54 protein-coding genes (2 of these 54 cut by a window edge) are annotated in these 57671 nt (G+C 51.8%); 42 read left to right on the top strand and 12 right to left on the bottom strand.

All coding sequences use genetic code 11. The features are described from left to right. The 6 genes from IPG80_RS03290 to IPG80_RS03265 all read left to right on the top strand — a co-directional run. Positions 1 to 513, top strand: the final stretch of a protein-coding gene (locus IPG80_RS03290; RefSeq protein WP_345102697.1) for an FtsX-like permease family protein. The gene continues 714 nt to the left of window position 1, outside the view; 513 of the gene's 1227 nt are visible here — the last part of the coding sequence; the start codon falls outside the window, past its left edge; its stop codon occupies positions 511 to 513. Between the two features lie 8 nt (positions 514 to 521). After that, positions 522 to 1742, top strand: a complete 1221-nt coding sequence (locus tag IPG80_RS03285) for an ABC transporter permease (RefSeq protein ID WP_345102695.1) — start codon at positions 522 to 524, stop codon at positions 1740 to 1742. A 30-nt stretch (positions 1743 to 1772) separates the two neighbouring features. Beyond that, positions 1773 to 2456 carry an ABC transporter ATP-binding protein gene (locus IPG80_RS03280; protein WP_345102693.1) on the top strand — a complete coding sequence of 228 codons (684 nt, stop codon included), beginning with the start codon at positions 1773 to 1775 and terminating at the stop codon, positions 2454 to 2456. 88 nt (positions 2457 to 2544) lie between these two features. After that, complete coding sequence (locus IPG80_RS03275) at positions 2545 to 3378, top strand: efflux RND transporter periplasmic adaptor subunit (protein WP_345102691.1); 834 nt, start codon at positions 2545 to 2547, stop codon at positions 3376 to 3378. A gap of 7 nt (positions 3379 to 3385) precedes the next feature. Beyond that, positions 3386 to 4210 (top strand): efflux RND transporter periplasmic adaptor subunit, encoded by an 825-nt coding sequence (locus IPG80_RS03270; protein ID WP_345102689.1) that lies wholly within the window; start codon positions 3386 to 3388, stop codon positions 4208 to 4210. Positions 4211 to 4577: 367 nt separating this feature from the next. Then, positions 4578 to 5597, top strand: coding sequence for a D-alanine--D-alanine ligase (locus IPG80_RS03265; RefSeq protein ID WP_345102687.1), 1020 nt, complete (start codon positions 4578 to 4580; stop codon positions 5595 to 5597). Between the two features lie 35 nt (positions 5598 to 5632). On the opposite strand, the gene galK is transcribed toward IPG80_RS03265, so the two are convergent. Continuing rightward, positions 5633 to 6775 (bottom strand): galactokinase, encoded by a 1143-nt coding sequence (galK, locus tag IPG80_RS03260; RefSeq protein WP_345102685.1) that lies wholly within the window; start codon positions 6773 to 6775, stop codon positions 5633 to 5635. Between the two features lie 26 nt (positions 6776 to 6801). On the opposite strand from galK, the gene IPG80_RS03255 reads away from it, so the two are divergent. Together IPG80_RS03255 and IPG80_RS03250 are read left to right on the top strand one after the other, a co-directional pair. After that, positions 6802 to 8361, top strand: a complete 1560-nt coding sequence (locus IPG80_RS03255) for a hypothetical protein (RefSeq protein ID WP_345102683.1) — start codon at positions 6802 to 6804, stop codon at positions 8359 to 8361. Positions 8362 to 8382: 21 nt separating this feature from the next. Next, a complete protein-coding gene (locus IPG80_RS03250) occupies positions 8383 to 9321 on the top strand; it encodes a hypothetical protein (protein ID WP_345102681.1) in 939 nt (312 codons plus the stop codon). A 49-nt stretch (positions 9322 to 9370) separates the two neighbouring features. Here IPG80_RS03250 and IPG80_RS03245 read toward each other — a convergent pair whose 3' ends face one another. After that, positions 9371 to 10267: a class I SAM-dependent methyltransferase gene (locus IPG80_RS03245; RefSeq protein WP_345102679.1), complete on the bottom strand. Its 897-nt coding sequence runs from the start codon at positions 10265 to 10267 to the stop codon at positions 9371 to 9373. A 146-nt stretch (positions 10268 to 10413) separates the two neighbouring features. On the opposite strand from IPG80_RS03245, the gene mraZ reads away from it, so the two are divergent. The 33 genes from mraZ to IPG80_RS03080 all read left to right on the top strand — a co-directional run bounded on the left by mraZ (position 10414) and on the right by IPG80_RS03080 (position 47148). Next, positions 10414 to 10869 carry a division/cell wall cluster transcriptional repressor MraZ gene (mraZ, locus tag IPG80_RS03240; protein WP_345102677.1) on the top strand — a complete coding sequence of 152 codons (456 nt, stop codon included), beginning with the start codon at positions 10414 to 10416 and terminating at the stop codon, positions 10867 to 10869. An 8-nt stretch (positions 10870 to 10877) separates the two neighbouring features. Further along, positions 10878 to 11795: a 16S rRNA (cytosine(1402)-N(4))-methyltransferase RsmH gene (gene rsmH, locus IPG80_RS03235; protein WP_345102674.1), complete on the top strand. Its 918-nt coding sequence runs from the start codon at positions 10878 to 10880 to the stop codon at positions 11793 to 11795. A 41-nt stretch (positions 11796 to 11836) separates the two neighbouring features. Then, positions 11837 to 12319 (top strand): hypothetical protein, encoded by a 483-nt coding sequence (locus IPG80_RS03230; RefSeq protein WP_345102672.1) that lies wholly within the window; start codon positions 11837 to 11839, stop codon positions 12317 to 12319. Further along, positions 12316 to 14064, top strand: coding sequence for a penicillin-binding protein 2 (locus IPG80_RS03225; protein WP_345102669.1), 1749 nt, complete (start codon positions 12316 to 12318; stop codon positions 14062 to 14064). Before IPG80_RS03230 ends, IPG80_RS03225 begins: the two co-directional genes overlap by 4 nt. Position 14065: 1 nt before the next feature. Beyond that, a complete protein-coding gene (gene murF, locus IPG80_RS03220) occupies positions 14066 to 15484 on the top strand; it encodes a UDP-N-acetylmuramoyl-tripeptide--D-alanyl-D-alanine ligase (RefSeq protein WP_345102667.1) in 1419 nt (472 codons plus the stop codon). Further along, a complete protein-coding gene (gene mraY, locus IPG80_RS03215; RefSeq protein ID WP_345102664.1) occupies positions 15481 to 16479 on the top strand; it encodes a phospho-N-acetylmuramoyl-pentapeptide-transferase in 999 nt (332 codons plus the stop codon). Before murF ends, mraY begins: the two co-directional genes overlap by 4 nt. 68 nt (positions 16480 to 16547) lie before the next feature. After that, entirely contained in the window at positions 16548 to 17447 is a 900-nt protein-coding gene (locus IPG80_RS03210) for a Mur ligase family protein (RefSeq protein WP_345102661.1), read from the top strand. Then, a complete protein-coding gene (locus IPG80_RS03205) occupies positions 17398 to 17973 on the top strand; it encodes a cyanophycin synthetase (protein WP_345102658.1) in 576 nt (191 codons plus the stop codon). The genes IPG80_RS03210 and IPG80_RS03205 overlap by 50 nt, the downstream gene beginning before the upstream one ends. Further along, on the top strand, positions 17952 to 19196 hold the full coding sequence (locus IPG80_RS03200) for an FtsW/RodA/SpoVE family cell cycle protein (protein ID WP_345102655.1): 1245 nt from the start codon (positions 17952 to 17954) through the stop codon (positions 19194 to 19196). Before IPG80_RS03205 ends, IPG80_RS03200 begins: the two co-directional genes overlap by 22 nt. Beyond that, the gene (locus tag IPG80_RS03195; RefSeq protein ID WP_345102652.1) at positions 19156 to 20214 is read left to right on the top strand and encodes a UDP-N-acetylglucosamine--N-acetylmuramyl-(pentapeptide) pyrophosphoryl-undecaprenol N-acetylglucosamine transferase; all 1059 of its coding nucleotides are present in this window, start codon (positions 19156 to 19158) and stop codon (positions 20212 to 20214) included. The genes IPG80_RS03200 and IPG80_RS03195 overlap by 41 nt, the downstream gene beginning before the upstream one ends. Further along, positions 20211 to 20738, top strand: coding sequence for a CvpA family protein (locus IPG80_RS03190; protein WP_345102649.1), 528 nt, complete (start codon positions 20211 to 20213; stop codon positions 20736 to 20738). Before IPG80_RS03195 ends, IPG80_RS03190 begins: the two co-directional genes overlap by 4 nt. 17 nt (positions 20739 to 20755) lie before the next feature. Beyond that, a complete protein-coding gene (gene murC / locus IPG80_RS03185) occupies positions 20756 to 22141 on the top strand; it encodes a UDP-N-acetylmuramate--L-alanine ligase (protein ID WP_345102646.1) in 1386 nt (461 codons plus the stop codon). Then, on the top strand, positions 22141 to 23127 hold the full coding sequence (murB, locus tag IPG80_RS03180; protein WP_345102643.1) for a UDP-N-acetylmuramate dehydrogenase: 987 nt from the start codon (positions 22141 to 22143) through the stop codon (positions 23125 to 23127). The genes murC and murB overlap by 1 nt, the downstream gene beginning before the upstream one ends. Position 23128: 1 nt before the next feature. Further along, positions 23129 to 24247, top strand: coding sequence for a D-alanine--D-alanine ligase family protein (locus IPG80_RS03175; RefSeq protein WP_345102640.1), 1119 nt, complete (start codon positions 23129 to 23131; stop codon positions 24245 to 24247). Continuing rightward, positions 24244 to 25278: an FtsQ-type POTRA domain-containing protein gene (locus IPG80_RS03170; protein WP_345102637.1), complete on the top strand. Its 1035-nt coding sequence runs from the start codon at positions 24244 to 24246 to the stop codon at positions 25276 to 25278. The genes IPG80_RS03175 and IPG80_RS03170 overlap by 4 nt, the downstream gene beginning before the upstream one ends. A gap of 2 nt (positions 25279 to 25280) precedes the next feature. Then, positions 25281 to 26525, top strand: coding sequence for a cell division protein FtsA (gene ftsA / locus IPG80_RS03165; protein WP_345102634.1), 1245 nt, complete (start codon positions 25281 to 25283; stop codon positions 26523 to 26525). Between the two features lie 107 nt (positions 26526 to 26632). Then, positions 26633 to 27805, top strand: a complete 1173-nt coding sequence (ftsZ, locus tag IPG80_RS03160; RefSeq protein ID WP_345102631.1) for a cell division protein FtsZ — start codon at positions 26633 to 26635, stop codon at positions 27803 to 27805. Positions 27806 to 27868: 63 nt separating this feature from the next. Further along, complete coding sequence (locus IPG80_RS03155; RefSeq protein ID WP_345102628.1) at positions 27869 to 28318, top strand: hypothetical protein; 450 nt, start codon at positions 27869 to 27871, stop codon at positions 28316 to 28318. Further along, positions 28315 to 28506, top strand: coding sequence for a hypothetical protein (locus IPG80_RS03150; protein WP_345102625.1), 192 nt, complete (start codon positions 28315 to 28317; stop codon positions 28504 to 28506). The genes IPG80_RS03155 and IPG80_RS03150 overlap by 4 nt, the downstream gene beginning before the upstream one ends. Before the next feature lie 174 nt (positions 28507 to 28680). Continuing rightward, entirely contained in the window at positions 28681 to 29949 is a 1269-nt protein-coding gene (locus tag IPG80_RS03145) for a crosslink repair DNA glycosylase YcaQ family protein (RefSeq protein WP_345102622.1), read from the top strand. Positions 29950 to 30174: 225 nt separating this feature from the next. Then, positions 30175 to 34890: a PAS domain S-box protein gene (locus tag IPG80_RS03140; RefSeq protein ID WP_345102619.1), complete on the top strand. Its 4716-nt coding sequence runs from the start codon at positions 30175 to 30177 to the stop codon at positions 34888 to 34890. Positions 34891 to 34953: 63 nt separating this feature from the next. Beyond that, positions 34954 to 35607 (top strand): hypothetical protein, encoded by a 654-nt coding sequence (locus IPG80_RS03135; RefSeq protein ID WP_345102616.1) that lies wholly within the window; start codon positions 34954 to 34956, stop codon positions 35605 to 35607. A gap of 34 nt (positions 35608 to 35641) precedes the next feature. Then, positions 35642 to 37972 carry a S8 family serine peptidase gene (locus IPG80_RS03130; RefSeq protein WP_345102613.1) on the top strand — a complete coding sequence of 777 codons (2331 nt, stop codon included), beginning with the start codon at positions 35642 to 35644 and terminating at the stop codon, positions 37970 to 37972. 92 nt (positions 37973 to 38064) lie between these two features. Then, complete coding sequence (locus tag IPG80_RS03125) at positions 38065 to 39006, top strand: alpha/beta hydrolase (RefSeq protein ID WP_345102610.1); 942 nt, start codon at positions 38065 to 38067, stop codon at positions 39004 to 39006. 1 nt (position 39007) lies between these two features. Then, positions 39008 to 39490, top strand: a complete 483-nt coding sequence (locus tag IPG80_RS03120) for a pyridoxamine 5'-phosphate oxidase family protein (protein WP_345102607.1) — start codon at positions 39008 to 39010, stop codon at positions 39488 to 39490. Positions 39491 to 39492: 2 nt separating this feature from the next. Then, the gene (locus IPG80_RS03115) at positions 39493 to 40104 is read left to right on the top strand and encodes a LysE family transporter (RefSeq protein ID WP_345102604.1); all 612 of its coding nucleotides are present in this window, start codon (positions 39493 to 39495) and stop codon (positions 40102 to 40104) included. A gap of 15 nt (positions 40105 to 40119) precedes the next feature. Further along, the gene (locus IPG80_RS03110) at positions 40120 to 41268 is read left to right on the top strand and encodes an NAD(P)-binding domain-containing protein (RefSeq protein ID WP_345102601.1); all 1149 of its coding nucleotides are present in this window, start codon (positions 40120 to 40122) and stop codon (positions 41266 to 41268) included. A gap of 9 nt (positions 41269 to 41277) precedes the next feature. Beyond that, positions 41278 to 41583 (top strand): antibiotic biosynthesis monooxygenase, encoded by a 306-nt coding sequence (locus IPG80_RS03105; RefSeq protein ID WP_345102599.1) that lies wholly within the window; start codon positions 41278 to 41280, stop codon positions 41581 to 41583. Between the two features lie 2 nt (positions 41584 to 41585). Continuing rightward, entirely contained in the window at positions 41586 to 42728 is a 1143-nt protein-coding gene (locus IPG80_RS03100; protein WP_345102596.1) for an iron-containing alcohol dehydrogenase, read from the top strand. A 173-nt stretch (positions 42729 to 42901) separates the two neighbouring features. After that, on the top strand, positions 42902 to 44563 hold the full coding sequence (locus IPG80_RS03095; protein ID WP_345102593.1) for an ABC transporter substrate-binding protein: 1662 nt from the start codon (positions 42902 to 42904) through the stop codon (positions 44561 to 44563). A gap of 67 nt (positions 44564 to 44630) precedes the next feature. Next, positions 44631 to 45557, top strand: coding sequence for a nickel ABC transporter permease (gene nikB / locus IPG80_RS03090; RefSeq protein WP_345102590.1), 927 nt, complete (start codon positions 44631 to 44633; stop codon positions 45555 to 45557). A 47-nt stretch (positions 45558 to 45604) separates the two neighbouring features. Then, a complete protein-coding gene (locus tag IPG80_RS03085; protein WP_345102587.1) occupies positions 45605 to 46450 on the top strand; it encodes an ABC transporter permease in 846 nt (281 codons plus the stop codon). Then, on the top strand, positions 46447 to 47148 hold the full coding sequence (locus IPG80_RS03080; RefSeq protein WP_345102725.1) for an SDR family oxidoreductase: 702 nt from the start codon (positions 46447 to 46449) through the stop codon (positions 47146 to 47148). Before IPG80_RS03085 ends, IPG80_RS03080 begins: the two co-directional genes overlap by 4 nt. Before the next feature lie 53 nt (positions 47149 to 47201). On the opposite strand, the gene IPG80_RS03075 is transcribed toward IPG80_RS03080, so the two are convergent. From IPG80_RS03075 to IPG80_RS03030, 10 genes are all read right to left on the bottom strand, one after another. Then, positions 47202 to 49898 carry a cation-translocating P-type ATPase gene (locus tag IPG80_RS03075; RefSeq protein WP_345102584.1) on the bottom strand — a complete coding sequence of 899 codons (2697 nt, stop codon included), beginning with the start codon at positions 49896 to 49898 and terminating at the stop codon, positions 47202 to 47204. After that, positions 49895 to 50152: a hypothetical protein gene (locus tag IPG80_RS03070; RefSeq protein ID WP_345102581.1), complete on the bottom strand. Its 258-nt coding sequence runs from the start codon at positions 50150 to 50152 to the stop codon at positions 49895 to 49897. Before IPG80_RS03070 ends, IPG80_RS03075 begins: the two co-directional genes overlap by 4 nt. 17 nt (positions 50153 to 50169) lie before the next feature. Next, complete coding sequence (locus IPG80_RS03065; protein ID WP_345102578.1) at positions 50170 to 50421, bottom strand: VTT domain-containing protein; 252 nt, start codon at positions 50419 to 50421, stop codon at positions 50170 to 50172. After that, complete coding sequence (locus IPG80_RS03060) at positions 50415 to 50567, bottom strand: hypothetical protein (RefSeq protein WP_345102575.1); 153 nt, start codon at positions 50565 to 50567, stop codon at positions 50415 to 50417. The genes IPG80_RS03065 and IPG80_RS03060 overlap by 7 nt, the downstream gene beginning before the upstream one ends. A 226-nt stretch (positions 50568 to 50793) precedes the next feature. Beyond that, entirely contained in the window at positions 50794 to 51894 is a 1101-nt protein-coding gene (locus IPG80_RS03055; RefSeq protein WP_345102572.1) for a site-2 protease family protein, read from the bottom strand. A 228-nt stretch (positions 51895 to 52122) separates the two neighbouring features. Continuing rightward, complete coding sequence (locus IPG80_RS03050; RefSeq protein WP_345102569.1) at positions 52123 to 53334, bottom strand: aminotransferase class I/II-fold pyridoxal phosphate-dependent enzyme; 1212 nt, start codon at positions 53332 to 53334, stop codon at positions 52123 to 52125. Positions 53335 to 53416: 82 nt separating this feature from the next. After that, positions 53417 to 53878: an IS200/IS605 family transposase gene (gene tnpA / locus IPG80_RS03045; RefSeq protein WP_345102566.1), complete on the bottom strand. Its 462-nt coding sequence runs from the start codon at positions 53876 to 53878 to the stop codon at positions 53417 to 53419. 199 nt (positions 53879 to 54077) lie between these two features. Continuing rightward, complete coding sequence (ligA, locus tag IPG80_RS03040; protein ID WP_345102563.1) at positions 54078 to 56096, bottom strand: NAD-dependent DNA ligase LigA; 2019 nt, start codon at positions 56094 to 56096, stop codon at positions 54078 to 54080. A 52-nt stretch (positions 56097 to 56148) separates the two neighbouring features. Further along, positions 56149 to 56484 (bottom strand): hypothetical protein, encoded by a 336-nt coding sequence (locus tag IPG80_RS03035; RefSeq protein WP_345102560.1) that lies wholly within the window; start codon positions 56482 to 56484, stop codon positions 56149 to 56151. Positions 56485 to 56520: 36 nt separating this feature from the next. Continuing rightward, positions 56521 to 57276, bottom strand: coding sequence for a MinD/ParA family protein (locus tag IPG80_RS03030; protein WP_345102557.1), 756 nt, complete (start codon positions 57274 to 57276; stop codon positions 56521 to 56523). A 176-nt stretch (positions 57277 to 57452) separates the two neighbouring features. Here IPG80_RS03030 and IPG80_RS03025 point away from each other — a divergent pair, with 176 nt between their 5' ends. Then, positions 57453 to 57671: the 5' end (the start) of a sigma-70 family RNA polymerase sigma factor gene (locus IPG80_RS03025; protein ID WP_345102554.1), read on the top strand. It continues 333 nt past the right edge of the window; the window shows 219 of its 552 coding nt (coding positions 1-219); its start codon is at positions 57453 to 57455; its stop codon lies beyond the right edge, outside the window.

Below are 57671 nucleotides of genomic sequence, written 5' to 3'. Positions count from 1 at the left end.
CAAGCCAGCCTGCCGGGATATGAAATCGAATCATTCCAGGCTAATTACCCCGACCTTGCGAATGCAATCGACTCCAAAGGCGGCGTGATGAATGTCTTTAGCGTCATCATCATCGCCATAGCAGGTGTGGGCATTCTCAACCTGTTGCTGATGGCTGTCTACGAACGGACTCGTGAGATCGGCGTGCTGGGAGCGATGGGGCTCAAAGCCAATCAGATCGCGCTCTTGTTCATCCTCGAAGGCACCATGATCGGTCTAGTAGGGGTTGCAGCGGGCATTGTCCTGGGTTTGGCGCTCAATGGATATTTGATGAAGGTGGGCATGGACTTTGGTTCCATGACACAAGCCGCCAGTTATATGGCGCTTATCAAAGACAAGGTCTACCCCACTTGGGGCGTTGAAAAGTTGCTCATGCGGGCATCCATGGTCGCGATCATTTCCGCGCTGGCATCGGTCATCCCTGCCATCGAGGCAGGACGGCGCGAACCGGCTGAAGCTCTGCATTTTGTATAAGGTGCATCATGATACAGATTATTAAAATGGCTTTTCGTGATCTGGGTCGCAATCGCCGCAGGAATTTCTTCTCTGCTTTGGCTGTCGCGATCGGGCTTGCGTTGTTGATGTTAATGTCATCCGTTATTCAGGGCGAAATGGGCAGTGCTATTGAGTCTGCCATTAACCTGCAAAGCGGACATATCCAAATTCGAGCCGCATCTTACGATGAGAATAAATCGAGTCTTAAGTGGGAGGACCTCGTGGCGAACCCGGATGAGATCGCTGGTCAGATCAGCGCATTGGAGCAGGTCAAAGCTGCCACCCCGCGTTTGTTTGCAAGCGGCTTCCTCTCCACGGGCGATGAATCAGCTGGGGTGCAGATCTATGGCGTCGACCCGCAATCCGCAGCAAATGACCCGTATCGCAACGGGATCATCAGCGGAGAATTTCTCAATGCTGATGACCGCGAAGGCTTATTGATCGGAAAACCAGCTGCAGAAAAATTGCACCTGCAAGTGGGCGACAAGGTTAGCCTCTCGGTCAACACTGCTGATGGAAATGTGCAGGAACAAACCTTTACCATCCGCGGAATTTACACTACTGATACCTATGGCTTTGATAATGGCACGGTGTTTCTGCCATTATCAAAGGCTCAGGCGATTACGCAAACAGAAGGTCATGCCAGCACGATCTTCGTGCTTCTAAACGATACTGCCGATACCGATCAGGTTGTGGCTGCGCTGAAATCCTCATCGAGTTTGGAAGTTCTAACCTGGCGCGACCTGAACAAACTCTTTGTGGAGTTTGAGACCATGTCACAAAGCTACATCTCGTTCTTCTATCTCATCATCCTTGCCATCACGGCTTCGGTCATTGTCAACACGCTTATTATGTCCGTCTACGAACGGACGCGCGAGATCGGCATCCTCTCTGCGATTGGCATGCGCGGCGGGCGCATCTTGGGGTTGTTCCTAGCGGAGTCGTTCATGCTGGCTATTGGCGGTATCGTGATGGGACTGGCATTGGGTGTGTTTGCGGTCTATCTCTTTAATATCAATGGCTTTTTCGTGGGCAATATGGGGTTGAGCGGCATGTTGATCTCAGATACCATCCGTGCTCAATTGACAGTGGAGAACACAGTCAATGTCACCGTCATGACCTTTATCGCCACCATCCTCTCTGGTTTATATCCGGCGGTGATGGCATCTCGATTAGAGCCAGTTCAGGCATTGCGTGCAGAAAAATAGATGCGGAGAAAGTCCGCGAGGAGAAATATCATGGAAGTTGTAAAGATCGAAAACGTAACTCGTACTTATCAAATTGGGAAATTGGAAACCCATGCATTGCGCGGGGTCAGCCTTTCAATTAATAGCGGAGAATTCACAGCTTTGGTGGGTCCTTCTGGTTCTGGCAAGACCACGCTCTTGCAAATGATCGGCTGCCTCGACCAGCCCACCAGCGGGCGCGTCACTGTGGATGGCAAGGAAGTTACATCCCTCAATCGCAATCAACGTGCCGACATGCGCAAAGGTCATATTGGGTTTATCTTCCAATTCTTTGCATTGATTCCCACGCTCACCGCTTATGAAAATGTGGAAATGCCCCTACTGTTGAATGGACATTCCCCTAATGAGCGCCGTGACCGTGTGATGGAATTGCTTAAAGCCGTGGACCTGACCGATCGTGCCAATAACCGCCCCGACCAACTCTCTGGCGGGCAACAGCAACGCATCGCCATCGCCCGCGCCTTGGCGCCCAAACCTGCACTTATCCTTGCCGATGAGCCGACCGCCAATCTCGATACTGAGAACGGCAAGCAGGTGATGGAGATCATGAAGAAACTTAATCAAGAAACAGGGGAGACCTTTGTCTTCGCAACGCACGATCCGCGTGTTATTAGCTATGCCTCTCGTGTGGTTACTCTGGAAGATGGTGTCATTGTCAAAGATTCCAAGGGATAAACGCGTTCTAGACAAAACCTTTGCAAAAACTGTGCAATATGCTATACTTTATCAACATCAAGGATTTCACAGTTTGGAGAAATAAAGAATGAAGAAAGTTTTTTTTATACTTGTTAGTGTTTTGGCGATCTCACTGTCAGCTTGTGGGCAAGCTGGTGAAACAGAAGCAGTTCCCACCGTTGTATTGGATGCGGGCGCTTCCTCCCAGCCTGTCAATAACCAACCTTCAAGCAACAGCTCTGTTTCTGCCTCGGCGATCGTGGTGCCAGTTCAGGCTGCGAATTTATCCTTTACCAGCATTGGGCGTGTGACAGAAGTCAACGTGCAGGTAGGGGATAAGGTTAAGGCGGGGGATGTACTCGTGCAGCTGGATACTGCTGTTTTGGAAGCGAAGGTTCGCGAGGCGGAAGCGAATCTAAAATATGCGGAGATCCAGCTCGATTATTTGGTCCGCAATGCGGGCTGCCGTTTTAATTGCGCACCTTCACAGCAGCATATTGAAGTTGCGGAGAACGACGTTGCCAAAGCCCAGGCTTTGGTCGATTCAGCCAAGGCGGTTCTCGCCGCCCAATCGAATCTGACCGCGCCGTTTGCTGGTACCGTCATATCAGTCGACATTTCGCCGTACGAAACGGTTGCTCCGGGGCAGATCGTCATGGTTCTTGGCGACTTGTCTAACTATCGTATCGAAACCACCGACTTAAGCGAACGGGATGTGCCCCGTGTACAAGTGGGTCAGCCTACTACCGTATTCATCGAAGCTCTCGGCTCGGAATTCACAGGCAAAGTTACAGATGTGGCTCGTATCTCTTCCGAGATCGGCGGGGATATCGTCTATAAGGTGACCATCGAACTGGATGAACAACCAGCAGGCTTACTCTGGGGTATGAGCGCGGATGTTGATATCAGCGTTGGCGAGTGAGGCTGTCATGAAGCGAACGTTAATTTTTTTGATCGGCTTGGTACTGGTCAGTGCATGTGCAAGCCCAACGCCCGAGCCTTCCACTCCCACCGCCGTTCCTTCGGAGGAAGTTAGTTTTTCTTCGCCGGATGTGGTTATTGCTTCAGCGGAGGTTGAGCCAGCAAAAGTATCGCAATTGGGCTTCACCATCTCTGCGCTTGTAAAGGATATCCCAGTTAAGCAGGGAGATGTGGTTAAGGCAGGTGACATTTTGATGACCTTGAGCACTCCCGACCTTGAATATGCCGTTGTGTCTGCAGAAGCGGATTTCAATGCGCGCAGCCAGGCCGCTGCGTTGCAAAAAGCTGAAAAAGTTCTTTACGTTGACCCCAATACAGGCAAACGTAGCTGGTATGACCTTCCGCATGAAGTGTTCGAAAAGGCGCAAGCTGTAGCAGACCAGGCGAAAGCCAGATGGGACTCTGCTTCAGCAACTCTGATGCAAGCCACTCTAACCGCCCCTTTTGATGGAACTGTGGTGGATGTCAATGTCATTCCAGGTGAGTTGGTGCAGGTCAATCAAGTCGTGCTGACCCTTGCAGATCTGGACTCTCTTCAGATTACTACCACCGACTTGAACGAACGTGATATCGCCCGTGTGAAGCTTGGGCAAAGTGCGGATGTATATGTCGAAGCTTTGGATGTAACGGTCACTGGTAAAGTGATCCGCATTTCTCCCATCTCTGAGATTGTAGGTGGAGATGTGGTCTACCCGGTCACCATTGAATTGGATGAATATCCTGATGGTTTCTTGTGGGGCATGAGCGCGGAAGTTGAAATTTCCACGAAGTGATCTTTGTAGGGATTGAATATAAAAACGTCTTCGATGTGATCATCGAAGACGTTTTTATATTTATTAAATGCCTTGCTGTGCATGCGTTTTGAATGGTCTTTTCTTAAAAACGTTAAATATCTTAAAAACCTTAATGACTTATCGCTGATGAATATGAAAAATACATGTGAGATACATAAAAAATTTTAAGATAAATACATCATCAAAAACCTTTACATAAATGAATTGTTGTATACAATAATCATACAATAATGATTTGAATCATTATTGTATGATTATTTTTTGATGATGACGATGATCGCGATTGCGATCAATAAAAACAATTTGAAAATAAAAATCGTAAAGGAAGAAAAACAAAGGAAATATCATGTATATCTGCGTACTAACAAGCACACCTGATGATGACGATATCCCGTATGATCCTTCTCCATACATGAAGGGATATCGCTGGAAACAGCATCACGTGGAACCAACTGAAGTTGAGAAACAGATCAAACAATTGATGAATGAAGGTGTGGATGCTTTCGTCAATTTGTGCGATGGCACGCCCGATGATGCTTTATCAGGGATTGCGCTGGTCAAGGCGCTCGAGAAATACAATGCAGCCTTTACAGGTGCTGATTCGAAATTTTTTGACCCTACTCGTGACGAAATGAAGAACGCTGCCCGGCGCGTCTCGGTTCCAACACCAAGTTGGGCATTTGCCAACCGTGCCGAAGATGCTGAGAAGATCGCCAAGCGGCTTAAGTTTCCCATGCTTGTCAAACCGCCTCATGGCTATGCCAGCGTAGGCATTCGCCGTAATTCACGGGTTTCTTCTGTGGACGAACTTCGTGAACAATTGAAGGTCGCTATTGCTGAATTCGGGCGAGCATTGATCGAAGAGTTCATTGAAGGGCGCGAATTTACCTGTTTGATCGCAGAAAACACAGCCAACCCCAATAAACCGTTCACCTTTACCCCTGTGGAATTCATCTTCCCGGATGGTGAATCTTTCAAGCACTACGATATGAAATGGGTTGATTACGAAAAGATGTCTGTAGCGGTGGTAACCGACCCGCGCATTGAAAAGATCCTGCGTGAACAGACCATGCGCGTTTTCAAGGAGTTGGGCGGCAACGGATATGCCCGCTGTGACTATCGCATGGATGCGGATGGCACCATCCACATGCTTGAGATCAACCCCAACTGTGGTATTTTCTACCCCCCGCATGAACCGGGTTCTGCAGATTTCTCACTGCTCAATGATCCGACGACAGATCACACCAAGTTCATGAAGTTGATCATCCGTAATGCGCAGCACCGCCAAACTCGCGTCGCCGCGGAACGCATTATCAAACGCCAGCAACGCAAGCGTGTGCCGGTTGAACAAATGGCTTACACCTAATAAAAAAATGGACACCGCAAAGGTGTCCATTTTTTTTATCCCTGAATAATGCTGGCGCCTTCACTGGCTTTGCAGACATAGATACTCGCCTCCAGCCCGGATCTCTTTCTGTAGGATGTGGACACAGACTGAACGAATTCTCCGGCTTTTTCTTCTGCCACTAATGCGACAGCACAGCCGCCAAAGCCTGCCCCCGTCATACGTGCGCCATAACAAGTGGATTCTGCCCGGGCGCATTCGACCACGATATTCAGTGCATCGTTTGTAACTTCGAAATCATCGCGCAGGCTATCGTGGCTCGCGTTGAATAACTCTCCCAGGCGTTTTAAATTGCCGGTCTTCATTACATGGATTGCTTCGAGCACACGTTCATTTTCAGTGACAATATGCCGGGCGCGCCTGAATGCGATCTCACTGAGCCCGCTGCCTGCCTTCCATTTTTTCAGGTCTGGTACGCTTACATCTCGTAATGCTTTTACGCCGAACCAACGCGCCGCCTCCTCGCATTGATTTCTTCTCTCGTTGTATGCTGAATCCACAAGTCCACGCCGGGTGGAGGTGTCAAGGATGACGACAGCCACTCCCTTTGGCAGGGGCGCATGTTGGATCTCTAAGGAGCGACAGTCCAAAAAGAGGGCGAACCCTTCTTTACAGGCAGCGCTTGCCATTTGATCCATAATGCCGCAGTTAACACCCACCCATTCATTCTCCGCTTTTTGTGCGATGCGAGCCATGACCGGGGCGTTCCATTCAAAGCCGGAAACGACAGAGAATGCCCGGGCAATTGCCAATTCCACTGCGGCGGAAGAGGAGAGCCCGGCGCCGCGCGGGACATCGCCCGTCATGACGGCATCGAAGCCTTTCAGCTTATACCCAGCCTTGATTAACTCATTGGCAATACCTTTTGGGTATTCGATCCAGTCGCCGTCTCGGACGAGTGAAGCTAACTCGAAGGCTGACTCAGCTTCAAGGTCCAAAGAGAAGATGCGGACCATTCCATCCTGACGGGCACGAAGCGCGATCCATACGCCGCGGTCGATCGCCACAGGCAGGACGAAACCATCGTTGTAATCGGTGTGTTCGCCGATCAAGTTAACTCGCCCGGGTGCGCGGACGATCGCTTCTGGTTTGGCGTTAAAATGGGAGTGAAATTGTTGGGTAAGTGTTATCGGGTCCATATCCGCGTTTATACCATAGAGGCACCGTGGACGAGATCGAACTATTGAGAAAGTACGAACCAGTCTTGCGTTTCGCAAAGAGCGAGCGCTTTTTCCCCATGGCGGTGGAGCCGTATCTGGAAAAATGCACTCTCTTTCCCAGCGGACCCGCCGGTGCGGCGGAAATGCTTAGGTACTTAAATGAGCCGCTGGGGGAGAAGCTTGGCAAGCTGGAAAGTCATGAATATTTTTTGCGCTTTGTGAATAACCCGCTGAATGATTTTGACGCCTGGCTCTGGTTGGGAGGCGGTTCTGTGTTTGGGCTTATTGCCGGGTGGTTTGCGTGGGGGTGGGCTGGGGTTGATGTTGCTGTTAGTGTGGTTCTTGTGGCTGCGTTGATATTGTTTATGCTGGCTTCCCCGATCCGTTTGCGAATCATTCCTGCCATGTTGGCTGTGTCGGTTTTTCTAGTTTTGGGTATTGCTCCGGTGTGGTTGTTCTTCAGACCGATCCCAGGTATTAGTATTGCTGTTGAATATTTTGTCCTATTGCCGATCTATCTCTTGTTGCTGTTTTACTGGCTGGTTCGCACGTTGAAGTTCATCATTGAGAGGATCCTGCCGGAGGGTCTGGGGTTGGCAATGGATATGCTTTCACAGTCCACAGAAAAGATCGCACAGCAGGCGGGAATTTTGTATGCGGAGATATTACGTGAACACCGCCAGCCCGTTTATTATGGGCGCGTCTTGCAAGAAGAGGTGGATGCGGCGGGGGATCAATGGACTTTCCTGCAATATCATTATTTTTATGCTTTCAATGACTGGCGGCTGGCGGCGAATGGCTTTAACCATCACGAAGGCGATTGGGAGATGGTTGCCGTTTATCTCAAGAACGAAATGCCATATGCCGTTCTGCTTTCACAGCATGGTGCAGGCAACCTGGAAAAGTGGGAGGATGCCATCAAGGCGCTGGATACGGACGGAAACGTGACCACACATCCCGTCATTTATGCGGCATTGGGGTCACATGCCAATTACAGCAGACCGGATGTGATCCGCTCGCCTGCGATGTATAACCCCGGGCGACTGCAACGCTTCCTCTTCTGGTTCGACGGCTGGATCCACTACTTGTTCCTTTTATTTAATCCCAGCCAAAAGGCGCGTGACATCGCATTGGAAGAGATCCGTATGCGCCCGCAGCATATGTTCGAAGAGCACGCTTTCGATGAGATGCGTGATGAGCAGGATCATTTCATTGTGCGCCTGCCAATGGAGATTGCAACGGGGGATGGGCTGCGGGTTGGTTTTCAAGGCAGGAACTCGAAGGAGCCGCTGTTGAAGTCGTCCAGCTATTTAAAACGGGTCATGTCTGACCGTAGGGTGTCGCTTCCGCCAATACGCGAGTGGCATTGTATACTCTTGAATTCCGAACCGGGATGGGTACAATATAAAGGGTTGTGGGGTGTAAAAAGCATGTTGAGCGAGGAATCGGGTCCGCCTGGACCAAAATGGGATAAACCCAAACGAAAAAAAACCGGCGTAAGCGAGCGCGTTCGCTGGGGCAAGCCTCTCGCCTGGCTTGCAAAACTTGAAAAGAACAAACATTAATGCACATCAAAGGAGAAGGTTATGTCGATCTCACAAGCGCTTGAAGTAGTTATAGGATTGATCTTCGTTTACTATGTTCTGGGTTCGATCGTTTCTTTGATCACCCAATGGATCAATGAGGCGTTCGAGACGCGCGGAAAGTCACTGGAGCGCCATTTGAAGAAGATCGTCGGCGACAGGCATGTGGATGAGTTCGTCAAGCTGCCTCAGTTGCAGGCGCTTCGTCCGATCCGTTATAAGGATGCTTTCAGCTTTATTACTTCGAATACCGAGGCGAAGAAGCTGGAAAAGATCCCAGCCGCTGTTCTGGTAGATTCCTATTTCGATTTTGTCGGCATGACCGCCTCAAAAGAATTTGAAGCGGATGAGCTGAAGGCGCTCATCGGCGCCTTCCCGGAATCTGAAGGCAAACAGGCAATGCTTAAGTGGGTGAGCCAGGGCGTGACCAATATCGAGGACCTGCGCAAGCGCACCACGGTTTATTTTGGAGGCGTGATGGAACAGGCAAGCGCAACTTTTCGCGCCAATGCCCGCAGTTTTGTGATCATACTTTCCATTCTCTTTACCCTTTTGCTTGGTACAGACAGCATTCAGCTTGCACAGACTCTATGGAATAATGCCGGTGTCCGCGCCCTTGCCGTTGCACAGGCAGAATTGGTGGTTCGTCAGGACGATGCCGAAGCCAGAATGGATGATCTGATTCAGCAATTATTGGATTTGAATATTGTACGTATTGGATGGTGGCAGACCGAGTTGCCGCCTGCAGGCTCCACAGCTGGGCAATGGATTTGGTTTTCGGTCTTGAAGGTATTGGGACTTGGGTTGACCGCAGCTGCGATCTCTCAGGGTTCTTCTTTCTGGTATGACCTGTTGAAGAAGATCACAACACCATCTTCAAGCAGCAGCAGTTCAAGTAGCGGGGGCGGAAGTAGCAGCAGTAGTTCGAGTGCCAGTGGATAATAAATGAGATAAAAAAACTCCGAGATTTGAAAGCCTCGGAGTTTTTTTATTATTGAGAAGACCAGCGTGCGTAGACTGCCTGTGAAAGCAAACGGTTCGCGCTTTTTTCCCGCGTTACCAACTCTCCGCTATCGAGCGTGCCTTTGTATTTTTTCATCATCTCGTCTACCGCTTGGGCGACGTGAATGGCGGAGGCACGCACAGCATAAACGGTGACGATGACGAAAAGCGGGTTATCGCTCAGACATTGACGGATATCATCCAACAGGCTTGGCAGAGACTTATACACTTCCCAGATCTCGCCTTTAGGTCCGCGACCGAATTTGGGCGGGTCGAGGATCACGCCGTCGTATTTGACCCCGCGTTTGGCTTCGCGCTGGACGTATTTCAGCGCATCTTCCACGATCCAGCGGATGGGTTTATCACTCAAGCCGGAAAGTTCCTGATTCTCGCGTGCCCAACTCACGGACTTTTTCGAAGCGTCCACATGTGTGACGGAGGCTCCCGCGGCGGCGGCGGCAAGGGATGCAAGCCCGGTGTAGCCGAAGAGATTTAAAACATTCGGCTTGGTGCCCGCTTTCTGGATAGAGTCAGCCATAAAGTCCCAGTGAGATGCGACTTCTGGGAAGACTCCGAGGTGGCGACCCGGAGTCGTCATCACGTTAAATCGTAAGTTGCTTTGAGTGGGGAGGGGGTAAGTCATCTCCCATTGCTCGTCCACTCGCTTCTTTAAATCCCAATGCCCGCCGCTTTCTTCCCCGCTGGGGACGAAGACCCCGTGGGCGTTGTTCCATTCGGATTGGGGCAAGGCGCGGCTCCACATTGCCTGGGATTCAGGGCGCGCGAACGTATATTTACCGAAACGTTCGAGCTTTAGTCCGTCTCCGGAGTCGAGTAGTTCGTAATCTTGCCAGCGGCTGGCTTCAAGGAAGGTGAAAGTAGGCATTAGCTCTCATGAAAATGCAAGGTGGAATATCTTCGCTCCACTTGATTTTTACCCTCGAAAGGGTATAATGTGGTATGAAGTGGTAGAAAGTGGTAAGAGCGCCGGGACCTCCGGCGTTCACGCTATTAAAAGGATAGGTAGCACAAATGTTCTTAGGTCAATTCCAGCACAACCTCGATGATAAGGGTCGCCTGATGATTCCGGCGCGCTTCCGTGAGTTGCTGGAAGGCGGTGCCTTCATCACACAGGGTTTTGATAAATGCCTCATGGTGATGACCGAGGCATATTTCAAACAAGTGTATGAGCGCATTGAAGCCATGAACCTGGCTGACCCAACCGCTCGTCTTCTGCGCCGTTTGATTTTGTCCAATGCATATCCCATTGAAGTGGATAAGGTGGGGCGCATCCTCGTTCCGCAGAACCTGCGCACATTCCTCGGCGTGCCGAGCGGTGAACTGGTCGTGGCGGGGCAGGGCGAGTACTTTGAAGTGTGGACGCCGGCAACTTGGGCTGAGCAGATGGCTCTGCTTCAAGATGTGGAAGCCAACAACGCTCGCTTCTCTACACTCGATCTTTCCAAAACGAATTCCGCGTCGTCGTAACGGTTGTTATGACTGCGCATAAACCTGTACTTTACCAAGAGATTATACACGCTCTGCAACCCCGCTCTGGCGGGCGATATGTGGATGGTACGGTAGGCGCGGGCGGACACGCTCGCGGCATCCTGGAGGCTTGCGCGCCGGATGGGCAACTGTTGGGTCTCGATGTAGACCCGCAGGCGCTGGCGATTGCTCGTGAGACCTTGGCTCCTTACGAGGGGCGCTTTCATCTCGCGCAAGCCTCCCATATCACTCTCAGTGAGCAGCTTGCTTCATTGAATTGGGACGGCATCGACGGCATCGTTCTTGACCTGGGCGCCTCGTCCATGCAGTTTGATAACGCCGAACGCGGCTTCTCGTTCATGCAGGATGGTCCGCTCGACATGCGCTTTGGCATCAACGCCACCATGAGCGCGGATGAGATCATCAACACGTTTGATGAACGCGAACTAGCCGACATCATCTTCAAGTACGGCGAAGATCGCGACTCGCGCAAGATCGCCCGCGCGATTGTGCAAGCCAGACCGCTTCATACGACGGGTGAGTTGGTCGCTGTTATTTCGAAAGCTTCTCCACGCCGCGGCGACAAGACCCACCCCGCCACGCAGACCTTTCAAGCCCTGCGTATCGCCGTCAACGATGAATTAGCTGCAGTGGAGAAAACGCTTCCGCAAGCCGTGGCAAGCCTGAACACCGGAGGTCGATGCGCAGTGATCTCCTTCCACTCGTTGGAAGATCGCATCGTCAAAGAATATTTTCGAGAGCAGAGTAAAGATCTCATCAATCCGCCTTACGAACGAATTTATGAAGTGGAACGTAAGGCTGTTGTGAACTTAGTCAATAAGAAGCCAATTCTGCCGACCGAGGAAGAGACGAAAGACAATCCTCGGGCGCGCAGTGCCAAACTTAGAGTTGTTGAGAAGCTGTAGGGGCGAGGACTCCTCGCCCAAGTAGTTGAGAGAGAAGAATTGTGAACATACCGAACGTCAACCTCCCCAATGTTACCCACGTGATCCATGCCTATCGGGTCGCTCCTTGGCGCGTACAGCGTCAGTGGATCGGCAACGCATTGCTGGTGGTTGTGGTCTTTGCCATGGTTGCCGCTCTTTATTTAAACGTTACTTCGCGCACTGCCATAGCCGGACGCGAAATTCAAGACTTGAACGAAGCTATTTCTGCCAGCCAGCAGGTGAGCAGCGACTTGCAGACTCAGCTTGCCGGTTTGACCTCTGCATCTTCAATGGAAGAACGTGCGCGTGAGATGGGGTACCGCCCGGTTGAAACGGATGAGCTGGAATATCTCGTTGTGCCGGGGTATGTTTCTCACGATGCGGTTGACCTTTCCTCTTCTGCCTTACCTCAGTTGAACGCTCTGACCATTCCCCCCGAATATAACCAGTCTCTTTTGGATTGGATGGATGAACGCCTTGTTTCGGCAAGGAGATACCAATGAGACAACAATACGGACGCCGCAGTCAGGTCTTAGCCGGGGCGTTATTGTTATTTGCGTTTGCCATCGTCGTGCAAATGACGCGTATTCAGAACAGCCCCGAAGCCGACATCTTCCGCCAGCAGTCTGAAGATTATGCTTATGAATGGCGCACCTTCTATCCCAACCGCGGCGAGATCTATGATCGCAATGGGCGTTTGCTTGCGGGGGAAAAGATCGTTTATGAGATCGGTGTAGATCTAACCATTATGACCGACCCACATGCCATCGCATTTGCCGTGGCAGATACGCTTGGGCTTGACTACAACAACATCATGCAGGTCATTCAAACTCCGCCGGATGGGCTTTCCTACATTGTTCTCGCCGATTACGTTGATTCAGCTGATGCAGTTTATTTGCAGGAATTAAAGAAAGCCTTGAATGATCAGGCGCCTGAAGGGTCGATGGGCGGGCTTTCCGGGCTTCAATTCAAATCACATCCTCAGCGCAGTTATCCTGAAGATGCGCTGGCTTCCAACATCCTTGGCTTCGTCAACCGTGAAGGCAAGGGCTATTTTGGCGTGGAAGAAAAATATGACAGCCTGCTGGCTGGCAACCCTGTCACTGTGTTGGTTCCCACTGACCCGAACAAAGCCTTTGAAATTCCACATGCGCCCAATGGTACGACCCTGATCCTCTCCATCAACCGTGACTTGCAAGCCGCTACCGAAGAGATCCTGGATACCGCGTTGGGAACCTATGGCGCGCGTGATGGTGTGATCGCTGTTATGGATCCCCAGAGCGGCGAGATGCTTGCCATTGCCGTTTCGCGCCGCATGGACTTGAATCAATTCTGGAATTATGGTGCCGTGTACGACAACGCCACCGACTTCAACCCGGTCATCTCCAAGACCTACGAACCCGGCTCCGTGACAAAGATACTTACCATGGCTGCCGCGCTGGATAGCGGCACCGTCACACCGAATACGACCTACCTTGATACCGGCTCGATCTTGATCGGCGGCGTTACCGTGCAAAACTGGGATCAAAATCCCTGGGGTGTGCAGAACATGACCGGCTGTCTTCAGCACTCGCTCAACGTCTGTATGGTGAACCTCTCTACTCAAATGGGGGCAGGCACTTTCTATAATTACATGAATGCATTCGGAATGGGACACCTGACCGGCGTAGATCTGGCTTGGGAAGCGCCCGGCAGACTCAAGGTCCCCGGTGACCCGGATTGGTATCCTGTTGACCTCGGTACGAATGCCTTCGGTCAGGGTGTGGCAGTCACTCCCATTCAAATGATGGCGGCGGTCTCTGCGGTTGCCAATGACGGACGAATGGTCATCCCGCATGTGTTGTATGCGATGGTGCGCGATGGACGCCAGTATGAAGTCCCTGAACAGTTTGGCGCCTCGCCTATTTCGGAGCAGACTTCCAATACCCTTTCTGAAATGCTTGCCATTTCACTTGAAGAAGAATCGTCACTGGCGTTGGTGCCGGGGTATCGTGTGGCGGGCAAGACCGGTACCGCGCAGATTCCCGTCAATGGATATTATGACAGCACACAAACCAACACCTCCTTCATCGGTTGGGGACCGGTGGATGATCCAAAATTCATGATCTATGTCTGGCTTGAGCGCCCCACTGAATCACCGTGGGGGTCTGAAACCGCCGCACCAGTTTTCTCAGAGGTCGCCCAGCGAACTGTCGTATTATTAGACATTCCGCCTGATTCGGTCCGTCAACAGCTTGCCAACAAATAACATGCTTACCCTAGCCGACGTTCTTGAAGCTCTCACCTCGGTTCGCCCGTCGAACGCCTCCACTGTTATCACTGAAGGTACCATCGACTCGCGTCAAGTCATACCCGGCTCGCTTTTTGTGGCAATCCCCGGCGAAAAAACGGATGGACATGACTTTCTTGCAGGTGCCTTCAAGAGGGGGGCTTCTTTTGCTTTAATTCAAAGAGATGTAGACGCCTCTTTCTCAACCCTGGACCTGCGTGCCGGTCTATCAGCAGATACCACACTAAAACTTGATGCACCTCTCTGCCTGCGTGTGGAGAATACCATCTCTGCCCTGCAGCAGATCGCGCGTTTTTGGCGCCGTAAGCTGCCGAATCTGCGCGTGGTTGGCATTACGGGCAGTGTCGGCAAATCCACCACCAAAGAGACCGTGGCAGAAGTGCTTGGCATTCGTTATCGCACGCTAAAAAGCCCCGGTAATTTGAATAACGAGATCGGCTTACCGCTGACATTGCTGCGCCTTGGCTCTGGCTATGAACGCGCTGTCCTTGAAATGGGATTTTACGTTCCCGGTGAAATTCAGTTCCTCTGCGATATTGCTCAGCCACAGATCGGTGTCGTCTCAAATGTGGGTACCGTACATGCCGAACGTGCCGGGTCACAGGAAGCCATCTTCCGCGGCAAAAGCGAGTTACCCGCCGCGCTCCCTTCAAATGGAGTTGCCATTCTTAACTTTGATGACCCGTGGGTCCGCAAAATGGAAGAGAAGACCAAAGCGCGTGTATTCTTTTATGGATTATCTCCCGAAGCACATCTCTGGGCAGACCAGATCGAAGGTCTGGGCTTGGATGGAATTCGTTTCCGCATGCATTACAACAAAGAGACCATGCACATGCGCATCCCAATGATCGGGCGGCATTCTGTTCATACTGCTTTACGTGCCGCGGCGGTTGGGCTTAATGACGGTATTTCCTGGCAGGAGATCCTCGAAGGTCTTTCACATGGGCATACTCAGCTTCGTCTGGTGGCGGCACGCAGTCAGAACGGTGCGCTGATCCTCGACGATACCTACAATGCCGCACCAGAATCCATGCTGGCAGCCCTGAACCTGCTCGACGAACTCGACGGTCGCAAAATTGCCGTGTTGGGTGATATGCTTGAACTGGGTCCCTATGAACGCCAGGGACATGAAATGGTCGGTATGCGTGCCGCACAGGTGGCAAAGATCCTCATCACCCTCGGCACCCGTGGACATATGATCGCCGATGCCGCCCGCCGCGCCGGGATGAAACCCGCTGCCATTATGGAATACGAAGACATAGCTCCCATTGTTGATTGGTTAATGAAACACTTGAACTCGACCGATGCTGTTTTGATCAAAGGTTCACACGGTTTGCGTATGGATCGCATTGCTGCTGCGTTGGAGGTACATTCGTGAGACAGATCGCCCTTTCTCTCAGCCTTGCCGGGCTGGCATTTATTATGACGGCGATTTGGGGCGGTCCGTTGCTGCGCATTTTGCGCTATTTCAGGCTTGGCAAGATCATCCGCATCGAACAGCCGGAAGGTCACCGCGTTAAGATGGGAACACCCACCATGGGCGGTGTGATGTTCATCATGCCGGTATTGCTGCTAAGCGGCTTGCTTAATGCTGTGGCGCTGATCGGTGTAACAACCGGTGGGGTGGGGCGCTCTGTACTTTTGCCAATGCTCGTGATGGTTGGGTTTGCCATCCTCGGTGCTGTGGATGACTGGGAAGGGATTCATGGAAAGCGTAAAGGTGACGGCATGCGTGCCCGCACCAAGTTCGCCGTACAGGTGGTGTTGGCATTGGCTACAGCGTATGTGCTGAAGTATGTCATCGATGCGCCAGACCTTTACCTGCCTGGCTATTTCTTTGAAGTTGAGATCGGCTGGATCTATGTGCCGATCGCTGCGTTCATTATCGTTGCCGAGTCGAACGCCGTCAATTTCACAGATGGGCTTGATGGTTTGGCGGGTCTGATCGCTGCCACTGCCATTGCCGCATTTGGCGGCATTGCCTTAATGCAGGATCAAACCTATCTGGCGCGTTTCTGTTTTATTTTGGTCGGCGCTTTGTTTGGTTTCTTGTGGTTCAACGTTCACCCGGCTCAGCTGATCATGGGTGATACCGGTTCAATGGCTCTTGGGTCTGTACTGGCAGTCATTTCTCTCATGACGGGGCAGTGGCCCATGCTTTTGGTCATTGCCATCATTCCGTTGGCAGAAATGTTGAGCGTGGTGATCCAGGTTGTGTATTTCCGCATGACAGGCGGTAAACGTTTCTTCAAAATGACACCCATCCATCATCATTTTGAATTACTTGGCTGGAGTGAAACCCAGATCGTACAGCGCTTCTGGCTCATCGGTTTGATGGCAGCCTTGGTTGGAATAGGACTTTCGCAAGTATAGCGAAATGATTGGTGATAGGAGATTGGTAAATTTTCAGCTGTAAATAACCAACTCTTATTCTTCAAAATATGACTAATTGGACTAACACCCGCGTTCTAATTCTTGGAGCTGCTCGGCAGGGACTCGCCCTCGCCCGCTGGTTATCTCTTCACGGCGCAAACGTGACCTTGAATGACTCGCGCCGCGACGAGGATCTTGCTTCCGCGAAAAAATCGCTCTCCGATGTAAACCTAACCTGGGCTGCGGGCGGGCATCCGCTTGAATTGCTGGATACGACCGATGTACTTTGCCTTTCTGGCGGTGTGCCTTTGACCCTGCCCATTGTGGAAGAAGCCGTAAAGCGCGGCATTCCACTTTCCAATGATTCGCAAGTTTTCATGGAAGTGGTCCCGTGCAAAACGATCGGCATTACCGGCTCAGCTGGCAAGACAACCACCACAACGCTGGTGGGGCAGATGGCGAAGAAGGAAGCGAATCGCGCAGAAAACGGAATGAAGAATAAAAAAGATTCATCATTCATCCCTTCTCGTTCGGCATTTGTTGGCGGAAATATCGGCGACCCGTTGATCAATTATGTGGATGATATGACCGCGGATGACATCGCTGTGTTGGAATTATCCTCTTTTCAACTCGAGCAGATGACGATCTCCCCCAACATCGCGGCGATTCTGAATATCACCCCCAACCATCTGGATCGTCACGGCACAATGGAAGCCTATACCCGAGCCAAGGCGCGGATCCTTGATTTTCAGTCTGATAAGGATACTGCCATCCTTGGTCGCGATGATAGCGGCGCGTGGAGCTTGAAGAATCATGTAAAAGGCGGTTTGTTGACCTTCAGTATGCATGATCTGGAAGAAGGTTTAAACGGTACTTATTTGCATAATGAACTGCTCAGCCTGCGTGAAGGCTTTGCGTATGTTCCGCTTTTTGATGCGCGAGAAGGTCCAACTACGCGGCGATCATAATGTTGCGAATGTGCTGGCAGCCTTTGCTATTGGTCACGCGGCTGGTTTTAAATTAGATGACATGCTCGAAGCCGTGGAAGAATTTCGCGGCGTACCGCACCGTCTGGAGCTGGTGCGCGAATTGCGCGGAGTACGCTGGTATAACGACTCGATCGCAACCGCCCCCGAACGGGCTGCGGCGGGTGTGCATGCGTTTAGCGAACCCATTGTGCTGATGCTCGGCGGGCGCGACAAGAACCTGCCCTGGAATGACCTCGCCAAGCTGATCCATGAGCGTGTGGACCATGTCGTGCTCTTTGGTGAGGCAGGGGAGATGATCGAGAAAGCCGTGAAAGGCATCGGCACAGGCAGAAGCGTGGATGTTCGCCGCGCACAGACTCTCAAAGAAGCAGTCACACTGGCGGCAGAGGTTGCATCCGCTGGGGATGTCGTCCTGTTATCCCCGGGTGGTACGAGCTACGATGAGTTCAAAGATTTTGTGGAGAGAGGAGAAGCGTTTAGAAAATGGGTATTGGAACTGTCGTAAAAGAATCGTCTCCTCAGGGACCGTCACGCTTTTTGCGTGGATTTGATATGCCGCTGCTGGTGATCGTGGTGGCATTGATGGTCTTCGGGCTGGTGATGTTGTATTCCGCTTCGTGGGATTTCTCTCGCGCTGCCTATGATGGCGATGCGATGTACATGTTTAACCGCCAGGTGATGTGGCTCGGGCTCGGCATGCTTGCGGCGATCGCGTTGGCATTCGTGGATTATCACCGCTGGCGTCAATTGATCGTGCCTGCCATGGCGCTGACTGTTTTGATGTTAGTGGTTGTGTTGGTGATGAGTGAAATCCGTTTCAATGCGCGCCGCACCATCTTCAACGGTTCCATTCAGCCTTCCGAGTTGGCAAAACTGGTATCGATCTTGTATATTGCGGTCTGGTTGTACGCCAAGCGCGATATGTTGAAAGATATTACCTTCGGCTTGATTCCCTTGGGCGTCATCCTTGGGTTTATTGGCGGTTTGATCTACCTGCAGCCAGACCTGAGCGCTGCCGCCACCGTGTTGATGTTGGGCGGGCTGCTCTTCTTCCTTGCAGGCGGCGACTTGAAACAGATCGGCGGATTGCTGATCATTGCAGTGGTTGTGGCGTGGCTGGTGGTATCGGTCAGCCTTACGGGTCAGCAGCGTGTGAGTGACTTTGTAGCGGGTATCAAAGATCCATTGCAGGCTTCTTATCATGTCCGCCGTTCTTTCGAAGCCATCGTCAATGGCGGCTGGTTTGGTGTTGGGATAGGAAAGTCTCTTTCCAAAGTAACCGGACTCCCCGTCCCTCCCACAGATAGTATCTATGCTGTGGTGGTCGAAGAACTTGGCTGGTTTGGTGGAGTGGGGTTGATCGGTATGTTCGCCGCATTGATCTGGCGCGGACTTGTCATCGCCCGCCGCGCACCGGATATGCTTGGTACATTACTCGCTTCAGGTCTGGTCATTTGGATCGGATTGGAAGCGCTCATCAATATGGCAGTGATGGTCGGTCTGTTGCCCTTTGCAGGCAATGCGCTGCCTTTCGTGAGCGCAGGCGGTTCGAACCTGGTTACCACATTAGCGGCGTTGGGGATTCTCTTCAACATATCCCGCCAGGGAAGCAGCTCGAACGATACGAACGATGAATGGAGGTCCTACGGTGCGGTTGTTAATTTGCGCTGGTGGAACGGGCGGGGGCGTGTATCCCGCACTAGCCGTTTACGAAGCGCTAAAGAGTAAGCATCCCAATGTCGAGACCTTGTGGGTCGGCGGCGAAGGCGGCATGGAAGAAGACCTGGTGAAACGTGCAGGCATTCCATTCCGTTCGGTTCCTGCTGCCGGTGTACACGGTGTTGGCTTGCGTGCCCTGCCTGGCAACCTTGCCAAGCTCACGCGTGGAGTGCTTGAATCACGCCGCATTTTGAAAGACTTCCATCCCGATGTACTTTTCTTTACCGGCGGTTATGTAGCTGGTCCGATGGCAATTGCCGGGCGCAACCTTCCCATCGTTTTGTACGTACCAGATATTGAACCGGGTCTTGCACTAAAATTCCTTGGCTACTTTTCAGATGTCATCACCGTGACCGCGCCGGACTCAAAGAAGTTTTTCTCACACCCAGAGCGCATCGTCCACACCGGCTACCCGCTTCGCTCCGGACTTTCGAACTGGTCTCGCGAAAAAGCCATTGCGCACTTCGGGCTGGATGCTTCACTCCCAACCCTGTTGGTAACCGGCGGAAGCAAAGGTGCACGTTCCATCAATATGGCGGTGCTCAAGCATCTTGAAGTGCTGCTCGAAACGGCGCAGATCATTCACCTGACCGGTTCACTGGATATTCAAACCGCAGAACAAACTGCAGAAAAACTATCTGTCGATAAAAGATCCCGTTATCATGTGATGCCCTACTTGCATGAGATGGGGGCAGCCCTCTCCGCAGCCGACCTGGTACTTTCCCGCGCCGGGGCATCTTCCATAGGGGAGTACCCCTTTTTTGGTCTGCCCGCCGTGCTCACACCTTACCCGTATGCGTGGCGTTATCAGAAAGTGAATGCCGACTATCTTGCAGAACACAATGCCGCAGTCATCTTGCAGGATGAACTTTTGAACGATAAACTTTTACCCGTGATCTCCGACCTTTTGGCGAATAAGAATAAACGGGATGCCATGCAGACCGCAATGAAGAATCTATCCCAACCTCTTGCGGCAGACAGTATTGCCAGCCAGTTGGTGAAACTGGCAGGAGAAGAAACCTTATGATGAGCGTTGTTTACATTTTCTGGATGTACGTCTTCCTCTTTGGCATTATCGGCGCCATGCGCGGATGGGCGAAAGAGTTGATGGTCATTTTCAGCGTGGTTACCTCACTGGCAGTCAACCTGCTGCTGGAGAAATACATCCCGTTGGTGCGTGACCTTGATAAAGCCAGCACCTCTGTGTTTTGGATCCGTGTACTGATCCTCATTGCGCTGGTGTACTTCGGTTATCAAACCGTGAACATCTCGCGTTTTGCCGGTAAGGCGGCGCGTGAACGCCTGCAAGATTCGCTATTTGGTGCGGTACTGGGCGGCGTGAACGGTTATTTGGTGGCAGGCACAGTGCTGTATTACAACCATGTCGCCAATTATCCCTACAGCAATATCATCAGCCGTGCCACGGACCCGATCATTGCCGATTCCATAGAACGGATGATGGCTGTCATGCCGCCGCGCTTCCTGGCTGAGCCGCAGATCTATTTTGCGGTCATCATTATCCTCATCTTTATCATTGTTGTTTATATCTAAAAAATAGCGGACCATTTATGACTCGAGTTCATTTCATCGGTATTGGCGGTTCAGGGCTTTCTGCCATCGCGCGCCTGCTCAAAGAGAGCGGCTACGAGGTGACCGGGTCTGATCAATCGCTTTCTCCCTTTGCCGCTGATTTGCAGAGCATTGGCATTCAGATCTATGTCGGGCATCATCCCCGCAATATTTCCGGCGCCGAAATGGTGATCCGTTCCTCCGCCATCAAGGACGACAACCCTGAAGTCGAGGCGGCGAATCGGGCGGGCATTCCAGTCTATAAGCGCTCAGATTTTCTTGGACGCTTGATGGAAGACAAGATCGGTATTGGAATTGCAGGTACTCACGGCAAGACCACCACCACCGCCATGATCGCATGGATGTTGTTCTCGCTGGATCGCGACCCTTCCTTTATCGTGGGCAGCACATTGAACAACATGCAGGTCAATGCGCGCGCAGGCAAGGAGGATGCCTTTGTGATCGAAGCAGATGAATATGACCGCATGTTCCTTGGGCTCAAGCCGCAGATCGAGGTCGTTACCAATCTTGAGCATGACCATCCCGACTGCTACCCGACTTTCAGTGACATGTATTCTGCCTTTGAAACATTTGTAGACCTGCTGCCCCCCGATGGTACGTTGATCACCTGTGCCGAAGATGAAGGCGCGGTGACCTTGATTACTCATGCCCGCCGCAAGGGACTGAATGTCGTCTCCTATTCCATTCAAGGGGAGATGACCATCAACAGCCCGCAGTGGGTGCAGGCTCGTACCATGCATCCAAATGACAAAGGCGGCTTTGATTTTTCCGTGATGACCAATATGGGCAGCATGACGAATGCATTCAAAGTGTCTTTGCAAGTGCCGGGTGAACATAACGTGCGAAATGCACTGGCGGCTTTGTGTGTGGCAGCGGTGATGGGGTTGCCGATGCAAAGAGCTGCCGAAGCCTTGAGCCAATTCACTGGCACGGGGCGTCGTTTTGAAGTACGTGGTGAAACTGGGGGCGTCCTGCTGGTGGATGATTATGCTCATCACCCCACAGAGATCCGTGCCACCCTGGCAGGAGCCAGAGCTCGTTACCCTAGTCGCCGCATTTGGGCCGTCTGGCAGCCACACACCTATTCGCGGACGCAAACCTTGCAGTACGAATTTTCACGTGCATTCAGCGACGCAGATGAAGTTCTGGTGACCGAGATCTACGCCTCACGTGAAGCCAAACAGGATTTTTCCTCCGCTGAAGTGGTCAGCGCCATGCCGCACAGCTCTGCACGCTATAGCGGCTCACTGGCAGATACAAAAAAATATTTACTGGAGCATTTACGCCCCAATGATGTGCTTCTCGTCCTCTCTGCCGGAGATGCGGATCAGATCACAGCCGATCTATTGAAGGAACTCGAATAATGCGCGCTCCAGCCGCCGTCCTCGGCGGTGGGGATGCCGCCGAAAGCGAAAATAGGATGTTGATGGTGAATACCGCCTTTGCAGTTGACTTGTTGCGCCAGACGTTTGGTGATGCCGTGCAAGAGAACGTGACACTTGCACCGTATACCTCTGCGCGCATTGGCGGACCAGCCGATGTGATGGTGTCGGTTAAATCGGCGGATGAGCTTGCCAATGCGATGCAGTTGATCTGGCAGCATGAACTTCCATACTACATTCTTGGCGGCGGATCGAATGTTTTGGTAAGCGATGACGGATTTCGCGGAGTCGTGGTTTTGGATCGGGCGAAGGAAACGCGTTTTGAAATTGGCGACCAGCCCACAGTTTGGTGTGAGGCGGGCGTCATTATTGCGAACCTTGCCAAGCGCTGCGCATCCAAAGGGCTCGCCGGGCTCGAATGGTCAGCAACCGTTCCGGGCACGGTAGGCGGTGCGGTGTATGGGAACGCAGGCGCGTTCGGCGGCGACATGACCCACAATCTCATCTGGGCAGAACTGCTCACACCAGGCGGGCGTGAAAAGGTCACGCTTGAGCAGATGAAGTATGGATATCGCACCAGTGTGCTGAAACGAGGCGAAATTCGGGGCATCGTATTAAGCGCATTGTTGAAGTTAAAAAATTCTTCGAAAGAGGAAGTGTCTGTTAAAATCGAGCAATTCAGCGAACGCCGAAAAGCCACGCAGCCGCCGGGTGCCAGTTTGGGTTCGATGTTCAAGAACCCCGAAGGCGACTATGCCGGACGCTTGATCGAATCTGCGGGCTTGAAGGGGACGCGCATCGGCAGTGCTGAGATCAGCACGGTGCACGGAAATTTTTTCATCAATCACGGTGAAACCAAAGCCGAGGATATTCGCGCTTTGATTCATCTGGTTCAAAATACGGTGAAAGAAAAATTCAACGTATTTTTGGAGTTGGAAGTTGAACTTGTAGGCGATTGGAATATATAGAATGGCAAAGAAACTTCGAGTGGCAGTTTTATTTGGCGGACGTTCAGGCGAACATGATGTTTCGCTGATGTCTGCGCGCTCGGTCGTTTCTGTGCTGGACCCGGAACGTTATGAAGTCGTTCAAGTAGGCATCACATTAGACGGTAACTGGCTGACCGGTGAGAACGCTCTGGATGCTTTTGAAAAAGGTGATACGAAGAATCTCGACCGTGTCATCCCTCCCACAGATCCGGCATCGCGGCAGAGTCTATTTGTGCTTCGCTCCACCAAGGTGGGGGAGAAGCTGGAGACTTTGGCATCCATTGACGTCTTCTTCCCTGTCTTGCATGGTCCATTTGGCGAAGACGGCACCATTCAAGGTTTGTTCGAGATGGCAGATGTGGCTTACGTGGGTGCTGGGGTGTTGGGCTCCTCCGTTGGCATGGATAAAGGTGTTTTCAAGGATGTCATGCGCGCCAACGGCATTCCACTGGTCGATTCGATCATGGTGTTGCGCGGCGAAGTTGAAAACGACCTGGATGCCGTCATCAAGAAAGCCGAAGCCTTGGGTGAATATCCGTTGTTTACCAAACCCGCCAATTTGGGCTCTTCGGTAGGCATCAGCAAATGTACAAGCCGTTCCGACCTTGCCGAAGGTTTGATGGATGCCGCCCGTTACGACCGCCGTATCGTCATTGAGAGTGGTGTCAAAGATGTGCGTGAGATCGAAGTGAGCGTGCTGGGCAATGAAGAACCGCAAGCATCCGTCTGCGGCGAGATTTTGCCGAGCCGTGAATTCTATTCCTATGAATCAAAATATGTCGACGGCACTTCCGGTTTGATGATCCCCGCGGCGTTGCCCGAAAGTGTTGAAAAGAAGATCCGCGAATATGCCGTGCGTGCTTATAAAGCCATTGATTGTGCCGGTATGGCACGCGCCGATTTCTTTGTTGAAAAAGGGACAGATAAAATCTACTTGAACGAATTGAACACCATTCCCGGATTCACATCCATCAGTATGTACCCAAAACTTTGGCAGGCTAGCGGCCTGACCTATGCCCAGCTCGTTGACCGTCTGATCGAACTTGCCCTCGAACGCAAATCACAGCGTGATCGTACCGAGCACCGGAGGACGTCATGAGCGATAAAAAAATACTAACCCGTGCAGACCAGGTGCGGCAGCGCCGCGCCGAGCGGGCTGCCAAAGAAATGCAGCAAGCCGCCAAACAGGCCACCAAGCCGATGGTAAAAGTGTCTGCACGTACTCCAACCATTCCACTTTCCATTGCGCCCAAGGCAGCAGAGCCGCGCCGTTTCAAGATCGCATTGGGGCTGCCCGAGTTCCATCTCAACAAACCGAAATTTGCCATGCCGCAGTTTTCTCGCCTGCCGCGTGTACATGCCAATTGGCGTATCGGTGCGATCATCCTTTCGGTGGTATTTGCCACTTTGCTGGTGCTCGCGTTCCAGCTGCCATATTTTTACGTCCCGTCTGCTTATGTTTTTGGCAATTCACGCATCCTCAGCGAAGAGATCAATGGCATTGTGGGCGTTTCTGGTCAGAATATCTTTACCCTTCAGCCTGAAGACCTTGAACGCCGCCTGCGTTTGAACTATCCCGAACTTACCTCTGCACAGGTGGATGTTTACCTGCCCAACTATGTATACGTCACTGTGGCAGAACGTACGCCCGTAATCTTGTGGCAGCAGAATGGCGCTTTCACCTGGATCGATGGAACCGGTGTCGCGTTTAGACCACGCGGTGATGCCGCCGGGCTGCTCCTTGTCGACGCCATCGATGCTCCGGTCGCTGGAGTGAACACCTCAACGGATCCATACAGCCCGCCGCCCTTCATCCAAAAAGAAATGGTGGATGCCGCTCTCGCTCTGGCTCCGCTCGTGCCTGCTGGCTCAACCCTAACCTACACTGCTGCAGATGGCTTTGGCTGGCAAGACCCGCGCGGCTGGCAGGTGGTATTTGGTACCAGCGCCCATGACATGCCATTGAAAGTGCGTGTGTATCAAGCCATGGTCGACTCGCTCGCAAGCCGTAACAAAAAACCCGAATTTATCAGTGTTGTTCATCCCGAGGGTCCGTACTACCGCATGGCGGCAGCTCCGAACCTCGAAGCCTTTGACGTTACAGAAGAAACCATTATAGAGAACCCGTAATTATGGAAGAGATAGTTGTAGGTATCGATGTAGGCACGACCAAAGTCTGCACCCTGGTAGGGCGGGTGGAGGACGATAAGTCCATCCGTATCTTGGGTGTGGGCATTGAGCCGTCCGAAGGCATCCGCAAAGGGATCGTGGTGGATCTTGAGGCGGCTTCACGCGCCATCAAACGTTCTGTGGAAAAAGCCGAAAGTACATCGAGCCTTGAGATCACCACCGCTTTTGTCAGCCTGGCTGGAGCGCATGTATCCTCTGTCAACAGTCGCGGCGCAGCGGGCATTTCCGGCGGCATCATAGACTTTCACGATATGGCGCGTGCGCTCGAACAAGCGCAGGCGATTGCCATTCCGCATGACCGCGAGATCATTCATGTGATCCAACGCGGTATCACCGTTGACGGACAGGAAGGTGTGAAGACTCCGGTGGGTATGCACGGCTACAAACTTGAAGTGGAAACACATATCATCACCGCTGCCAGTGCCACCGTGGATAACATTCGCCAGTGTGTAAGTGCAGCCGGGGTGGACATTCAACAATTTGTTCTGAATCCGCTTGCTTCGGCTGAAGTCGTGCTCACCGAACAGGAACGTCAGATGGGCGTGGCGGTCTGCGACATCGGCGGCGGCACGACCGACCTTGCCATCTATGTGGACGGAGATGTCTGGCATACAATGGTGCTGGCTGTCGGTGGCAATCACATCACACAGGATATCGCGCACGGGCTGCGTCTCTCCCTCTCGCAGGCAGAGGAAGTCAAAAAGCAACAGGGGCATGCCATTCGGTCTGATATTGGAAGCGAAGAATATTTTCTCATTCGTCCTTTTGGCGAGGTTAAAGATATCCGCCTTAACCGTCAGGACCTTGCCATGGTTATCGAAGCGCGTGTGGAGGAGACCTTCAATCTCATCCTGCAAGAGATCAAACGTTCCGGGTATGATGGTCTGCTCCCGGCAGGTATGGTGTTGACCGGCGGTACTTCGGCATTGCCGGGTATCAGCCGTGTGGCAAGTGAAGTTCTGGGTATGCCGGTACGAACCGGGCAGCCGCAGGACTTGAAGGGACTCGTGGATAAACTTAACTCGCCCATGTATTCCACGAGCTTTGGTTTACTACAATGGGCGATCAGCATGCACGATCATCAAGTAGCCGTTTCAGGCGGTGGCAAACGCCGCAGCAAGCGCCCCGGTGAAAAGAACGCCGGTTTCGATACGGTCAAGAATTGGATGAAGCGGCTGCTGCCGTAATGCAATGAGAAAAGATTCACAAACAGTGAAAATTGGGTGCTGTCAACCCTGTTAAAAAAACGTATTCTCGTTTAAGATAAGGCAATATTCCTTGCCAGGAGGAACAAATGGATCCGAACAAAAAGAATCTGCAGACCGAAGCCTTCGCCCGTATCAAAGTGATCGGTGTCGGCGGTGCCGGACAGAACGCTGTTAATCGTATGATGGAAGAAGGCATTCAGGGTGTTGAATTTATTGCTGCCAACTCTGATGCCCAGGCATTGACCCTTTCGCGCGCGCCCATTCGTGTGCGCCTCGGCGATAAGATCACACGTGGTCTTGGCGCTGGCGGCGACCCTGAGATCGGACGTAAAGCCGCGGAAGAATCCTCCGATGAACTCTACAACGTGCTCAAAGGCGCGGACATGGTCTTCGTCACTGCGGGTATGGGCGGCGGCACCGGAACTGGTGCAGCTCCTGTCGTTTCGCAGATCGCCAAGGAATGCGGCGCGCTGACCATCGGCGTTGTGACCCGTCCCTTCACCTTTGAAGGCGGCAAGCGCTCACAGTCTGCTGAAGCGGGTGTAGCGAAGATGAAAGAACACGCGCACACCCTCATCTCCATTCCTAATGACCGTCTGCTCCAACTGGCGGATAAAAAGTCATCCCTTCAGGATGCCTTCCGCATGGCGGATGAAGTCCTGCATCAGGGCATTCAAGGTATCTCCGAATTGATCACCATCCCCGGTTTGATCAACCTTGATTTTGCCGATGTGCGCTCGATCATGTCTGAAGGCGGCGCTGCTCTTATGGCAGTCGGACGCGGCTCTGGTGATGATCGCGCCAAAGTGGCAGCCGAACAAGCCATCTCGAGTCAACTGCTCGATATCACCATCGATGGTGCGCGCGGCGTGCTTTTCAACGTCACCGGCGGACCGAACATGACTCTCTTCGAGGTCAATCAGGCAGCTGCCATCATCCGCGAAACGGCTCATCCCGATGTGAACATGATCTTCGGCGCCGTCATCGACCCGAACATGGGCGACGAGATCCGCTGTACGGTCATCGCCACCGGCTTCGAACGCAGCGGTGTGACCCGCCGGGTGCTGGAACGTATTCCACGCGTCAACGCCAGTGAGAAGCCATTGTCGGCGGCAAACACTCCCTTCGTGGCTCGCCCGAGTGAGTCAGTCAATGCCAATACCGAAACCCGCTCCTCTGCGGATGTAAAGTCTCAGCCTTTGCCGAGTATCAACAACGACGACCTTGATGTTCCTACATTCCTGAGAAACCGCAGATAAGCAAATCAAAGACCCCAAAGGTTCAATGCCTTTGGGGTCTTTTTATTTTGGTAAAATAGAGTCATGAACGCCAAACTCCCCGAACTTGCTGAAAGACTTAAAACCCCGCCTGAGCATTATTCCTATCTCAAACATCGCAGGCAGGTGATGCGGCAGGTAATCCTGCCGGTGGTTCTTAGTGCGCTGGTTCTGGTTGGTATCGTCGTTTGGGTGAGTTTTGCCACCTTCCGCCAGGGCGGTGACGTGGGACGATGGGCTGCCATTTCCACCATCTGGGTCATTATTCCCATGCTATTGGGTGGGTTGGTCGTGCTTGCCATTATCGGCGGGCTGATCTACGGCATGGCAAAATTATTGGGCGCACTACCCTACTACACCGGAATCGCCCAGGATTATGTTTTTATCGCGCGTGGTTATATCTTGCGTGCGACGGATATGATCGTTAAACCCATAATCGGGTTAAACGGATGGCTTGAAAGCATGAAAGCCTTTTTTGAAAGGATGACACCATGAAAAACAGTAGACTACTTTTAGGCGGCGCATTGATCGGCGCTATTATCGGGCTTATCGCTGCATTGCTGCTCAACCGCCGCGCCGAAAAGAACGAGAGTGAAACCGCCATCACCGCGGGCGAAGGCATCAAACTCGGTGTGCTGGTCTTTGGCTTGTTGCGCGCCATCTCCTCTCTCGGCGATGATTAACAGACATTAGACAGCAGACTACAGAGGATAGACCGAGGTATCATGCCTCGGTTTTTTTTATCTCACCTTCCAACTTTTGACATTAGACTTTTTTTCCCCCCCCCCCGCGGGGGCCCCCGCCGCCGGGGGGCGGCGGGGGGGGGCCTTTTGCAGGGGGTCTATTTAATTTTATATATGGAAACTATCTCAAAACAAACCTACCGTCGTTTCCTTCTCGGCTCACAGGGACTTTGGCCCGGGCGCCGTTTCTCGGGCATTACCGGCACCGAAGCCGCTTTGCGTCAGATGCAAGCTTTGCAGCTCGACCCGTTGATTATGGTTGCCCGTAGTCAGGATATTGCCATGTATGGGCGTGTCCTTGAATACAAACCTGACCTGCTTTACAAAATGGCATACGAAAAACGAAAAGCCTTCGATTACGGCGGCTGGCTGATGATGTATCCCATGCAGGAATTCCCATATTGGCAATTGCACATGAAGCATCGCAAAGAACAAGGGCTGCGCTGGGAGCACTTTGCCCACCCACCCAAGGATGTGGTCAAGTTCGTATTGGATGAATTGCGCGAGAAAGGTCCGCTTGGAAACCGCGACATTGAAGGGGACGCTGTCAAAGCATGGAGCTATCGCGGACGCAAGGAAACCTCGATCACATTGTTTTACCTATGGCTGACGGGCGAAGTGATGATCTCCAACCGCAAAGGCTTTGACCGCATGTATGATCTTCGCGAGAGGGTCGTTCCGCCTGAGTTTGATTACTCGGCTTCAGAAGAAGAAGCTGAAGATTTCCTCGGTAAAAAACATATCGCATTCTATGGCATGGTGCGGGAACCTGCATGGAAGACCGGCTTTGGCGAATTTATCCATCGCAAGGTTTCCATGCAAGAAGGCAGGCAGCGTATTGAGCGCCTCATTGAAAAAGGCGAGGTCTCACGGGTGCGGGTGGAAGGTTTCAGCGAAAACTTCCTTATCTTAAACAGCGACCAGCCTCATCTGTCGGCGCTTGAAGCGGGGCGTGTCCCGAAGGTGTGGAAGCCCAAAGGTCCAACCACTGAGGAGGAAGTGACACTGCTCGCTCCACTGGAGATCGTCAGCGCACGCGGGCGGGCAAAAAAGGTTTTTGATTTTGACTATGTATGGGAGGTGTATAAGCCCGTGCCTCAACGCAAGTGGGGTTATTACACCCTGCCTATTTTATATGGTGATGATCTGGTTGCCCGCCTCGACCCAAAGTTAGACCGCTCTACCAATACTTTGCATATCCTTGGCTTTTGGTTGGAGGAAGATGCTCCGAAGGATGCCGCATTTGTAGATGCACTTGCAAACGGCTTGAGCCGTTTTGCATCCATGATCGGTGCGGTGAAGATCGATCTGGGCGGGGTCAAACCGCCCAAATTGCGAATGGGATTAAGATCGAATCTTAAGCGGAAAGGGTATTGGGTTTGAAATTTCTCTCAATACAATGCTTGACTTTGCGCACAAGAGCATATATATTAACAAAACCACGGCGCGGACATATTTTCTTCAGAAATTTTCTTTTATTTGTTTGTTGCGGTTCCAACGGTCCGACGTGAAAAATAAATATCGAATTACAAAGCCAGAGATCCTGGCTTTGTTTGCCGTTCTTACGCTGATTAAGTATCAAGAGCGGCGATTTCGAGAGGATGCCAGATGGTCGCGAGTGAATCCGCACGTTCGAAGAAAAAAACTTCGCTGGAAGCGCAAAGCCATGAGCATTATCTTTTGCTTGCTTTAAGCCGGGCTGCCCAGTCGATTCAGCAAGCGCGTACTGCTGAAGATTTTTATCTTGCCGTTGGTAGAGAGATCCAATTTTTAGGTGGGGAAGTTACCCTGTTACTGCTCACGGAAGACCAAAAATCCCTTTCCATTGCTTATACATCCTATTCTGAAACCTTGATCCGCAAGGCGGAGAAACTGACAGGGTTATCTCTGCAGAAATATAGATTGCCGCTTGTTCAGGGCGGTATTTATGAAAAGACGCTTTGCGGTGGCAGGGCAGTGTTCGTTGATTCAACACTGGATGCCTTATCGGATGTTCTGCCGAAGACTTTTCATCCTTTTATCGCACCGCTTGTATCTGCTTTTGATCTTCGTCAGGGGGTTCTCGCTCCCTTACGGGTGGATAATGAGGTGCTGGGATTATTAAAAGTAAACGGCTCATTCTTGAAAGGTGACGATGTGCCTGCCATGGATTCCTTTGCCGGGCATATTGCTGCCGGTCTTTACAATGTGCGTCTGATGCAACAGCTTCAGGAGGAACTGGCAGCTCGCAAACAGGTGGAGGAAGCGCTGCGGGGGTCACAATCTACATTTGAAGGGATCTTCAACAGCGTCACAGAGACGATTTACATACAGGACGAAAATAGTGTTTTTCTGGATGTGAACACTGGCGCTGAAAAGTTATATGGATACCCGCGGGAGTATTTTATTGGACGCACTCCTGAGTTCCTCTCCGCGCCAGGCAGGAACGACCTTGAGAAGGTTGCTGATTATGTAAAACAAGCATTCAATGGGCAGCCGGTCGAATTTGAATACTGGGGTATAAAAAAAGATGGCACCATATTTCCCAAGGAAGTCAGACTGACTCCCGGCACATACTTCGGCAGACAGGTAGTTATCGCGGTGGCACGCGATAGTACCGAGAGAAAAAAGGCAGAGGGAGAATTACGTGCTAGCGAGGCGAAGATCCATGCCCTGTTAAGTTCTGTTCCGGATATGATGTTCGTGCTTAACCGAACTGGCGATTTCATGGATTATTATGCGCCTCGTAGCGAGCTTCTGTTCGTCCCTCCGGCGGTCTTTTTGGGGAAGAATATACGCAATGTGATGCCTGAAGAAATGGTTAATGTCTATTTTTTAACTTTGGAACAGGTATTGATTACGGGAGAGAGTCAGCTCTTTGAGTATTCCTTTGATCTTACAAACGGCAGGCGTGATTTTGAGGCACATGTTGCTCCGTATCAGGCTGATAACTTTTTGTGTGTCGTTCGCGATGTAACCGAGCGAAAACAAGCGGAGCAAGCTGTGCGGCAGGCGGAGAAGCGTTTCAAAGCACTGATCGAAAACGCTCCTGATGGAATTGCATTGGTTGGTCTTGATGGCAGAGTTAAGTATGTCAGCCCGGCAGCCCGGGCGATTTTTGATTATGAAGGCGAGGAATATTCTCATGAGAATCCCCTCGATTTCATCCATCCTGATGACGTTGGGACGGTTCTCGAGGGAATGTCAAATTTGATCGCCGACCCCGCCTTTACCCCCACTTTTCAATATCGATACATGCATAAGGATGGGTCCTATCGTTGGGTGGAAAGCACCTTTAGCAATCAGTTCGCTGAGCCGGGTGTGGAAGCAGTTGTCATTAACTTTCGGGATATCAGCCTGCGTAAGGAAATGGAGAAAGCTCTCTCCGAAAGCGAAAAGTATTATCGTTCTTTGATCGAAAATGCGACTGATGGGATCCTGGTTGTTAATTCAGAAGGCAAGATCAGTTATGAAAGCCCGTCTGTAGCGCATTTGTTAGGATATGGTTTTAAGAACCTTATCGGGATGAATTCGTTTGACCTGATCCATCCGGATGACTTGGCAGAGATATTCGAAACGTTCATGAGTGGATTGGAGAAACCCGGTCACATCCATCGCGGCGAATATCGTTTGAAGCATCATGATGGTGAATGGCGTGTTTTTGAGATCGTCAGTCATTACCTCATGGATGACCCTGCGATCATGGGAATCATTATCAATGGGCGCGATATAACAAAGATAAAGCAGGCAGAGGAGAATCTCCGGCAGCAAAATAAGAACCTGCAAAGCCTTTATCAGATCACGGCAACTTTGAACGACAGTTTGATGATCGAAGAGATCTATTATGCTGCATTGAACAGTTTGCAGACGACTCTGAAGGTTGACCGTGTTTCTATTCTATTATTCGATGCTGATGGTGTCATGCGCTTCAAAGCGTGGCACGGGTTGTCTGAGGAATACCGCAGAGCGGCAGAGGGACATTCTCCCTGGAAGCAGGATGTGGTTAATCCGCAACCGGTGTTGGTGGCGGATGCTCAAAATGAACCCAGCTTGTCTTCTTTATCTGCTTTGTTTGAAAAAGAAGGGATTGGAGCACTGGGTTTTATCCCTTTAACCCACCAGGGCAGGCTGCTGGGTAAGTTTATGCTCTACTTCGATGCTTCCCATGTATTTTTAGACGATGAGGTGCAGCTAGCTCAGACGATCGCGTCTCATGTGGCTTTTGCCATCAATCGCAAACAGATCGAAGATGCCCTGCGCACCAGTGAGGAACGGTATCGCGCACTCTATGAAGATAACCCGTCCATGTATTTTACGGCGGACGAGCATGGACTGGTGCTCTCTGTTAATCAATATGGAATTGAGCAGCTGGGCTTTGCGCCTGAAGAACTGGTAGGACACTCCCTGTTTAATGTGTTTCACCCAGAGGATCGTGAATTTGCCAGACGGCAGATCACAACTTGTTTACAAAAGCCAGAGCAACTTATTCAGTTGGAAGTACGCAAGTTGCGCAAAGATGGCAGCATGCTTTGGGTCAGAGAATCTGCCCGCGCGGTACGTGACCTTAATGATCGTTATGTGATCCTGGTCGTTTGCAATGACGTGACCGAGGAAATAAAAGCACAGGAAGCGCTCGCCGATTCAGAAGCGGAATTGCGTGCCTTGTTCGCGTCGATGCGGGATACCGTTCTGGTTATCGACCGGAACGGTTACTATCGCAGTGTCGCTCCAACCAACCCCGAACGATATTATATTCAGCCTGAAGATGTCGTCGGGAGGCATCTCTCTGCGTTCTTCCCAACGGGTAAGGTTGCAGAGTTCCTGTCTGTAATCGAACAGGTGCTTACCACCGGCGAATCAGTCTCACTTGAGTATGAAATCATATTGAAGAAGCAACAACCCTGGTTTGAGGCATTTATTTCTCCCATGGGTGCCGATACCACGATCTGGGTTGCACGTGATATCACGGAACGCAAGAAGATCGAATCCGCGCTGATCAGTTCCGAGCAGGCATATCGGGTTTTGTTCGAGAACATGCCCATCGGTCTTTATCGAACATCGGTGAATGGGGATGTGCGGGACGCAAACCCTGCTTTGTTGCGGATGTTCGGTTATGTGTCCGAACAAAAAATGTTGGGCAAGAAGGCTTGGAACTTTTACCGAGACCCGATCGTGAATGATAAATTTATGGAATTGATCTCGAAGAGTGGTTCTCTCTCTGCCTTTGAGTCGGAATATACCAGAGAAGATGGAACAACCTTTTGGGCGGAAGATCACGTCCGCATTGTTCACGATAAAAACGGGATGCCTGAATATTACGAAGGTAGCCTGATCGATATTACCGACCGTAAATTGGCGGAAGCGAATTTAAAAGAACGGGAAAAACAATACCGTTTACTGGCAGAACGGGTCGCGGATGTGGTCTGGGTGCTGGATCTGAACACCATGAAATTCAAATATGTCAGCCCGTCAATTGAGAACCTGCTGGGTTATACGGCTGAGGAATTGATCGACATGTCTATGGAGGATTTTGTCACACCGGCGGCATTGGTGGATCTCCTTGCCAGCTATCCTGATCGTGTTCAACGTTTTCTGGCGGGTGATACTACAACTGTTAGGCAGATTGATCAGGTGGAGCAAAAGCACAAGAATGGTTCAGTCGTGTGCGTTGAGATCTCCAGTACCTTCACCATGAACGAGAATGCAGAACCGGAAGCTATTGGGGTATCCCGCGATATTACCCGACGCAAAGAGGTGGAAGATGAATTGCGCCGGATGAACATATCCCTGCAGACGGCGCATAAGGAACTTCAGCAAATGTTCGAGTATGAACAGGTGTTGGCACGTACTGATGGATTGACGCGGCTGTATAATCGCCGCTATTTCTTTGAGTTGGCAATCCGCGAGTTCAACACCAGTCTGCGTTATCGCCGTCCGCTTACGATCATTTTGTTCGATATTGATGGCTTTAAGACCGCAAATGATGCATTTGGACATTCCTTTGGGGATGAGATCCTGACCCGTATTTCGAAAACGGTAAAACTCCAAGTGCGAGATGTAGATATTTTGGCACGCTATGGCGGTGATGAATTTACCATTCTGTTGCCTGAAACCAATTCAGCACAGGCATTCCTCCTTGCTGAACGAATTCGTGCTGCAGTTGATGCCACTCACGTCGAAGTAGAAGATACTTCCATTTCTGTCACCTTGAGTTTGGGTGTGGCAGAGATCATTTTTACTCCCTGTGATAAATCCATTGAAGATGTGATTCGTCGTGCTGATCAGGCTTTATATAAAGCGAAATATAGTGGACGAAACCATACGGAGATATTCTCAGTGGAATAACGTGTTCTTTGTACCTTGGGGGATTTTTAGCGCATGGTATCATGATGTCTTCAGAGGAGCATCATGATAAAACCCATACGTTGGAATACATTCATTGGCGATTTCATTCGCATTCAGAGCGGCTTTCTTTTGTTTGGGCTGGCGATCACCTTGATGATCCGCGGCAATATCGGCACGAGTGCCTGGGTGGTATTGGAAGCGGCACTGGCGAATCGTTTGGGCATTACGGTCGGTACAATGACGGTGATTATGGGGTTTGTGGTGCTGATCAGCGCCGTGGCGATGCGCGAAAAAATGGGGTGGGGGACGCTTGCGAATATCCTGTCCATAGGTCCCTGGGTGGACATGTGGAATTCATTCTTTCCTTCAATAACAAATAACCTGCCTTTACAGATCGCCATGCTGCTTGTGGCGATCCTGCTGATGGGGCTGGGCAGCGCCATCTACATTGGTGTGGATGCCGGTGCAGGACCGCGTGACAGTATGATGCTGGCGATCAAGCGGACGACCGGTGTGAGCATCCGTGTTTCGCGTGCCATCATTGAGATCACAGTGGTTACGGTTGGCATCCTGTTGGGTGGACCGGCAGGTGTGGGGACGATCGTCTATGCTCTTTTGATCGGACCTTCGGTGCAGTGGGGGTTTAAAATCTTCAAGGTTCAGCCGCATAAGGAAAGTGAAGAAGTACAGGCTGGCATTGAAGGCGGTGCGGAGTAGATTAGTAAATTGATGATTGGTGAGGAGTAAATTTATGAACGAGTCTCTTGAAAATACACCTGTTACAGCAGAATCAAAAAATCACAGTACGGGCGCGTTGGCGTTGTTTGTGCTAATGGTACTGCCAATGCCGTTCTGTTTATTTATCTATCACTTGATCCTTTGGTTTACAGAGCAGAGCGCCATTGCTTCATTAAGTTTGGCAAAGCTTGCTTGGGCAGGTTCGATTGGGCTGGCGCTGCAGGCGTTCGTGATGAGCACACTCTTTGGCTTGCTATGGTATTTCACGACCGATGAACGCTTCAAAGGCTGGTATGTGGGGCTGTTCGGCGCGGCGCTATTTGGTTTCCCGGCTTTATTGTTGCGCGTGCTTGGAGCTAACAATGACCAACTTGGTTCGATTTTACAGATCATTTTGGCATTGACTGCTGCAGGCATCGTTATCTGGTTGCGCAAAGACCGGTTGACATGGGATACTGCCTCACTTCCGTTCGGGTTGATGGTTGCGGCGTTGGGCATTCTTCCGCTGGCAATGTATGGCTCGCTCGGTTCGGTGGGGGATGCCATGCTTAATTTGTTTGCGGGGCTGGCATTGGGTCTACTTGCCGCAGTTTGGATGTCTGACGCGGAAAACATCTGGCTGAATGGCATTGGGGCTGGCGCAGTGTTGGCACTGCTTGCTTCTGCTTTTGGTTATGATGGCGGGCAGTTGATCCTGGTCGTGCTGGTGCCCGCGTTTGCATTCGCAGTGTCTGCACTCTTGTCATCACGCGCGGCAGTTGGGGTGACTGTGGGTCTGCTTGCATTTGCAGGATTGGCATTCTTTGACCCTACCGAATTGACCATTGTGCTGGGAGATATTGGTGGGCTTGCCTCGAAAGCTATGGGCATTGCATTGTGTATTGGCTGGGGCACAAGCCTTGTCGCGCTGATCATTCGTCAGATTGCCGGGGCAGGCTCAGGTCAGGGAGTGAAGCGTGGACTCGGATGGGTTGGTACGGCTTTCGCGTGGAGTGCCGTCGTTGCCGTCTTCTTTCTGATCGGCAATCCAGGAAATTATGGTGACCGTCTGTTCGTCATCATGAAAGACCAGGCGGATATTTCAGACTTGGAAAATATTCAGGATCGTGATGAGCGTTTAACCGAAGCCTATACGCGTCTTACTGATCATGCCAACCGCACACAGGCAGATCTGCGTCAAACGCTTGATACATTTGGAGTGGGATATACGCCATATTATTTACAGAATGCGATGGAAGTACAGGGCGGGACGCTTGTGCGCCTTTTCTTAATGACGCGCCCCGAAGTGGACCGCGTCATTCCCAGCCCGCGCCTGCGTGCTGCACCCAGAGATTCTGCTTCGCCGGGGTTTGAGTCTGCACCCTCTGCCGGTTATGTCGGTTGGAACATCCAATTGATTGGCGCAGATAGAGTGTGGGAAGAGTTTGGTGTGCGCGGCGAGGGTATTGTGGTCGGACAATCCGATTCGGGGGTGGATAAAAATCATCCTGCCATTGCGGAACAATATCGCGGTTATAGCGGCAGTAACGATTACAACTGGTTTGACCCATGGGATGGAACCGACTCGCCGAACGATGAAGGCGGGCATGGTACGCATACCATGGGATCGATCCTTGGTAGCGGCGGTATTGGTGTGGCACCCAAAGCGCAATGGATCGGTTGTGTGAATCTCGACCGTAACCTTGCCAACCCGGCGTTATATCTGGATTGCATGCAGTTCATGCTTGCGCCATTTCCGATCGGTGGTGACCCATTTAAAGATGGCGACCCAACCCAGGCGGCGCATGTGATGAATAACTCATGGGGTTGCCCCGCCCTCGAAGGCTGTGACCCGAATGCCTTGGTAGTGGCTGCGGATAATTTGCGCCATGCCGGTATTTTCGTTGTGGTCTCCGCTGGTAATGACGGACCCGAGTGTGAAACGGTTGCTTCGCCTTTGGCTCTTTATGACTCGGTCTTTTCGGTCGGTGCCGTAGACCAATTCGGCAATATCGCCGATTTCAGCAGCCGTGGACCCGTAACTGTGGACGGTTCTGGACGTGTAAAACCAGATATTGTTGCTCCAGGTGTGGACGTTTTCTCTTCGCTGCCTGATGGCACCTATGGCACGAATAGCGGCACGTCGATGGCAGGTCCGCATATTGTGGGGGTGGTGGCGTTGATCTGGTCTGCCCAGCCCGAGTTGATCGGCGATATTGATGCGACTGAGCAATTGATCATCACAACCGCTCAACCTTATACCGGAACCGCTTTTGGTTGTTTTAGCGGCGACCGTCCCAGCAATGCCTATGGTTTCGGTGTGGTGGATGTATACGAAGCGGTGAAGCAGGCATTGAAAAAATAGGACCGGCTAAAAAATATTTATTGAGAACTGATCTTGAAGGCGCAGGGAAATTCCTCCCTGCGCCTTTGTGACTTTGTGGCAAAATTGGCAGATTGAACGTATCTCCACCGCCAAAGGATGAATACATGAAGCGCAGCGTAAAGATTGCAATAGGGGTGTTTGTTGGAATTCTCGTTCTTGTTACCGGGGGCTTGTTATGGAAGACGCGTCAGGAGGCTTATAAACTACTGCATGCGCCCATGGAAACCCGCACTCTCCCAAGTGAAACCCCTGCCGATTACAACCTTGAATTCGAAGATGTGACTGTCACCAACCCAGATGGCATGAAACTGGCGGGGTGGTTTATCCCCTCGCAGAATGGTGCGGTCATCATCATGCAGCATGGCTATAAATCCACGCGCAAGGAATTGCTCAACGAAGCTGAGATGATGCACCGCCATGGCTATGGCGTGCTGGTCACATCCATTCGGGCGCATGATTACAGCGAGGGGGAACTCATTACCCTTGGCGTCTATGAAGTGGATGACATGGAAGCCTGGTATCAATATCTGCTCTCACGCGATGATATCGACCCCGAAAAGATCGGTATCATCGGAAACTCGTATGGCGGCATGCTTTCCATTCAATATGCTTCCATGAATGAGAAGATCAAGGCTGTGGTTGCCAATTGCGCTTTTTCTTCCATGCCAGACACGGTTTCGACCAGCGTTACGCACTTCACCGGTCTGCCGGAATTTCCATTCGTGCCACTGATCGTCTTTTGGGCGGAAACAGACAACGGTGTGAAGATGGAAGAGATCGATGCCACCAAGTGGATTCCCCTTATCAGTCCGCGCCCGGTCTTTCTCATGCAAGGCGGCGTGGATACCGTCATCTCGCCAGAGAGTGGTCAGATCCTGTATGATGCTGCAAAGGAGCCGAAAGAACTTTGGTTCGACCCCGAATTGGGTCATGTAGAGTTTGATAAGAAGCGTGCTGAAGAATATGAGGCCCGCGTTTCTGCATTCTTTGACCAGTACTTGTTAGGGGAATAATATGCCCAAAGTTAGCCGCCCGCAACTTCCCAAAGGATATGTGGATGCTCCCATCTCTGAAGTACCGTGGGAATACGTGGAAGAAAGACTGACCACCTCAAAACATTATTGGATGTGCTCCGTCCGCCCGAATGGACGCCCGCATGTTGTGCCGCGCTGGGCAGTATATCTCGATGGCAAACTCTATTATGATGGCAGCCCGGAAACACGTCACGCGCGTAATATCCTTGAGAACCCCAATACAACGGTGAATCTTGAAGATGGGCAGAAGGCGATCATTCTCGAAGGGATATCCATACCTGCCCCCAAGCCGACGCCTGAATTTGCACAGCGTTTGGTGGCGGCTTTCCGAAAATATGCCGAAGACGGCTATACCCCCGAAGCCACTCAATGGGATGAAGGCGGCTTGTACGTTTTCACTCCACGCCAGTGCCTCGCCTGGACGATATTTTTCGAGAACCCGACCAAGTTTATTTTTGATTAGCCATGTGGATCTATCTTCTTCAAGGTCTTGGATTCGGTTTCGCCGCCGCTTCCCAAATCGGACCGTTTCAAACCTTCTTGATCTCTCAAGCTTTAACCCGCGGCTGGAAGCGTGCCTTGCCCGGCGCATTCGCGCCATTTATCAGCGATGGTCCCATCATTTTGCTGAGTGTGCTGGTGCTCAGTCAATTGCCCGGCTGGGCGCAGCGTGGCATGTATGTTCTTGGCGGGGTATTCGTTCTATACCTCGCTATTGGGGCGTTCAAGTCCTGGCGAAGTTTTGATGAGACGGCTGTACACCCTGAACTTTCAGGGCAACAGACTATCTTCAAAGCGGCGATGACCAATGCCCTCAGCCCGGGCGCATATCTTTTTTGGATGTTCGTGACGGGTCCCATTCTGGTGCAAGGCTGGCGCGAAACTCCGGTCAATGGGCTTGGGTTGCTGCTGGGCTTCTACTCGGCATTTATTTCCTGCCTTATCTTGATGATCGTTATCTTTGGTGCGGCGTCGCGCCTGGGACCAAAACTTAACCGGGCTTTGCTTGGAATTTCAAGCATCTTTTTATTCGGATTTGGGCTTTACCAACTTGCACGAGGAATTATCGGACTTTAATTAAGGAGAAGCAAAATGCAAAATAAAACAGATCTGCTCATTATCGGCGCGGGACCTTTTGGGTTGTCACTGGCGGCGTACGCCAGAGCGTTGGGCATGGATTTTCTTGTGGCGGGCAAACCGATGGAATTTTGGAAGAAGAACATGCCTGCGGATATGTTCCTACGCTCCGCGTCGGACTGGTCGTTGGACCCAACCGAACGATTTTCCATCATGAAATATCTGGAATTTCTCGGCAAGACGCCGAAGGATGTTGAGCCGCTTTCGCTTGAGTTCTATTTGCAATATGCCCAATGGTTTCAAGAAGGCTCACAGATCCAAACGATCCCTCATTACGTTGTGAAGTTGGATCAGATGGCTGGTGGATTTCGTGTCGAATTTGAGTCTGGTGATGTTCTTGAAGCCAGGAATGTCGTTGTTGCGATCGGTATGGGTTATTTCAAAAATCAACCAGCCGCGTTGACCGACATATTACCTGCCGGTAGATACGAACATACCTGTGATGCCGTGGAACTCTCACAATACAATGGCAGGCGGGTTCTCATCCTTGGCGGCAGGCAAAGCGCATTCGAGTGGGCGGCGTTGCTAAACGATGGCGGCGCGGCAGAAGTGCATGTAGCGCATCGGCACGAGTCGCCGAAATTTGCCGAAGCAGATTGGAGTTGGGTGCCGCCTCTGGTGGATGGTATGGTGACAAACCCTGCCTGGTTCCGCGGGCTGCCACAGGAGGAGAAAGATGCCATCGTTAAACGAATGTGGGGAGAAGGACGCTTGAAGGTGGAACCATGGCTGGAAAAGCGCGTGATGAAATCGAATACGAGTATCCACCCAAAAGCCGGGCTTGTATCTTGTACTGCGCGCCCTGACGGTGCAATGGATGTCAAACTGGATAATGGCGATGCCTTTGTAGTGGATGATGTCATCCTCGCCACGGGTTACAAGGTGGAGTTGGAACGCTTACCCTTTTTGAAGAGTGGCAATCTTTTCGATAAGATTGAAGTGAAGAACGGATTCCCGGTACTTGACCCGCATTTTCAGACCACCGTCCAGGGATTGTATTTCACCAGTATGCCTGCCGGGCAGGATTTTGGTCCGTTCTTCGGGTTCACTGTTTCAGTACGTGCTTCTGCGAAGATCATTGGAAATGCGTTGATATCCAAATAGGAGATTCAAATGAACATCGTTTTCGTGCATGTGCATGTCAAACCGGAATTTGTGGAAGCTTTCAAACAGGCGAGTCTTGAGAATGCATCGAATAGTGTCAAGGAAGAAGGTGTTGCACGTTTTGATGTCGTTCAACAAGCGGATGATCCGACTCGCTTTGTGCTCGTGGAAGTATATAAGACAACGGATGCTCAATCTGCTCACAAAGAGACGGCTCATTATTTGACTTGGCGTGATACCGTCGCAGAGATGATGGCGGAACCGCGACAGGGAATTAAATATAGCAATATCTTTCCAGATGACGGCGGTTGGTAAACATGCCATTTGAATTCGCAACAGCAAATCGAATCATCTTCGGCGCGGGAAAACTCTCTGGGTTGGGGGAACAACTCATAGGGAGTGTGAAGCGTCTGCTGTTGGTGAGGGGCAGGTCATCAGACGCGATTCCGCGCGTGAGGGAGATTCTGTCTGCACAGGGAATCCAATTCAACGAATTTGAAGTTCACGGCGAACCGACGGTGGATGTGGTTCGCGAAGGTGTTAAGTTTGCTGAGGGCTGCGATGCGGTGATCGGTTTGGGCGGCGGCAGTGTGATGGATGCGGGTAAGGCAATTGCAGCGTTGGCGACGAACCACGGGGATGTCTTTGATTATTTGGAAGTAGTGGGTAGGGGACAGCCGCTGACAGAGAAGCCGTTGACCTATATTGCGATTCCGACTACGGCGGGGACGGGGACGGAAGTGACGCGCAATGCGGTGCTGGATGTACCAGAGCATGGTGTGAAGGTCAGTTTGCGCAGCCCGATGATGTTGCCGAGCCTTGCTATTGTTGACCCTGAGTTGACGTATCACTTGCCGCAAGAAATGACAGCCGCATCTGGTTTGGATGCCTTGACGCAGTTGATCGAGCCTTTTGTTTCAGTGAAGGCGAATCCGCTGACGGATGCGATTTGCCGCGAAGGCATGCCACACGCCGCGAAATCTTTGCGTCGTGCATATCTCAATGGCGCGGATAAAGAAGCTCGTGAAGGCATGGCGTTGGCGAGTCTCTTTGGCGGCTTGGCGTTGGCGAATGCCGCACTCGGAGCTGTGCATGGATTTGCCGGTCCGCTGGGTGGGATGTTGCACGCACCGCATGGAGCGATCTGCGCGAAGTTATTGCCTTTGGTGATGGAAGCGAATATCGAAGCGATGCAGGCAGAGAAGCATGTCGGGCTTGCGCGTTATGAAGAAGTAGCACGCATTCTTACTGGAAATCCTTCGGCTTCTGTGAATAATGGCTTGGCATGGGTAAGTGATATTGTGCGAGAGTTAAAAATTCCAACACTTTCAGCGCATGGCATGACCCAGGCACATATCCCTGAAGCGGTGCAGAAGACGTTGAATGCCAGTAGTTATAAGGGGAATCCGATTTCGTTGAAGGCAAGTGTATTGCAGGAGATTTTGGAAAAGGCTTTGTGAACAAGCTGCAACCTTGGGGTAAATTTTGTGGTTTTGGTCTCTTCTAGGTCAAGAGCTTTCTGTCACAAAATAAATGAGAGTGATAGAATCTTGGTTGGGCATCTGATTAAGCATAATCAGATCCCGACCTGTATAAGTGTTCGATAACTACCCAATCTATGCAAGGAGAAAAGATGAAAAACACCTTATTTAAGGGGTTGTCCGTTCTTATGTTGATCGGACTTTTATTAGCTGCATGCGGTGGGGCGCCTGCTGAGACAGAGGCACCCGCTGCGGATGCCACCGAAGCGTCAGCTGAAGCTACAGAAGCTCCCGCTGAAGAAGCTTCAGGCGGCACGCTTACCATTGGTTTGCCGGTGGAGCCGGAAACACTCGACCCCGGTGATGCCGTTTATGTTCAGGAACAGTTCATTCTTATGAACCTGTTCGATTCGTTGTTATCCATTTCGCCGGATGGAGAACTGCACCCCGGTCTCGCGACTGCCTGGGAACCGAATGCGGATTATTCCGAATTCACCTTCACTCTGCGCCAGGATGTGACCTTCCACGACGGCACTCCTTTCACGGCTGAAGCGGTCAAGGCTTCTTTCGACCACATCAACAGCGATGCGGTGCTTGAGTCGGGCGGCAAGTCCTTGCTTCAGGATCATTCCTACGTGGAAACTGTCGTAGTGGATGATTACACCGTGACCGTCAAGTTCGGCGCTTCGTATCCGCTCTTTTTGCGTGATGCTTCCCGCCAATGGTTGAGCATTTCATCTCCTGTCGCTTTAGAAGCTTCCGGCGCAGACTATGGACGCAACCCGGTGGGAACCGGTCCGTTCAAGTTCGTGCAGTGGGATGCCCAATCTCAGATCGTGCTCGAACGCAACCCCGATTACAACTGGGGACCTGAGTTCGCTGCCCATCAAGGACCGGCTAACCTTGAACAAGTGGTCTTCCGCATTTTGCCCGAAGCTGCCACCCGTCTGACTGCTTTTGAAACCGGTGAAGTGCTCATCGCCAGTGAACCGCCTGCGTTGGATGCCATCGCTTTGGCTGATTCTGGAGCCGCTGCCATCCAGACCTTTGCTCAACCGGGTGTGCCTGCCATCTTGATGATCAATGCCACCAAAGCGCCGACCGATAACGTCAACGTCCGCAAGGCGATGATCCTTGCGGTTAATCAAGAAGAACTCGCGCAGACGGCTTTCCAGGAACTTGGTTTGCCCGCCACCAGCGTCATCTCTCCCACCACCTGGGCGTATGATGAAGGTGCTGCCAGCCTCTACAGCTATAACCCTGAAGAAGCCGCGCGCCTGCTCGACGAAGCCGGTTGGGTCGATGCTGATGGAGATGGTGTTCGCGAAAAAGATGGCGAGACACTCACCATCGACTGGCCCGATAACCCAGCCTGGTCTGAAGCCTTCAATGAACTCTTGATCGGCTATCTCTCTGAAGCAGGCTTCGATGTTCAGTATCGCTCCATGGATGATGGTGCCGCCTACGAAGAATTGCTGGCTGGCAATTACACCCTCGTCTACATGTACTGGACCCGCCCCGATCCTTCTCCATTGCGCTATTTGTTCCATTCTGAAAATGCCAATGGCGGCGGTGCCTGGACGAACTTCGTCAATGAAGACCTCGACAACGCGCTTGCCGATGCCGACACCAATACAGACGAAGCCGCCCGCGCGCAAGATTATGCCGTGGCTCAGAACATCATCATGGAAAATGCACTCGTTCTGCCGATGTTCACTGTGAACACCTCGTACATCACAGCTCCTGCTGTTCAGGGTTTCTCCTTCGATCTTGAAGGCTATCCCTACCTGTACGATATTTCCATCTCAGAATAACCCAACGACAATTTGCGCCGCACTTGCTTTCGGGTAAGTGCGGCGCAAGCATTTATAATAGACTTGCATGTTCAATTACCTGCTTCGACGAATCTTAACTTCCATTCTGGTACTGTTCGGTGTATCTGTGCTGGTCTTTTCTGTTATTCACCTTGTGCCGGGGGATGTGACCATGGCGATCCTAGGTCGCCAAAAAGTTACCGAAGAAAAAGTCGCTGCATTGCGTGAACAACTTGGCTTGAACGACCCGCTGTATGTGCAATATGGGCGCTATCTCTCCAACGCCCTGCGCGGTGATCTGGGGACATCCATCCGCACCAATCAATCCGTCTCCGAAGCCATTGCCGAGCAATTACCCAGCACGGTCATGCTCGCAATGTCTGCGTTGATTGTTGCGCTTAGTATCGGCGCGGTCCTTGGGTTGTTGGCGGCATTACGTCACGGCTCGTGGGTCGATACGCTCGTAATGGGCTTATCGGTTAGTGGTCTTTCAATACCAACCTTTTGGATGGGTCTGCTCCTCATCCTTTTCTTCTCTGTGAGATTGAAACTCTTCCCAAGCATTTCCAACGGCTCTTCCTTCGCCGACCTCTTTCTCCCCGCCCTAACCTTGGGACTCCCCGAAGCTGCAGTCGTCGCCCGCATGGTGCGCGCCAGCATGCTCGACGTGCTCAATAAAGAATACATCACCACTGCTCGCGCAAAAGGCTTGCCCGAACGCTGGGTGATTCTTAAACATGCTGTGCGCAATGCGCTGATCCCTGTGGTTACCTTCCTCGGTTTGCAAATGGCATATCTGCTCGGCGGTGCAACCATCGTTGAGACCATGTTTGCACGTCAGGGCATTGGGCGGCTGGCAGTGCAATCCATTTTTAATCGCGACTATCCCATGGTGCAGGGCGTTGTCCTCGTCACTGCTGCCATTTATGTTTTGATCAATACCCTGACCGACATCACCTACGGCTTTCTCAACCCGAAGATCCGCCTCAAATAATGACCTCGAACCTGACTCCATCCATCAGCCCTTCCCATTCTCCAGGCTTGCGTATACTCCGACAGATATTGCGCAATCGCAGCGCACAATTTGGCGGCATTTTATTGTTGGCATTAATTTTCATGTCTTATGCCGCGCCGCTTTTCACAAATTACGAACCGAATAAGAACGCACCTTCTCAGGCATTGCAAGCGCCCAGTGTTGAGCATTTCATGGGTACGGATCATGTCGGGCGTGATACCTTCACCCGCTTTCTATATGGTGGACAGTTATCTCTGCGAGTGGGTTTGGTGGGAATCACCATTGGTGCATTAATCGGCATTACGCTGGGTCTGGTCTCTGGCTATTTTGGCGGCTGGTTCGACGCTTTCATCTCCTGGTTCACAGACGTCCTGATGGCATTCCCCGATATTCTTTTGGCGCTCGCCATCATCGCCATTCTCGGACCCGGCATTCGCAACGCCATGCTTGCCATCGGCATTGCCTTCGTACCATCCTTCATGCGGCTGACGCGCAGCAGTGTCCTTTCACTGCGCGAGATGACCTATGTGGAAGCTGCCAAAGCACTGGGTAGCTCTGATACGCGGATTTTGATCAAACATATTTTGCCGAATTCGATCCGTACTTTGCTTGTGCTCATCACACTGGGAATCGGCTCATCCATCCTTGCGGGCGCGGCGTTGAATTTTCTGGGTCTTGGTGCAGAACCACCGACTGCCGAATGGGGTGCGATGTTGAACGCAGGTATGAAATACGTCCGCCAGGCGTGGTGGTTGACCTTCTTCCCCGGCTTTGGAATTTTCCTCGCGGTCTTGTCCATCAATCTGATCGGTGATGCCGTTAGTGATGCCGTCGCCGGGACGAATATTATGCTGCCGCAAGATAAAAAATAATCCCGACGAGTTCGTCTGCAACTTTCTGTAAAACAGCCATTATCACCGGTGGCTCGACCGAACTTGCAGGCACCGTTGCTTTGGCATTGGCACAAGCCGGTGTGAATGTCTGTCTTTGTGGCAGGCAGGCAGACCTATTGGATATCTCGGTAGAGCGGATCAAGCAAACGGGTGGAAAAGCTTTCTTTGTAGAATCCAGCCTCGGGTCATTAGAAGAGGTGCAAGCGGTTGTGAATCAAACGCTATCCACCTATGGCGGCTTGGATATCCTGACCCTTATCTCTCCGTTCTGGAGCGGCGGGATGATCCACAGTCACAATGTCAAAACCTGGGATTTGGTGATGGACGCAAATCTTCGTGAACCATTCCTGATGGCGCGGGCGACTTTGCCGATTCTGCGTGAACAAAAACACGGCGAGATCATGGCGATCGGCTCGGACTCGGCGATGGGCATTTATCAACAAGATGGTGCGTATGCCGTTGCCATGCATGGGCTAACCACATTGATGGAGTTGATTCGCGCGGAGAATGCAGAGTTTGGAATCCGCACTCACATTCTTTCGCCGGGGTTGGCATTATCTACACCATTCGATGCAGAAGGCAAACCCAACTTGACCACCGATGATGTCGCTGAGTGGGTCTTGTGGCTGCTTACAAGACCAAGTCGTTTGCGCGGCAACAGCCCCATCCTGATCTAACAAAAGAACCCGTCTCATGCGAGGCGGGTTCTTTTCTATTCACTATTCACTCATTACTTACTAAACTTCTTACTCACTTCCATCACTACAAATACGACCAAGCCCGATGCCGCCGCAATGGATAGATCCGAGATGTGCAGAGGAACGACTTCGAAGAAATTTGCCAATACAGGTATATAAAGTACAAGCATTTGCAGAACGAACACCAACAATGCCATACCCATCAAGACGGGATTGCTCATGAGTCCGATCTTGAAAAGTGACTCTTTGTCAGAGCGCGCCGCCAGCGCCTGCATCACTTGCATGAATGCCAGCGAAGTGAAGATCATGGTCTGCCATTCGGGCTGCCCGCTAAAGTAATACCACGAACCAAGACCCAGCGCGATCGCGCCGATCAGCACCCCAACCCAAATAGTCTGCGTACCTGCGCCGCGTGAGAAGACGCCTTCAGTGGGTGCATAAGGCTTGCGCTTCATTGTGTCTGGCTCAGGGTTTTCCACGCCCATGCCAAGCCCTAGTAAACCGTCGGTGAGGAGATTGAGCCACAGCAATTGCAAAGGCAGCAGGGGCAGCGGCTTGCCGAGGAACGGAGCGATCAACATTACGAGCACTTTGCCGATGTTGCCTGCCACACTAAAGCGCACGAACTTACGGATGTTGTCGTAGATCGTGCGTCCTTCTTGCACAGCGGCGACAATGGTCGTGAAATTATCGTCGAGAAGCACAAGGTCTGAAGCTTCTTTGGAAACGTCCGTGCCGGTGATGCCCATTGCCACACCGATATCGGCTTTGCGCAGGGCAGGGGCATCATTCACCCCGTCGCCGGTCATCGAGACAATATGACCCTTTTCCTGCAATGCCTGTACGATACGAAGTTTGTGTTCCGGCGCAACACGGGCAAAGACACTGACCTCATCCACAACGTTCTTCAATTCTTCAGGGGTAAGGTTCTCGATCTCCACGCCAGCCAATGCGCGTCCGTTCTCAGTGATGCCCAACTGACGGGCAATTTCGATCGCAGTCAATGGATGGTCGCCGGTGATCATGATCGGGCGGATGCCCGCTGCCTTGGCAATGGCAACCGCCTCCTGCACCTCGGAGCGCGGTGGATCGATCATGCCGAATAAGCCCAACAGGGTAATGTTCTGTTCAAGGTCGGTCTGGATGACCTCTGGGATGGAATTCATCAAGCGGAAGCCAACGCCGAGGACGCGCATACCTTTTCGGGCTAGACGTTCATTCGCCGCCTCAATTCTGGACCTCCACTCTGCATCCAGCGGAATGGATCTTCCCTCCGCCCAGACATGGCTCGTGATGTCGAGCAGTCCGTCCACGCTGCCTTTGGTGAAGGCAATGTAACGGGTGTCGCCGATCTCCAAACCTGAAAGTACGGTGGGATCATACTTCGCCAAATGATGGACGGTGGTCATGCGTTTGCGTTCCGAGTCGAAGGGCAGCTCTGCTGTGCGCGGGAAAGATGAATCGAGGGCAGATTTCCAGTAGCCCACCTTGGCGGCAGCAACAACGAGCGCGCCTTCAGTTGGGTCACCCATGGTATGGAAGCGGTCATCACCTTCATCCACCAATTTGGCATCGTTGCAGAGCGCGCCGCCGATCATCGTCAGCGAGAGCGAGGATTGGACGGGGGAACCCAATCCACGGGTGGCATGCAGCGAACCGTCGCGAGCCACATCGCCTGTCAGATCGATGGCGTGTTCGCCCACATCCAGCACGACAACAGTCATGCGGTTTTCAGTGAGTGTGCCGGTCTTGTCTGAACAGATGACCGTGACCGAGCCGAGCGTTTCCACCGCCGGGAGCTTGCGGATGAGTGCCTGGCGGCCGAGCATGCGTTGTGCCCCAAGAGCGAGCGTAATGGTAACCACTGCGGGCAAACCTTCAGGTACGATGGCAACCGCCACGCTGACTGCGGTAAGCAGCATGTGGCGAAGTTCGTCGCCGCGCAGAATGCCCATTACAAAAACGAGTGCCGCAATGCCAACCCCGATCACGGCAAGATTTTTACCAAGTTTATCGAGGCGGCGCTGCAGGGGTGTTTGCTCCTGCTTCACAGCTTGGATCATGTCGGCAATCTTGCCAAGTTCAGTGTTCATGCCGGTGGCGATCACCAGTGCAAGTCCGCGCCCCTGAGTGATGATGGTGCCCATGTATGCCATATTGCGGCGGTCGCCCAGCGGAAGGTCTTCGGTGGTGAGTGCGGCAGTATGTTTTTCGATGGCTTCAGATTCGCCAGTGAGCGCGGCTTCTTGAATTCTTAAATTGACAGCTTCCAACAGGCGCAAGTCAGCGGGGATGACGTTGCCTGTTTCCAGTTGAAGGATGTCACCGGGCACGAGTTCGCGCGCCGAGGTTTCTTTTAATTTGCCGTCGCGCAGGACACGCACGTTCGGCACAGACATCTTCTTGAGCGCGGCAATGGCTTGCTCGGCACGATATTCCTGTACAAAGCCGAGTAGTGCATACAACGCCACGATGGAGAGAATGGCAATGGTGTTCTTGGTATCGCCAAGCAGACCAGCAACGACAGCCGCTGCAATGAGGATGAGCACCATTGTGGCGGTGAGTTGCTCCCAAAGGATCTGCAAGGGAGTGCGCCCGCCGCGCTCTATGAGTTCATTTACACCAAATTTGGCTTTATGTTCATCCACCTGAGCGGCAGTGAGACCCGTCTCAGAAGATGAGGCGAGTTCGCTCAAGGCGGAATTGGTTTCGATGGTATGCCAGTTCATTGATTTGTTTCCGTTCTCTTGGATAGTTTTAGCTCGATCATGGTTTTCAACGGCTCACGGAAATGATACCCCAGATAGCCAAGGGATGCGACCAGCCCGAGTGAAAAGACCAGCGGCAGATGGGTCTTGATATAACTGCTGATCAGCATCCATTCGTGACCAAGGACATAACCGGCGCCGATCAGAAGTGTACACCAAACGTAGGCACCGATGAATGTTGCGATGAAAAACCTCAGAAATGGGATTTTCGCCAACCCGGCAGGAATGCTAATCAGGTGCGGATGCCCGGAATGATACGGCCGATCAGAACCAGACCCGAACCCCAGCGGTGCATCTGGTCTTCGGCTTTTGCGATCAAAGCAGGTTCGATGCGGAAGATTCTTGCAAAGCGATCCACCACGGGACGACCACCCAGGCGTGCCACCCAATAGGTGATGGATGCGCCAATGGCACTGCCAAGCCCGGCGTATAGCCCGCCCAGTGGAATGAAGGCAGGGGATATGCCGTGACGTTCGATCAGCATCCAGCCTGCAAAAGCGAGGATGATCTCGCTGGGGTAATACCGGTGGCGTTCTCAAAGATCATTAATCCGAAAACGCCCACCCAACCAAATTGGTCGAAAATATTTTGTAATGCAGAAAGGATCGTTGTTTCAATTTGCTCGAACATTCATACCTCATAAGTTAACCTGGCGGGACTTTTTGTAAATAAAAAGACCATCGCCAATAAAATGGACGATGGTCTTGCCTTTTCAGAACAGCCGGGAAAAATTTCCGTATTGACGACTGTGCTACCCAGCGTTTGGGCGGCTACTCCCCATCGGAGTTAGTCTCTAGTATATGGGTGAATCGATTTCTGTGGTTAAGAAACCTCTAATTTTGGCTTGCAGGCACGCTCACGAGAGCATCACTGCTTGCGATGTGCGCAATGCGGTACGGATCATCAAATACTCGGTGATATTCTCGGCGGTGATGATGCCCACCAATTGTCCGCTGTGGGTGACGGGCAGGGTCGGGAAGCCGGATTCCTGAATGCGCATCAAAGCACTCTCGACCATTTCGTAAGAATCCACTTCGGGTGGCGACCCGCGCATCACGGCTGAGACGGCGATGTTCTGTCCGTGCTGGGTGAGGGCGGAGAGGAAATCGTCGCGGGTGACCACGCCTGCAATGCGACCGTTATCGTCGATTACTGGGAAATCATGCTGAGAACCCGCCAGGATCAACTGCGACATGCGCGAGAGCGGGTCACGCGGAGAGAGGCTTTTGTAATCAGTTAGCATAGCGCGTCCTACCGGGATGCCGCTGATGACGTTCTTCATCTGCACGGCGCTGGCTTCTTGTGAGGCACCGATCCAAATAAAGAAAGCGATGAATAACAAACTTGCATTCCCAAACAATCCCACTAACCCAAATACCAACGCCAACCCCTGACCAATACTCGCCGCGATCTGTGTGGCACGCACATAGTCGATGCGCATGGCGAGCAAAGCCCGCAGCACACGTCCACCGTCCATGGGGAAGGCGGGGATGAGGTTGAACAACACCAACGAGACGTTGACGACCATCACGCGCTCAAGAAAACTTCCAGATGCCACCCCAAGCTCGGTCAGCGGCACCAGGTTCCCGGTCAGGAAAAGAGCCGCGAATAAAATCGCCGCAATGACCACATTCACAGCAGGTCCCATCAACGCGACCCACAACTCCTCGATCGGTTTCTCCGGCATACGTTCCAAACGTGCCACGCCGCCAATTGGGTAGAGCGTGATGTCGCGTGTTTTGATTCCATATTTGCGGGCGGTGAGTGCATGCCCATATTCATGCAAGAGCACGCACAAAAAGAGGACGAGGATAAACCCAATGCCGCTCAACACTTCGAGCCAGCTATTATTTTCCAACCAATGACTAAACCCAACCCACCCGATCAAAAGTAAAAAGGTGGCATGGATGTAGACATCAATTCCTGCAAATGTTCCAAATTTCCATTGCCATTTCATAGTTCAATACTCCTTGTATGAACGGCATTGTACAGGGAATTTATTAGAAAAATGTTATAAATATTCTCTCAAGAACTATCAGGATGCCCTTCGATAAACTCAGGGCGAGCGCCTCAAACCCCGCTCTGGCTTGCTCTGCCCCTCAAAGCTAAGCCAACGCCGATAAAAAAATCGCCCATCATCTTTGATGAGCGATTTCCCATTCACTATTAACTATTTACTGCTTTTTTACTTCACCATTCCCATGGCTTTACCAGCCTGATAGATGACATCCATGGCGTGTTCAATATCCGCAGGGTTGTGCGCCGCGGTGACGGTGGCACGCAAGCGGGATAGACCTTCTTGCACAGCGGGGGAGACGACCGGCAGCACGAAGACATCCTGCTCCTGGCAGCGTTTGGTCAGCTCGAAGGCTTTTTCGTCAGTGCCGCACAAGACGGGCACGATGGCGGTTTCGGTGAGTAAGGTGTCGAAGCCCATGCTCTTGAGTCCGCCGATGAATTGCTGGGTGTTGGCGTTCAATCTGTCCAAGCGTTCGGGCTCGTCAAGGATGACCTTGAAGGCTTCGTTGGCGGCGGCAGCTTGAGCGGGGGGCAGAGCCGCAGAGAAGATGTAGGCGCGGCTGCCGTGGCGCAGGAAGTCGATCAGTTCTTTTTTGCCTGCCACGTATCCGCCCACCGAGGGGATGGTCTTGCTGAGCGTGCCCATCTTGATGTCGATCACATCGCCCATGCCGAAGTGTTCTTCGATGCCGGTGCCGGTCTTGCCGAGCACGCCGACGGAGTGAGCTTCGTCGATCATCAGCCAGGCGTTGTATTTCTTGCTAAGTTCCACGATCTTGGGCAGGTCGATGATGTCACCGTCCATGCTGAAGACCGAGTCCGCAATGACGAGTTTGGAGACTTCGGCAGGCGCGTTTTTTAGTAAGCCTTCGAGATGCTCCATGTCGTTATGGCGGAAGCGGCGGAACTCTGCGCCAGACATCAAACAGCCGTCCACGATGGAGGCGTGGTTGATCTTATCCGAGAAGACATAATCACCGCGTCCCATCAAGGATGAGATGGTGGTCAGGTTGGTTACGTACCCGGACGTGTAGGTGATGGCTGATTCTGTGTGCTTGAAATTGGAGATGGTTTCTTCGAGTTCGTTGTGGATGGTGAGGGTGCCAGCCAGGGTGCGGACGCCGTTCGTGCCGGTGCCGAATTTGTCCACGGCGCGTTTGGCGGCTTCATTAATTCTGGGGTGACCGACCAATCCAAGATACGAATAAGAGGCGTACATGCCCATGACGCGTCCATTGACGCGCACTTTTGAGTCAGGCAGCATTTCTTCGACTGCCTGGTTATAGAAATAAAAATCGTGTTTTTTGATCTCATCCACGCGCTGTTTAAGCGCGGCGATGCGCCGGGTGCTGTTGTTGTCTACGCTGTGAAAATCCATTGAGTTCCTCCGAAAGGGAATGGCGCAAGTTTAGTCGAGGGAGGGGGGATTGTCTAGTGAGGAATACTTAAAGGGAAAAGGCTTATTCCAGCCATTCGAACAGATATTTTGCATCGTGTTCGATTTCAAATTTTTTGAGGAAGTCGAGGTATTCCTCTTTGAAGGTCTGTTGTTTATGATGCTGTTCCTGATTTTGAATGTAGGTATACACGGCTTCGATTTGGGAATGGCTGTAGGAAAAGGCTCCGTAGCCTTCCTGCCAGTTGAATTTGCCAGTGATCCAGTTTTGTTCGTTGATGAAATTGGACGAATTGTTTTTGATGTCCCTCACAAGGTCAGATAATGCCATTGCGGGTTTGAGCCCCAGGAAAACATGAACGTGATCTTCCACGCCGTTGATGATGATCGGCTTCTGCCCTTTGTTCTTGATAATCCCTGCCATATATTTGAAAACCTCCTGCCGCCATTCCCTTTGCAGAAGGTTTTGCCTGCCTTGCACGGCGAATACCACTTGAATATAGATCTGTGAAAATGTCCCAGCCATGCTCGCCTCCTGAATCAGCTATGTCATCCCTTCGGGATTTATTTCATGGATCGTTCGGTTTCTATAATCCTGCCACCCCTTCGGGGTTTTATCGTGTCTATTATGGAAAACTTTGTTTGATAGATAAGTAATCCCGAAGGGATGAAATGATTATAGTATTGAGGTTGAGACAGAATGAACCCCGAAGGGGTGTCATAGCCTACCCAGTCAATCTCTTCAACTCGGCTTCGTCGATGATCTTTACCCCAAGCGATTTCGCTTTCTCAAACTTCGAGCCGGGGTTTTCGCCGAGCACCAAATAACTGGTCTTCTTGCTGACGCTGTCTGTTACTTTGCCGCCGTTGCTTTCGATGAATTCCTTGGCATCATCACGAGAGAAATTCGGCAGCGTGCCTGTCACAACAAAGGTCATACCAGTGAATGCGCCTTCTTTTTTCTTTTCGTCTGCCTTCATTTGCGGATCTAAACCGGCAGACTTTAACTTCTTCAATAGTTTTTGATTCGCCGGGCGGGCAAACCAATCCACAATTGATTCAGCGATATTGGGACCAACTCCTTCAATCTGCCGCAATTCATCGGTAGTGGTCTTCGATAAAGCGGATAGATTGCCATACGTCCGTGCCAGATCGCCTGCCATGACTTCACCCACCCCGTGGATTCCCAGCGCGACAATGAGACGGTTCAAACTCTGACCTTTTGCCTGCTCAATCGACCCAAGCAGATTCTCCGCCTTTTTCTCGGCAAAACCTTCCAACCCAAGCAGTTGACTCTTTTTCAGCGTGAACAGATCCGCAACGTCTTTGACCAGTTCTGCTTCGATCAATTGCTCTACTATCTTAATACCCAGCCCGACGATATCCATTGCACCGCGTGAGACGAAATGCTCCACGTTGCGGACGAGCTGTGCCGGGCAGGCGGCGTTGACGCAGTACCATGCCACTTCACCTTCGATGTGCTCCACGTCTTGTCCGCATGCCGGGCATTTTGTGGGTGGCTTGTATTTTTTCTCTTTGCCAGAGCGTGCATCCACTACGGGACCGATGACGTAGGGAATAACTTCGCCTGCGCGTTTGATCAGCACTCGATCCCCGATGCGGATGTCTTTCTCTGCGATGTAATCGAAGTTATGCAATGTCGCATTGCGAACTACAACCCCGCCAATTTCCACGGCTTCGAGCGAAGCCCGCGGAGTCAACACACCCGTGCGACCAACTTCCGCGTCAATGCCTAGCAGGGTGGTGGTCACTTCGCGTGCCGGGAACTTAAAGGCAATGGCTCCGCGTGGGTCTTTGCCCACGAAGCCCAAATCTGCGGCGAGGGTCAAGTCGTCGATCTTGATGACCATGCCGTCGGCTTCGTAAGGAAGCGTGTCGCGTCCCTTGTCAAAGGTCTCGGTGTAGGCAATTGCCGGTTCTAGATCGTTGAAGCGTTTCGAAATATCCGTCACAGGGAAACCCAGTGACTTGAGATATTCCAGAATCTCCCATTGCGAGGTTGGGACTTTGCCGCCTTCGGAATGAACGATCTGATAGACCAGCAAAGTGATCGGGCGCGAAGCAGTCAACACCGGGTCAAGCTGGCGCAGCGAACCCGCCGCCGTGTTACGCGGATTGAGATAGGTCTTCTCGCCCGCTTCTTCCAGACGTTTATTTAATTTTTCAAAATCCTGAATGGGGATAAACGCCTCGCCGCGAACGACAAGGTAACTAGGCGGCTTCGGTCCTTTCGAGTCTACGGGGATTCTCAAAGGAATAGCTCTGATCGTTCTCAAATTGGATGTGATATCTTCGCCCACTTCACCGTCACCGCGGGTGGCGCCTTGTACGAACTGACCATTGCGATAATGCAGCACGACCGACAAGCCGTCGATCTTGGGCTCGACCACGAACTTCGCCTTCTCAACGCGGTCATCTAATTTCTTGATGCGTTCAAGCCAGGCGCGGGCATCGTCACCGCCGAACGCGTTGGCAAGCGAAAGGATCGGCGCCGGGTGGCGTACCTTCTCGAATTTTTCTGAGACTTTTGCTCCGGCGCGTTGTGTAGGGGAGTCTGGGGTGATCCAGTCAGCATGATCCGCCTCGATCTTCTTCAGTTCATTTAACAGGCGGTCGTATTCGAGGTCGCTGATAATAGGCGCATCCAACACGTGATACCGATAATTATGGAAGTTGATCTGCGCTTTGAGTTCTTCGTAACGGGAGAGAAGTTTTTCTGCCATTTACAAATTATATAATGAAACACCGCCTGTGTTCACAGGCGGTGTGGGGGTTTTAATCTATTTTTTTCCAGATGTCTGATGGCGGGCGCGAGAGCGGGCGCGTCATGGCAGAAAGGCGGGCTTCGTAGTAGGGTTCGGCTTCGGTGGCAAAACGCGAGAGGTCGAAGAGGCGGCGCTTGAGCAGCAAGTCTGCGATGCGCTTTACTTCCTCTCTGCTGAAGTCGGGGAGTTTTTCCGCAAATTCGGTCAGGCTGAATCGCCCAAGCCGAATGACAAAATTCACTGCAGAGCGTAAAGGCTCGGAGAAGAGCACCACATCAGAAGGACGCAAGTCTTCCTGCCGTTCCTCCAATTCCTTTATCGCAGTTTCGTAGAGCGGATTGCTCATGAGCGACTTCCCTTTTCCTTTCAGTCCGGGTGAAACCTAGGACTTGAGCAGATCTACTAAATTGCGCAACCCTTTGGTAACCACATTATCGGGGTAATGAATGGTGAAAAGACCGGAGCTCGCGAGCATCATCATTTCATCAGAGTGCGGCAGGATCGCGCCAACTTTGGCTTCGTAGGTTTGCTCTACGCGGGCGCGCACTTCTTCAAAGTCCAGGTTGCTGGGGGCTTTGTTGACGAGGATGAAAAGCTTCGGCACATCCAATTTCTTGGCAACATCCACGGTTACGGCGGTTCCTTGATAATCCTGCTGGTCGGGGCGCATAATAATGACCAGTGCATTGGAGATCGCTATGGAGAGCAAGGTCTCTTCATTCAGACCTGGGTGAGTGTCGATTAGGAGATAGTCCAGCTTTAGTCTTTCGATCACATCGCGGAAGCCGTCATTCAACAGACCGACATCGTAGCCTTCGCGTAGAATGCGGGCGATCTCACCGGCTTTGATGCTGGAGGGGATTAAGAAGATCTGTCCTTTAACTTCGGCACCGATATGCCCGGTTACATCCTGGGCGGCTTGTTCAATGGTGCACTTGCCCCAAAGATAGTCGTTGAGCGAGTGTTCCATATCTGCTTCGTCAAGATTGAAAAGAACATGAATTCCAGGGGAGGCGATATCCGTATCCACCACACCCACGCGTGCACCATCCATGGCAAGCAGCGCTGCAATATTGGCTGTTGTGTTCGATTTACCCGTCCCACCGCGGAAAGAATGAACTGAAATGATTTTGGACATGCACTTTCTCCGATTCTATGATAGTCTTGCCAAATCTTAAGATTTCACAGCGGTAATTATAGCCTAACTGGATTGAAAATAAAATCCCTCCTTTTCCCGTCCTAATTATGATATAGTGACTTTCTAAAAAACGGAAGTAGTCCAACCCCTTTTTGCCTCTCATGACGACAAATTATATGCAAAACACCTCCACAGCCCTGCAAGATGCCAGCGATGAAGTCCTCATCCAGAAGTTTAGTGATGGAGTCAAAGAGGCATTTGATGCTTTGTACTTTCGCCACCTGCCCAGTGTATATAAAAGGGTAAGGTATGTGGTACCGGAAAGTGACGTGGAAGATGTGACGCAGGAGATCTTCATTGCTGCACTAAAGTCTCTTCCTTCATTTCGTGGGGAG

Origin of the sequence: Candidatus Villigracilis vicinus (assembly GCF_016702885.1) — a bacterium.
Classification (GTDB): domain Bacteria; phylum Chloroflexota; class Anaerolineae; order Anaerolineales; family Villigracilaceae; genus Villigracilis; species Villigracilis vicinus.
Note: the sequence above shows the minus strand (reverse complement) of the source record. Positions and strands in the feature narration are given on the sequence as shown.

Coding starts and splice junctions, on each gene's coding strand:
- IPG80_RS03285 (WP_345102695.1), top strand. CDS start 522: ATGATACAGATTATTAAAATGGCTTTTCGTGATCTGGGTCGCAATCGC.
- IPG80_RS03280 (WP_345102693.1), top strand. CDS start 1,773: ATGGAAGTTGTAAAGATCGAAAACGTAACTCGTACTTATCAAATTGGG.
- IPG80_RS03275 (WP_345102691.1), top strand. CDS start 2,545: ATGAAGAAAGTTTTTTTTATACTTGTTAGTGTTTTGGCGATCTCACTG.
- IPG80_RS03270 (WP_345102689.1), top strand. CDS start 3,386: ATGAAGCGAACGTTAATTTTTTTGATCGGCTTGGTACTGGTCAGTGCA.
- IPG80_RS03265 (WP_345102687.1), top strand. CDS start 4,578: ATGTATATCTGCGTACTAACAAGCACACCTGATGATGACGATATCCCG.
- galK (WP_345102685.1), bottom strand. CDS start 6,775: ATGGACCCGATAACACTTACCCAACAATTTCACTCCCATTTTAACGCC.
- IPG80_RS03250 (WP_345102681.1), top strand. CDS start 8,383: ATGTCGATCTCACAAGCGCTTGAAGTAGTTATAGGATTGATCTTCGTT.
- IPG80_RS03245 (WP_345102679.1), bottom strand. CDS start 10,267: ATGCCTACTTTCACCTTCCTTGAAGCCAGCCGCTGGCAAGATTACGAA.
- mraZ (WP_345102677.1), top strand. CDS start 10,414: ATGTTCTTAGGTCAATTCCAGCACAACCTCGATGATAAGGGTCGCCTG.
- rsmH (WP_345102674.1), top strand. CDS start 10,878: ATGACTGCGCATAAACCTGTACTTTACCAAGAGATTATACACGCTCTG.
- IPG80_RS03225 (WP_345102669.1), top strand. CDS start 12,316: ATGAGACAACAATACGGACGCCGCAGTCAGGTCTTAGCCGGGGCGTTA.
- murF (WP_345102667.1), top strand. CDS start 14,066: ATGCTTACCCTAGCCGACGTTCTTGAAGCTCTCACCTCGGTTCGCCCG.
- IPG80_RS03210 (WP_345102661.1), top strand. CDS start 16,548: ATGACTAATTGGACTAACACCCGCGTTCTAATTCTTGGAGCTGCTCGG.
- IPG80_RS03205 (WP_345102658.1), top strand. CDS start 17,398: ATGTTCCGCTTTTTGATGCGCGAGAAGGTCCAACTACGCGGCGATCAT.
- IPG80_RS03200 (WP_345102655.1), top strand. CDS start 17,952: ATGGGTATTGGAACTGTCGTAAAAGAATCGTCTCCTCAGGGACCGTCA.
- IPG80_RS03190 (WP_345102649.1), top strand. CDS start 20,211: ATGATGAGCGTTGTTTACATTTTCTGGATGTACGTCTTCCTCTTTGGC.
- murC (WP_345102646.1), top strand. CDS start 20,756: ATGACTCGAGTTCATTTCATCGGTATTGGCGGTTCAGGGCTTTCTGCC.
- murB (WP_345102643.1), top strand. CDS start 22,141: ATGCGCGCTCCAGCCGCCGTCCTCGGCGGTGGGGATGCCGCCGAAAGC.
- IPG80_RS03175 (WP_345102640.1), top strand. CDS start 23,129: ATGGCAAAGAAACTTCGAGTGGCAGTTTTATTTGGCGGACGTTCAGGC.
- IPG80_RS03170 (WP_345102637.1), top strand. CDS start 24,244: ATGAGCGATAAAAAAATACTAACCCGTGCAGACCAGGTGCGGCAGCGC.
- ftsA (WP_345102634.1), top strand. CDS start 25,281: ATGGAAGAGATAGTTGTAGGTATCGATGTAGGCACGACCAAAGTCTGC.
- ftsZ (WP_345102631.1), top strand. CDS start 26,633: ATGGATCCGAACAAAAAGAATCTGCAGACCGAAGCCTTCGCCCGTATC.
- IPG80_RS03155 (WP_345102628.1), top strand. CDS start 27,869: ATGAACGCCAAACTCCCCGAACTTGCTGAAAGACTTAAAACCCCGCCT.
- IPG80_RS03150 (WP_345102625.1), top strand. CDS start 28,315: ATGAAAAACAGTAGACTACTTTTAGGCGGCGCATTGATCGGCGCTATT.
- IPG80_RS03145 (WP_345102622.1), top strand. CDS start 28,681: ATGGAAACTATCTCAAAACAAACCTACCGTCGTTTCCTTCTCGGCTCA.
- IPG80_RS03140 (WP_345102619.1), top strand. CDS start 30,175: ATGGTCGCGAGTGAATCCGCACGTTCGAAGAAAAAAACTTCGCTGGAA.
- IPG80_RS03135 (WP_345102616.1), top strand. CDS start 34,954: ATGATAAAACCCATACGTTGGAATACATTCATTGGCGATTTCATTCGC.
- IPG80_RS03130 (WP_345102613.1), top strand. CDS start 35,642: ATGAACGAGTCTCTTGAAAATACACCTGTTACAGCAGAATCAAAAAAT.
- IPG80_RS03120 (WP_345102607.1), top strand. CDS start 39,008: ATGCCCAAAGTTAGCCGCCCGCAACTTCCCAAAGGATATGTGGATGCT.
- IPG80_RS03115 (WP_345102604.1), top strand. CDS start 39,493: ATGTGGATCTATCTTCTTCAAGGTCTTGGATTCGGTTTCGCCGCCGCT.
- IPG80_RS03110 (WP_345102601.1), top strand. CDS start 40,120: ATGCAAAATAAAACAGATCTGCTCATTATCGGCGCGGGACCTTTTGGG.
- IPG80_RS03105 (WP_345102599.1), top strand. CDS start 41,278: ATGAACATCGTTTTCGTGCATGTGCATGTCAAACCGGAATTTGTGGAA.
- IPG80_RS03100 (WP_345102596.1), top strand. CDS start 41,586: ATGCCATTTGAATTCGCAACAGCAAATCGAATCATCTTCGGCGCGGGA.
- IPG80_RS03095 (WP_345102593.1), top strand. CDS start 42,902: ATGAAAAACACCTTATTTAAGGGGTTGTCCGTTCTTATGTTGATCGGA.
- nikB (WP_345102590.1), top strand. CDS start 44,631: ATGTTCAATTACCTGCTTCGACGAATCTTAACTTCCATTCTGGTACTG.
- IPG80_RS03075 (WP_345102584.1), bottom strand. CDS start 49,898: ATGAACTGGCATACCATCGAAACCAATTCCGCCTTGAGCGAACTCGCC.
- IPG80_RS03065 (WP_345102578.1), bottom strand. CDS start 50,421: ATGCTGATCGAACGTCACGGCATATCCCCTGCCTTCATTCCACTGGGC.
- IPG80_RS03060 (WP_345102575.1), bottom strand. CDS start 50,567: ATGTTCGAGCAAATTGAAACAACGATCCTTTCTGCATTACAAAATATT.
- IPG80_RS03055 (WP_345102572.1), bottom strand. CDS start 51,894: ATGAAATGGCAATGGAAATTTGGAACATTTGCAGGAATTGATGTCTAC.
- IPG80_RS03050 (WP_345102569.1), bottom strand. CDS start 53,334: ATGGATTTTCACAGCGTAGACAACAACAGCACCCGGCGCATCGCCGCG.
- tnpA (WP_345102566.1), bottom strand. CDS start 53,878: ATGGCTGGGACATTTTCACAGATCTATATTCAAGTGGTATTCGCCGTG.
- ligA (WP_345102563.1), bottom strand. CDS start 56,096: ATGGCAGAAAAACTTCTCTCCCGTTACGAAGAACTCAAAGCGCAGATC.
- IPG80_RS03035 (WP_345102560.1), bottom strand. CDS start 56,484: ATGAGCAATCCGCTCTACGAAACTGCGATAAAGGAATTGGAGGAACGG.
- IPG80_RS03030 (WP_345102557.1), bottom strand. CDS start 57,276: ATGTCCAAAATCATTTCAGTTCATTCTTTCCGCGGTGGGACGGGTAAA.